Raw genomic sequence first — 56,120 nt, forward strand, 5'->3', positions numbered from 1 at the left:
AGCACTACCCGCATAATCGTCTGTAACTTGGTGGCGCCAAGCCCCAGAGACGCTTCCCGGTACGTGTCGGGCACGCTTCTGAGGGCTTCTTCGGTGGTGCTGATAATGACCGGAAGCGACATGGCGACCAGGGTTAAGGAGCCTGCTAGGATGCTGACCCCGAGTTTCAGGTAGGTGACAAAAAACGCCAGGCCGAACAGACCGAACACCACGGACGGGACCCCGGCAAGATTGCTGATTCCCAAGCGGATGATTCTCAGGGTTTTACCGGGTTGGGCATATTCGCTCAGATAAATGGCCGATGCCACCCCGATGGGAAAGGCCACGATGATGGCGCCCAGGCTCAGGCAAATGGTTCCTACGATGCAGGGCAGGATGCCCCCCTTGGTCATGGAGTCAAACGGTGCCTGGGTGAGAAAGGTCCAGGTAATCGCACGCCATCCGTTTGCCACCATGAAATATAAAATAATCACCAGCGCGAGCCCATTGATGACGGCAGCCGTCCGGAAACCGTTGAACACGACCTTTTCCATAATCCGTCGCCGGGGCTGGAGGTAATACCGGGGTTTGACATGATCCGCAGACGGTTTTAAGATCCCGGTATCCGACGCCTGCGGGGGCGATGTCGTGTTTGTTTTTCTGGTTGTGGTATGGTTCATGTGACTTGTAAGTCCTGTTAAGGGAATCTGGCTGTTGAATTTCAGAAATTTTGAGCTATTGGCCGTAATATGCTGATATTATGAAAAAATGTCTCACGCAAAGGCGCAAAGGCGCAAAATTTTTTGTGGCTTAAAAACCACAACATCACGCTACGGCAATGCACACGTGTCGCCGCCCTGGCGGGGGCTTTAGAAATATTGTTAATTTTGTTATCCACGGGCTTACGCCCGTGGCTACGGCGTACCGCCCTCTGCAAGGGCTCCCCGAAAAAAATACCTGTAACCCCACATCGTTGAGAATGCATACAGCAAATCTGAGGGTGTTTTTTTTGCGCCTTTGCGCCTTTGCGCCTTTGCGCCTTTGCGCCTTTGCGTGAAAATTGTTTTTCTCCCGGCTATTAAATTAGGCATTGTGCTGTTTTAACAAAGTTATAGGGACGCCTCACCGGTTTGTTTGTACTTATGGGCAATATGATCCGCGATCAGGTTGAACATGAACGTAAACAGAAACAGCACGATTCCCGTGGCAAACAGGGCGTAATAATGGTCACCCCGGAACGGGGCTTCGGCCATTTCCGCCGCGATGCTGGCCGGCAGGGGGCGGACGGGATCGAACAGGGATTCCGGGACCATGGCAGCGCCACCGGCGACCATCAGAACGACCATGGTCTCTCCGATAGCCCGGGACATGCCGAGAATGATCGCTGTGCTGACGCCGGAGGCCGATGCCGGAAGAACGACCCGGATGATGGTTTCCAGCCGGGTTGCGCCCAGTGCCAGGGAGGCTTCCTTGAGGCTCGAAGGAACGCTGTAAATGGCATCCTCGGAAATGCTGCAGATGGTAGGGATGGCCATGAATGCAAGCATCAATGCAGCATTGAAAAGGTTGAGCCCCGTTGCGATCCCGAATACATCCTGGAGGAATGGGGCCACCACCACCATTCCGAAAAAACCGATGACGACCGACGGCAGCGCCGCCAGCAGTTCCACAAGCGGTTTGACGATTTCCCGAATACGGAAAGAGGCAATTTCAGCCAGATACACCGCAGTCATTACCCCCAGAGGAACTGACATGGCTGCCGACACGACCGTGACCAGCACCGATGCGCTGATGAGTGCAAATATGCCGAAATCCGGCGGATCAGAGGTCGGGTACCAGTATCTGCCGAAAATAAAGTCACTGATGGATACTTTCGAAAATATCGGAAGTCCCTCTCTGAACAAAAATGCGACAATCAGCAGAAGAATGGTGATCGAAGCGGTGGCAACTATGAAAAAAACATACCGCATCAATCGTTCTTTCAATAATCTGTTCACCAGCATGATTCCTCTTCAGATTGACCGTGATTTTTTTTGCGCCTTTGCGTGAGAATTATTTTTCTACCGGCCTGATGTTAATAAAGCGGTACAAAACCGACTTCTTTGACCAGTTTCTGGCCTTTTTCAGGGTTGGTGACGTAATTGATGAATTTGGAGGTTTCTCCGGTCGGCCAGCCTTTGGTAAACATGAACAGGGCGCGGCTGATCGGGAAAGAACCGTCCAGCGTACTTTCCACGGAAGCGCTTACGTTATTTACTGTCAGGGCTTTGATCGTATTGTTCAGATAACCGATTCCGACGTACCCGATTGCGTTTTTGTTTTTGGAAACCGTCTGGCTGACGGCGCCGTTGGAGGCCTGAAGGAGTGCGCCTGGAAATACGCGCTCTTTTTCCATAATTTTTTCCTCCCAGACCTCATAGGTTCCGGAAGAGGTGTCCCGGGATACCACGACAATTTTCCGGTCAGGGCCGCCGACCTTTTCCCAGTTTCGGATTTTTCCCATATAAATATCTTTCAGCTGAGACATGCTCAGATCCGGGATCGGATTGCCCGGGTGTACCACCGGAACAATACAGTCGTAGGCAACCGCAAACGGTACCGGATAAACGCCTTTTTCAACGGCCATCTTGATTTCCTTGTCCTTGATAAACCGTGAGCTGTCCGCGATATCAGTGGCCCCGTCTATAATCGCCTTGATGCCGTTTCCGGATCCGCCGCCGGAAATGGAAATGCTGACATCCGGGTTGTCTTTCATGTATGCTTCTGCGATTTTCTGGGCCACAGGCAGCACGGTGGTCGATCCTTTGATCACAATGTTTTCCGCCAACGCCGGGGATATGGCCAGTGCGCATGTGATTATAAAAATGGCTGCCAGATATGTAAGTCGTTTCATGAGAATTCTCCTTTTTGTTAAGGTGGCTATTAAAAGCCTGTTAAATCGGGTTGTAACCGTTCATAACTATCAAAGCTATTTTTCGGATTGACGTTGAACGTAACCTACAGGTCAATTATTAGTCGGGTGTTAACCGTGTATTAGAAATGAGTAAAAAAAGACGGGTCTATGAAATTTCAGAAATATTCGAAAAGTCCGTTATCTGCGCCGATAGGGTCTTAGAAACAGTAGGACGAGCATTTAAAGGATTTCAGACGTTCGGAGGAACATCAGTTTTTTCCGAGGCGAAATCCATATGTTTTATTATAGGTGTAGAAATTATCAAAGTCAAAATATGCTGGCTTTGTAAAGAGCTGGATTTTAGCGTTTTAACGTCGTCCTTTCAGGACTCAATTTTGTGTGTTTAATAAACCGGTGGTTAAAACCACCGGCTATACGACTCAACCCCTGTCGGGGTTTGTATTGCATCAATTTTGACGGTCTCATAAAGAGCAAAATTTGTGATGGCAAAGTAAAAATTCCGGGGTGTCGCAAATCCAGAGGAATGAACCGGCATCCCCCCGGATTGTGCTGGAGAAGCCGGGAACGGGCTGGACGGATCTCACGACGCTATGGCCGCGGTTATGATCAAGCCCGAATATTTCGCTTTTTTTGCATTCCCCTGAAAAGGCGGATTCAGTTATTTCAATAGGATAGGCGTTTCTATCTTTTCTTTAATCTGTGAAAATCTGTGGATAATGTTTTTTTCCATCTTTTGATTGATTTTATCCGTAGGTTATAGATTGTGTGACGCTGTGCTTGAGGGGCGGCAGTCTTGCTTCTTATCTTTTGCCTCAAACGAAGTGGTCCTCAAGCGATAGCGGTCCTAAGCCCGCCCGAAGGGCGCTATTTTGGGGGAGATGGATCGTGAATGTGCTGCCTTTGCCGGGCGTGCTGCTGACCGTCACATGCCCGCCATGCGCCTGAATGATATGCTTTACAATAGACAGCCCAAGGCCTGTGCCGCCTTCTTTCCGGCTCCGGGCCTTGTTCACCCGGTAGAATCGTTCAAACAGGCGGGGCAGATGCGCTTTGTCGATTCCGATGCCGTGGTCCTTGAAATGGATCAGCACTTCCTTTTCGGATACGTTGGTTTCAATTTGGATGCAGCTTTCCTGATCGCTGTATTTGATAGCGTTGTCCAGCAGATTGATTGCGGCCTGTTCAAACAGGGAGGGGTCAATCTTTACGGTCAGATCGTCGTCGCAGGTTAATTCAATCTGAATATGTTTTTCTTCGGCTTTGGACTCACAGGTTTGAACCGTATCCCATAAGATATCTTTGAGCCGGGCCGATTCCAGAGGGATTTCTTTGGTCTGTTCGATTCGGGACAGCGAAAGCAGGTCCTCCACCGTCATGTTCAGACGATCGACATGCCTGACGATAATGTTCAGAAAACGGCTGACCCGTTCGGGCGTGAAATCCGTTTCATGTTGAAGGGTTTCCACAAAGCCTTTGATGGCGGTAAGCGGGGTCTTGATTTCATGAGACACGTTGGCCACAAAATCACGGCGCATATGTTCAAGCTTTTTCAGTTGGGTGACATCGTTGAGGACAATCAGGCTGCCGATGGGTTCCTGATTGGCATCCCGCAAGGTGGTGCTGTAAGTGTGCAGAATCGTCTCTCGCTTTTGATAAAGAACGATATCGCTTTCCGGATTTTTTCTGCCGGTAAGGGCATTGCGGATGAATTTTTGAAACTCTGAATTCCGGATGACTTCCGGAATCGTCCGGTCCTGGTAGTCCGCATCGGAAATTCCGAAGATAGAAAGGGCGGCCGGATTCATTTTGATGATGCGCTCGTCCCGGTCAACAGCAATGACGCCTTCGACCATGCTTGATAAAACAGCGGCCAGTTCATTGCGCTGGCGGATGGCGTTTTTAATCCGCCCCTCGAGCTGTCGGGCCATGTCATTCATGGTTTCGGACAGGCTGTCGATTTCTTCGAGGACGGTTTCAGGAAGCTTGTGTCTCAAATTGCCCCGGGCAAACTCCTGGGCGCCTCGTTTGATCTGCTCGATCGGTCTGCTGATGCGGCGGGAAACCATCAGGCTGACTATCGCAGCGAGAAGTGCGACGATCAGTCCGCCAGCGGCAATTCGAATGCGTATGGCGCTCAGGACCTCGTTTACGGCAGTCAGCGGCAGAGACATTCTCAAAACCGCTGAAATCTGGCCGGTTTTTTCCAGAGGGATAGCCACATAGATCATGTCCTCGCGAAGGGTCCAGCTGTAACGAACGCTGGTTCCCATGTGGCCGGACAATGCCTCTATCAGCTCAGCTCGATCGGAATGACGCTCCATTTGATCCGGGTTTTTTTCGGAATCAGCGATTACTTTTCCGGAATTAAGAATGACGGTGATTCGGGTTGAACTTTGATCCCGGAGGGTTTTGCAGAGTCTGTCCACGGTTGCAAACTGCCCGGATGCCAGAAGGGGTCGGATTTGTTCTGTTAAAATGTGGGCCTGATCGAGCAGGTTGTCAGCGGTTTGTTTCATAATAAAATGCTGAAATGAACGCGATGCGTAAAAACTGACCGCTGCCAGAGAGATGAGCGTGATGAGCAGGTAGGATGGATACAGCTGCCATATGAGTCGTTTTTTGTGTTTTTTCATGGGGTTTCCCTGAATCGGTATCCGACGCCCCGTATGGTTTCAATGAGTTTGCCGCGGGTCCCGAGTTTTTTTCTCAAGCCGACGATCTGGACATCCACAGAGCGGTCCGTCACCGCGTAATCGTCACCCCGAACCGAGTCTATGATCTGTGACCGCGTAAACACCCAACCGGGGCGTTTGGCAAGGACATTCAGTATCTGAAATTCGGAGTAGGTCAGGTCAACCGGGATACCTTCCATGTGGACACTTCGTTTTCCGGCGTCTATGGTGATGCCCTGAACCTGAAGTACGGAAATTTCACCCGAGGCGGTTTTTGCCTGACGCCGGATGACGGCTCTGGCACGGGCGAGCAGGACCTTCGGGCTGAACGGTTTGGTGATGTAATCATCGGCTCCGAGTTCAAGGCCTTTGACAATATCCGATTCCTCTCCCCTGGCAGTGAGCATGATGATGGGGATGTGCCGGGTGTCTGACTGCCGTTTCAATGCCTTTGTGATCTCCAGACCGTTCATGCCGGGAAGCATCAGGTCGAGGATGATCAGATCCGGCTGTTGGGAACCGACCAGGATGAGGGCTTCTTCTCCGTTTTCGGCACACAGGGTCTGATATCCTTCTCTGTCGAAATTATATTTGACCAGTTCCAGTATATCTTCTTCGTCATCAACGATCAGGATTTTTTCATTCGACATGGCTGAGATTCTTCAAATACAAGGTTATGGTAGACGAGGAAGGTCTGGCAGGCGATCAAAGCTCCCCCTCGGTCAGGGCTCGGGTGATTTTGTCCCGGATCTGATCGCGTATCAGCCTGAAAACCTGAAAAATTTCTTCCCGGGCTCCCATGGCCATGTCAGGATCTGAAAAACTCCAGTGAAACTGGCTCACTTTAGAGGGAAAAATGGGGCAGGTTTCCCTGGCCTGGTCGCAGACCGTGATAACGACGTCAAATTCGTACGAGGACATATTCTCCACGGACTTTGAGCTGTGACGTGATATGTCGATACCGATTTCCTTCATGACATCAACAGCTGTCGTATTCACGGATGACGGACGGGTGCCGGCGCTGAATACCTCATAGCGGTCTCCGGCCTCATGACGCAGCAGGCCTTCGGCCATCTGGGATCGGCAGGAATTTCCCGTGCATAAAAACAATACCTTTGGTTTCAAAATCCGGTCCTTTTATCAGGGTCCATTGAGTGAGTGCCCGTCTATCAATCCGGTTTTAAAAAGACAGACACAAAGCGTGTTTTCAAATCAGTCAACAGGAGCTGTCCCAAAGATTTGACGTGTATCATCTTTACGTAGATGATTCATGTTAAATTTATATTAGCCGAAAGTGGGGCTTTTGTTAACTTTGCCAGATACATATATCAAATATATAAAAAATTTTACACCATCATCTCAGACACCGGGGTTACAGTCAATGTTATAAAACAATGCATACAGGATCGGAACGACAATCAGGGTCAGCAGGGTTGCAAACAGCAGCCCGGACATGATAGTCACGGCCATGGCGCTAAACATGGGGTCAGCCAGTAGGGGCGCCATTCCGAAGATGGTGGTAACCGATGCCATGAGGACCGGTCGCATGCGGCTTACACAGGATTTGACAACGGCGTCATAGGCAGCGGTTCCGGAACGGATTTCCGATTCGATCTGGTCCAGCAGTACGACGGCATTTTTGATCAGCATGCCAATAAGACTCAGGGCCCCTAACATCGCCATGAAGCCGAACGGCTGCCGGGTGACTATCAGGCCGACGGTAATTCCGATCACGGACAGGGGCAGTATCAGGAAAATAATCAGCGTCTGGCGAATTCCGTTGAACAGGGCGACCACAATCAGGATCATCGGAATCAGCGCCACGGGAAGCTTTTCATACACGGATGTTTGCGACTGAATCGATTTCTCATGCTCACCACCCCATTCGAGCGTATAGCCGCGGGGAAGGACAATGGCCTCGATGCCGGGGCGGATTTCGCTCAGTACTTCGGTAGCGGTGATCTCTCCAATGGGATCACACTGTGCGGTAATGGTGGGTCTCCGGTTTCTTCGCTGGATGATCGGGTCCTCCCATTCAATGGCTACACGGCTTACCACCTGAGCCAGCGGAAGACTTTTTGGACCGAATCCCCATACCGGCGTGTTGGACAGATTGTCCAGATCTTTTTTTTCCTGTTCCGGTGTCCCGACCAGTATGGGCATCAGTTCATCGTCTTCACGGTAAAAACCGACGGGTGCTCCGGTGGTCATCTGGCGCAAAGACGCTGCCACGTGCTGACGGGAGACATACGCGCGCCGGGCCCTGGGTTGTGAAAATTCCGGAACCCACAATTTCACCCGCTGTCTCCAGTCGTCACGGACATCTTTGGTATGAAGGTTTTCTGCCATTACGGCTTTTGCCTTTTCCGACAGGTCCCGGAGCAGGACCGGGTCCGGACCGCTGAACCGGGCTTCGATTTTGAATTCTGTCGACGGTCCCAGCGGATACAGCCGGATTCGGGGTTCGGCCTGGGGGAACTGCGCCTTGACATACTGTTCAACGGCCGGGGCGATTTTGCCGATCGATTCCCGTGACGTGACATTGACGATCATCTGCCCGTAGGCCGGATTGATCAGCTCGGGCTCGTACGGCAGATAAAACCGGGGTGGCCCTGATCCGATACAGGTGCCGATGCTGACGACTTCGGGAAATTTCATCAGAAACGCTTCGGCGGTTTTAAGGTCGTCGGATACGCTTTGGATCCGGCTGCCCTCCGGAAGCCAGTAATCCACCATGAACTGAGCCCGGGTTGACTGTGGGAAAAAGATTTTTTTCACGTACCGTAATCCGTATCCGGATGCGGCCAGCATCACCGGTATCAGTACGAGTACAACCATTTTGCGGTGAAGCGAGGTTTCAAGAAGCCGTTTGTACAGCTGAAATGTCCGTCCGGCATAGGGGTCGGATGTCTGTCTGGAGGGCTTGATGCGTAAAAACCGTTCACAGAACACCGGGGTTGCGGTCATAGCCAGAATCCAGCTGATAAACAGCGATATGCCGACCACCTGAAACAGGCTTTCGCAGTATTCGCCTACGGCCCGGTTCGACAGTTTGATGGGAATAAAGGCTAAAATGGCCACCAGGGTCGCGGCCAGAAGCGGCCAGGCTGTATCCGTAGCCGGCGCTATGGCTGCTGTTCGGCGGTCTTCTCCCATCTGCAGCCGAACCAGCGATCCTTCGGTAACGACAATGGCATTGTCCACCAGCATGCCCATGGCAATGATCAATGCTCCCAAAGATGTCCGCTGAAGGTCGATACCCATGAACATCATGACAATGAAGCTGCCCAGTATGGACAGAATCAGACCGCCACCGATCAGAAGACCGCTTCTCAGTCCCATGGCCAGCAGCAGCACGCCGATTACAATGGCGACGGATTCAGCCAGATTGATGATGAACGTATTGACGGATTCCCGGACGGTTTCCGACTGATATGATATGGTTCCGATATCGATTCCGGTGGGAAAATCCAGCATGAGCTGGCTGAGTCGTTTTTTTACAGCATCTCCCATGGCGATGACGTTTCCGCCGGATATCGTTGAAATGGCAATGCCGATACCGGGTTTGCCGTTATAGCGCATCAGTGTGAGTGGCGGGGTCAGATACCCCCGGCGGATGTCCGCGATGTCTTTGAGCAGAACCAGGTCGGTTGATTCCGGGCCGGATATGACCAGATCGCCGATGGCAGCCGTGGTGTCAAACGTGCCGGAAGGGGCCAGGCGAATCCGCTGAGTGCCCAGATCCACAGACCCCGGATCGATGATCATGTTCTGGTCCCGGAGGGTGGCGACAATCTGTTCGGGTCGGATACGCAGCTCGGAGAGCCGGCTTCGGGAAATGTCCACATAAATGCATTCGCGCTGGACGCCCCACAGTTCCACCCGGGCAACATCTTCAACCATCAGCAGTTCCCGTTGGAGGATCGTGGCATAGTCTTTGAGTTCGGCAGTTGAAAATCCGTCCCCGGTCAGGGCCAGAAAAATTCCGTATACATCGCCGAAATCATCCCTCACCTCAGGGGGGCTCGCGCCAGGTGGCAGCTGCGGCTGGATGTCATGAATTTTGCGGCGAAGCTCATCCCAGATCTGGGGCAGTTTGTCGGCCCGGCAGGATTCCTTGATATCAACAAAGATAATCGATGCCCCGGCCCTTGAAATGGAACGGATGTAGTCCAGTTCCCCGAGTTGCTGGACGGCTTTTTCGATGGTGTCGGTCACCTGCTGCTCGACCTCTCCGGGGGAGGCGCCGGGGTACCGGGTGACGACCACGGCCGTTTTGACGCTGAATTTCGGATCTTCCAGTTTGCCCAGCTTAAAATAGGCATACAGGCCGCCGATCAGCATAAAGATGATACTGCAAACAATAAAGGTTTTGTGTTTGAGGGAAAATTCGGCAGGATTCACAGCTGGCTTCCTCCCTGCCGGTCGGTTCGGGCCTGGACGGCCCGGACGGTTTCATCCGGTTTCAGATAGCTGGCGCCGGCGATCACTACCCACTGATCCGGCTCAAGCCCTTCGATGATTTCAATGCCATCTGTCAGCATTTGTCCGAGTGTGACGGGCCGGGATGATACTGAGGCGGTTTCGGGGGTGTAGATCCAGACAAAACTGGTTTTTCCCCCTTCGTTTACGACGGCTTCCACCGGAAGGATGATCGGCCGGTGCTCTTTTTCTGACGGGACGCTGAATCTCAGTGTGGCCGCCATGCCCGGTTGCAGACGGGCAGTATCGGCTCCCGGCTGGATGGTTACGGTTACAGGGTATGTCTGGTTCGAGGGCCGGGGCTTTTTACCGATTTCTTTGAGCACGGCAGCAAATCGTTTGCCGGGATATGTGTCAAATTCGCAGGAAAAGTCCTGAAAAGCCGATTTCTGAACAACGAGTTCTTCAGGGATGCCTACCGTGACCTCGATTTGAGATACATCCAGAAAAAGTACGATAGGCTGGCCGGCGCGGACCGTTTCAAAATTTTCGATCAGTTTCTGTGAAATGTATCCGGAAAACGGCGCACTGAGGACCGTGTCCGAAAGCGCGTTCCGGGCCTGGTTCAGTTGAGATCTGATTCCCGACAGACGGGCGTTCATGGCATCGATCTCTTCCTGCCGCGATCCCTGTCGGGCTTTTTCAAGTTCCTGAGTAATGGCTTCGGTCTGGGCTGCAGCCGCTTCAAAAGAGGAGTTCGCATTGTCTAAAACGGCTTTGGCTACCGCTTTTTCTTTATACAGGGCGTCGTACCGGCGATACATCAACGTGGCCTCGGCCTGCTTTGCCTTTGCCGCCGAAAGTTTGGCGTTCAGCGCCAGGATATCCTGTTTTCTGGCACCATGGCGCATGGCCGACAGGTTGGCACCCGCCTCATCCATTGCTGCTTCGAGTCGGGAAATGGCCAGCTGGTAATCTCTCGGGTCGATTCGTGCAATCATCTCCCCCTGGTGGACATGCTGCCCGATCTTAACGGGCAGGGCCTGAACCGGGCCGCTGACACGAAATGACAGTTTGACCTCCCGGCTGGCATTGCTGATTCCGGGGAAAGACAGAACCTTGTTCTCGGAAACGCGTTTGATCTGCATGACTTTTACTGCCCGTGCCGGCCGGGAAGCGGTGTCATCAGCTGCATGGGCGGCGATATTAAAAAAAAACGGGCAGAGAGCCGTTAATAGTATGATTGTCTGTAAGAAGAACCGGGTAAGCGTGTATTGTGTGTTCATGGTAGTTTGCAAATCCCTTTTTGAATTAAGTCTGACCTCGATAGAGCAGAATCAACGATTTTTTTAAGCAGAGCAGGTTTTTCAGCTATGGGCAATCAACTATTTTTCCCCCCACGGCGTTTTCCAGATCCCCCAGATAAATCATATACCCGTACAGGGCGCTGTAATGATTGGTCTGGGCCCGGGTCATAAATGTCCTGGCATCGAGAACATCCGTGGACGTTGCCATCTGCTGCCGGTATTGCAGATCCGTTATCCGGCAGTTTTCTCTGGCCTGAGTCAGGGATGCCGTTGCTGTCTCGATGTTTCTGCCGGCAACCTGAAGATTCAGGTATGCCTGTTTTGTTTGAAGCCGTATCTGGTTTTCGGTGTCTTCAAGGGTTTTGACCAGGGATTGTTTCCGGTGCCGGTAAGCGGATACATCCGCCCGTGTTTTGCCCCATTCAAATATTGTCCATTCGGCCAGAAGTGTGACACTCGAATTGTATCGGTTGCTGTAGTCATTGATGGTGGCCGCTGCATCCTTACCGTTTTGCTCATAGCGCCCTACCAATGCGACAGTCGGGTAATAGGCACTTCGGGCGATCCGGATGCCCGCATCCGACTGATCCAGAGCCTGGTGAAGCAGCTTGAGCTCGGGACGGTTGGCGATGGCCATTTCGATCAGTTGTGGCAAGGTGTCGGTCACCTGAGGCAGTGTGCCGATATCTTCAACCGTTGTCTGGTGATTCAGGTCCCGGTTCAGCAGAGTGTTTAATGCCGATACAGAGATGCCGGCTCCGGCCCGTGCCTTTTCCATGTTTTGAACGGCATCTGCCAGGGCGACCTGCGACCGGAGCAGATCGTTGTATGGGATCAGGCCTTGATGATAGAATTTCTCAGCATCTGCCGCATGGGATGTCAGGCTGGCCACCGCTTCTTCGGCGACCTGCAGAAGCTTTTCGGTCTGCAGAACGTTAAAGTAGGCGGTATTTACCTGCTGGGTGATCGTTTGGGCGATCAGGACTTTTTCCATTTCTGCCGCCCCTCCGGCCAGTCTGGACAGCCGGTATCGGCTGGACAGGGCAAAGCCGGTAAAAAGTGGCTGGGTGAGGGTAAAATTCCAGTGGAACAGATCTTTATGGGAGACATTGAGCTTTTGCCCCAGTCCTTGCAAATACGGGGTTTCATTCAGCCCCGTGTATGAATAGGCCAGCGATGCTTTCGGGAAAAAATCGGATCTGGCGCTTTTGGTTTCTTCTTCCGCTCGTTTCTGGTTTTCATCATATTCGCTGATCACCGGGTTGTCCGATATGGCTATTTTTATGGCCCGGGATAAAGACAGCTGAGCTATGGCAGGCGGTTGCGCAGCAGCAGAGCCCGGCAGGCTCGCCATGATCCATATCAGCATTGAACTGAATGCAGCGGCTGTTTTAGTCATGTGGATGGGCTCCTTTGAGTTCAATCCGGCTGAAAAAAATAGAAAAAATGATGTCCGCCCCCGGAAATGGTTTTCCAGGATGGTCGAGATATTCTACAATCAGTGCGTTTGACATGCCGTCAAGGGAAACAGCAAGCTGATAGGGATTAAATTCACCGGACATTTTTTTTTCGATGCCGTTTTTAAAGAGAGTTTCGAGTTTCCGGATAATGTTCCGTTGCAGCGACTGGATGTCTTTTCTCAGCCCTGCTTTCAGGCTGAAGCTGATGCCAATGGTTTCGGCAAAATACAGGCGCACAAATTCGATATTGTCTTCGACGAGCCTGATTTTTTCTTCCAGCCACGCCTTTATTCTGTCGGATTCGATGCCGGGGCTGTCGAGAGCCGCGTTCAGGCGTTCGTAAAATTGCATGGATATATCTTCGATCAGCGCATGGTACAGCGCGTTCTTGTTCGGAAAAAAATTGTACAGCGTTCCGACGGCAAATTCCGAGGCTGTTGCGATTTCCTGCATGGATACATTGTGAAACCCTTTTTTTGAAAAAAGACTCAGGGCGGCATTCAGGATTTCCTGGCGATGAAACAGAAACAGTCGTTTTTTCCTGGAAATGGAGGGGGATGTCATGATCGGCTCCTGAAATGAATTTATATTCAAAATATGAATACTTATAGTACCTATATAGTTGAAGGCAATTTGCATTGTCAAGCATGTATTCCGGGATTGGTTTTGCAGCATGACTGTCAGCAGCGTTGTAAAAGTCGAGAATGCTGTAGCTCCCGGGTGGCCAAGGATGAAGCTGAAGTCTGTTTTACCGCAGGCCCCTGTCACGCAGGCAGGCGGTACTGTATTCCCGGCCGTTACATCTGTTTACAATTATGAGTTTATTCTATTCTCCACCCGTTTGGGTATGCAATGTTGGGGATTATGCTTGTTCGTGTCTATCCGGGGGTGTTAAATATAAAGGGCGCCTGCGGGTATTTTTCTTTGATATAAAGGTAAAATCTGAATAAAATTAAGGACAATATTTATGAAACGATCAAAAATTGTGATGCTTCAACGGTCAGAAAGGCCGTCCGGTAACGTACTCATCAAGGGATGGGTGAAAACCAAAAGGGATTCAAAGGGCTTTTCGTTTCTTGAAGTCAATGACGGCTCATGTCTTGCCAACATGCAGGTCATTGTCAGTGATCAATTGGCCAATTATGAAGATATCCGGAAGCTGACCACGGGATCTGCGGTTTCGGTCGCCGGGGCCCTGGTCGCCTCTCAGGGGGCGGGGCAGTCCTGGGAGATCCAGTCTGCGCAGGTCGATATTATCAGCGGTGCGCCGGAAACCTACCCGCTTCAGAAAAAACGGCACTCGGATGAGTTTTTGAGGACCATTGCCCATCTGCGCCCCCGGACCAATAAATACGGGGCCGCGTTCCGAATCCGGTCCGAACTGGCATATGCGATTCACACGTTTTTCAGGGATCGGGGGTTTTATTATGTTCATACGCCCATCCTTACGGGCTCTGACTGCGAGGGGGCCGGAGAGATGTTCCAAGTCTCCAGTCTGAATATGGAAAATCCCCCGAAAAAAGATCAGAAAATCGATTATGCCCAGGATTTTTTCGGCGCTCCGGTCAATTTGACGGTATCCGGGCAGCTGTCAGCGGAAATGTTTGCGCTGGCGCTTGGCGACGTGTACACCTTCGGCCCCACGTTCCGGGCCGAGCAGTCCAACACCCGGCGACATGCGGCCGAGTTCTGGATGGTCGAGCCGGAGATGGCCTTCTGTGATTTGACCGGCAACATGGAGCTGGCTGAAGAGATGATTAAATACCTCGTTTCGTTTATCATGAAACATTGTTCTGAGGATCTGAAACTTTTTGCCAGATTTGTGGACAAGTCGCTGATGCAGACGCTTGAGAACATAATCTCCTCGGACTTTATCCGCCTGCCGTATGCCGACGCGGTCGATATCCTGGCCGCATCCGGGAAAACATTTGATTATGCCATTGGATTCGGCACGGATCTTCAGACCGAGCATGAACGCTTTCTGACCGAAGAGCATTTTAAAAAACCGGTGATTGTCTATGATTATCCCAAAAGCATCAAACCTTTTTACATGCGCGTGAATGCGGACGGTCGAACCGTCCGGGCAATGGACGTTCTGGTGCCCGGGATCGGTGAGATTGTCGGCGGCAGCCAGCGTGAGGAGCGGCTGGATGTGCTGGAGGCGCGGATGGAGGAGCAGGGGCTGAACCAGTCCGACTACTGGTGGTATCTGGACTCCCGGCGATACGGCAGCGTGCCTCACAGCGGATTCGGGATGGGCTTTGAGCGAATGCTGATGCTGATAACCGGCATCAGCAATATCCGGGACGTGATCCCGTTTCCGAGAACACCGGACAGCATCGAGTTTTGAGGCGGCTGGCAGTCGAGAATCGAGAGTCAAGCGTCAAGCGTCACAGGCTTTCAGCGTGATGCTCCAGCCGGGGGTGTCAGAAGTTGATGGTAATATAGTACTGTTGGTCGCCTCGCTGCAGCAAAATCACCACGGAGGGTTTTTGCCGGTATCTGACAATGGCTTTTTCAAAATCTTCCACGGTGCGGATGGTGATATCGTCCAGTTGCCGGATGACGTCGCCGGGTTGAACTCCGATGCCGGCAAGGTAGGATTGCCTGTGGATTTCTGTTATCAGTGCCCCGTCTTTAACCTGTATCCGGAAACGGGAACGGTTGGGAATCGTCAGGTCCTCTACGGTGATACCCATCAGCCGGGAGGCAAGGCCTTTGGCCAGTTCCAGGGGGAAAATTGATGCGGTGGCGGTGATGGTTTTTTTCTTACCGTTTCTCCACAGGTTGATGGATACGGGATCTCCGGCGGCGTAATGCCGCATGGCCGTGCGGTAATCTTCGGATGAAAACAGGGGCTGGTTTCCGATTGAAAGAATGATATCTCCGTTTTGAAGCCCTGCTTTTCCGCCCGGGCCGTTTTTTTCCACCTCTCTGATGAGTACACCGCCTGGTGCCGGAAGATTCATGTACTGGGCCAGCCGCGGGTCCACGTCCTGAACCGTGACGCCGATCCATGCGGCAACGACTTCTCCGTAGCGGATCAGGTCGGATACGATTTTGCGGGCCTTATTGATCGGAATTGCAAAGCCGATTCCCTGTGCTTTTGCATAAATAGCGGTATTGATCCCGATCAGTTCCCCGTTGATATTTAAAAGCGGCCCGCCGCTGTTTCCCGGGTTGATGGAGGCATCGGTCTGGATGAATTCATGATAGACCCTGTCTTCAGTCCGGATGCTGCGTTTCAGGGCGCTGATGACACCGGTGGTCACCGTGTTGGAAAAGCCGAAGGGGTTGCCGATGGCAATGACGGTTTCGCCGATCATCAGGTCATCGGAATTTCCCATCTGAATATCCGGCAGGGCTGTGGATGAGACGATGCGCAGCACGGCCAGATCCGAATCGGGATCGGCCCCGACCACCTGGACTTCAAATTCCCGTTCGTCGTTTAATACGGCCCTGATTTTTCCGGTTTTGGATATCACATGGGCATTGGTGAGGATGTATCCTTTTGCCCCGTCAATGATGACCCCGGATCCAAGGCTGGTCCGGTTGTACTTTTGTTCGTATCCCGGATCGAAAAAGTCTTTGAAAAATTCTTCAAATAACGGATCCATGCCGAAACCGGAAAAGGGGGAGGCCCGTCGGCGGACTTCGATTTCGGTGCTGATGTTGACCACGGCCGGGCTGACGCTTCTCACCGCTTTTACCACGGGAGTTTCACGGGAATAATCAGTGCTGTGGGCCGCAGGCGGGCGCATCATAATGACAGACAGCAGGAGCAGACAAATAACGGATGGCTTCATCCATGGGAACCGGATCGGGCGTTTCATGGTCAATTTTTTCCTCCATAATGGCATGCAGTGCTTCAGCCGGTGAAAATTTTAAAAGGGGGCTGCCCGTCACCGTTGGCAGTTTGATATTGATTTATTTCTGTAATTTTGACAAATTAGGCTTTTTACGGTCATCAGAAAGTTATGGTGTCATGAGTTGACGATTTGATCCATTCATTTCAGTCCTTAAACGACTTGCCGATGTATTTGCTGCTGTGGTGATCGACACTGGGGCCGAGGCCCTTGCCCCCTTCATTAAAACTGAAAGGAAATATTAAATATATATCATGAGTAGTAATAGTCTTCAAGACATCTTGCCCCTCGTGGAACAGCCAAGCCGTTATCTGGGCACGGAAATTAATTCGGTAAAAAAGGATTTTGATCATGTCAGGCTCAGAATCGCCCTGGCTTTTCCGGATCTGTACGAGATCGGGATGTCTCATTTTGGTATTCAGATTCTGTACAGTGTTCTGAATAATGAAACGGATATTGCAGCCGAACGGGTGTTTGCGCCGGCGGTGGATATGGAGGCGTATCTGCGTGCGGGCCGGATTCCCCTTGCCTCCCTTGAAAGCCGTAAGCCTCTTAAACAATTTGATATTATAGGTTTTAGCCTGCTGTACGAACTTAATTATACCAATGTGCTGACCATGCTTGATCTTGCCGGAATCCCCTTTTTTTCAGATGAGCGGGATGCGTCCTGTCCCCTGATTATTGCCGGGGGACCCTGTGTCTGCAATCCGGAGCCGGTGGCGGATTTTTTTGATGCCATGGTGATGGGGGACGGCGAAGAAGTAATCCTTGAGATGACCAGTCAATGGGTCCGGTGGAAGGAAGAAGGTGACGGCTCTAAAAAGAGCCTTCTGAAGATGTGGGCGGGCATCAGGGGGGTCTATGTGCCGTCTTTTTTTGAACCCGAATTTGATTCCGATGGCTTCCAGATCCTCAAACCGCTGTATCCGGCGCATCATCGGGTCTTAAAGGCGATCGTGCCTGATCTGAACAAGGCTCTGTTTCCGGATTCTCCGGTTATCCCTTTTGGGCGGCCCATTCATGACCGTCTGAGAGTGGAAATCGCCCGGGGATGCACCCGGGGATGCCGTTTCTGCCAGGCGGGTATGATTTATCGTCCGGTTCGGGAGCGGTCGCCGGAACAGCTGCTGGCGCTTACCGACCGGGCGATTGCATCGACCGGGTATGAGGATATTTCACTGCTGTCGTTGAGCACGGGCGATTACGGGCGTATCATATCCCTGATGCAGCAGCTGATGGGCCGATGTCAGCCGGATCATATTTCCGTTTCAATGCCATCGCTTCGAGCCGGTACGCTGACTCCCGAGCTGATGGAGCTTATTAAAAAAGTTAGAAAAACCGGTTTTACCATCGCGCCGGAAGCCGGAAGCCAGCGTCTCAGGGATGTGATTAACAAAAACATTACCCGGGATGATATCGTTAAAACGGTTGAAGATTCCTTTCGACTGGGATGGCAGTTGATCAAACTGTATTTCATGATCGGTCTGCCCACGGAGACAGACGAAGATCTCAGCGCGATCGTGTCGCTTGTCAACGAGCTTCGCCCCATCCGGGGGGGGAAAGGACGCAAAGGCCATATCAATGTCAGCGTGGCCACAATGATTCCAAAACCCCATACGCCGTTTCAATGGGCCTCCCAGATTTCTCTGGAAGCGTCGAAAGAAAAGATCCGTTGGTTGCAGGACAGCCTGAGGATGCCCGGCATTCAGTTTAAATGGCAGAATCCCGAGATCAGCTTTCTGGAAGGCATTTGGGCCAGAGGGGACAGGCGTTTGAGCCGCCTGTTGGTAACTGCCTTCAAAAAGGGGTGCCGGTTCGATGGCTGGAGCGATCAGTTCCGATTTGACCTGTGGCAGGAGGCTATTGCCGAGGAAGGGCTGGATGCTGCCTTTTATACATCGCGTCAGCGGTCTGTGGAAGAACCGCTGCCGTGGGATCATATGGACATGGGTATCGGTAAGTCCTTTATGAAAAAGGAGTGGGAAGCGGCTTTTGCCGGTGAGAGGACTCCGGACTGCCGGAATGGGGACTGCCAGGGCTGTGGGGTCTGCGATTTTAAAACCATCAAGCCCGTTGTTTTCAAGGAAGATGGCGCGGCTCCGCTTCCGGCGTTGCAACCGGGGACGCCGTCCGATAACGGTTATAAAAAAATTACGCTTTCATATGAAAAACGGGGTCTTGCCAGATGTTTCGGGCATCTTGAACTGGTGAACCTGTTTACCCGTGCCATTCGCCGGGCCGGGATTCCGATCAAGTTTTCAGAGGGATTTCATCCGATGCCGAAAATATCCTTTGGCGATCCTCTGCCGATCGGTATGGAAAGTGAAAAAGAGGATGTGTACCTTACGGTTTCCTCTGAAACGAATCCGGCTGATGTTCCGTTTTTATTAAATCCGCTGTTGCCGGAGGGGATTGTCCTGCATGAGTGGCTATCTGAAAATGAAATGAACCCTAGCGGGCAGAGCCGGCCCCACCTTTACCGGGTGACGTTGAAAGAGGGCGCTTTTGATGAGGCGAGGCTGTCGGATTTTGTTAAAATGACTGAAATGGTCATTAACCGGGTCAATCGGAAAGGCAATGCGAAACAGATCAACCTCAAAGAAATGGTTGTCGAAATAAAATTGATAAGTCCCCGGATTCTGAAGCTGGCTCTGGCCGCTGAGCCCGGAAAAACGATGAGGCCATCGGAGGTGATCGCCTGCGTGTTCGGGATTTCAAAAGAGCAGCTCATTCTGGCCGATATCCTGAAGCTGGATGCGTTGCAGGCGGATTAATGAAATTTCGGATTTTTACAGCTCTTATTGTTTCCGGCGTTTTTGACATGTTGCGTATGTGCCATCAAGGTAATCTTCTGGCGGAACAACCGGTCAATTACGGCGTGTAACCGGCTGTAATCCCTGTTACCGCCTTGTGACCGACCGATACGAACTGTCTTACAGGATTTAAAATCTATGGATAAAACGCTTGTTATCAATGTGACAGAACCGGAAACCCGGGTTGCGCTTCTTGAAGATGAGGCCATTGTCGAGTTGTTTGTCGAACGAAGCGATCAATCGGATATCTCCGGAAATATTTACAGCGGCAGGGTGCAGAAAGTGATGCCTGGCATGCAGGCGGCTTTTATCGATATAGGCCTGCCTCAGGCCGCATTTATGTATGTTGACGATATCGTCATTGACCGGGACGGGTATATTCAGCATCCGTATCAGTATGTGAAAGCCGGGTTGGACCGCAAAGTCGACTATAATCGGGATGTCTCCTCACCCCCGGTTTCCGGACCTGCGTATGCCATTGACGAGCTGATTTCAGAAGGTCAGCAAATCATGGTTCAGGTCGTTAAGTCCCCCCTCGGGACCAAGGGTGCACGGGTAACGTCGTATGTATCCTTGCCCGGACGGTTTATGGTGATTTTGCCGATTTCGGATCACATCGGAATATCAAAAAAAATAGAAAATCCGGCTGAACGCGATCGGCTGAAAAATGCGGTTCTATCCCTGCGTATCGGAAATGAGGGCTATATTGTCAGAACTGCCGCCGAAGGCGTCAGTGAAGAAAAACTGGCCGAGGAAATGACATTTCTTCAAAAGCTCTGGTCAACGATACAGAATAAATATCAGTCGATTTCCGCTCCTGCTCTGCTGCACCGGGAACTGGCAATCGCTCTGCGTGCTGTCAGGGATCTGATGATCCATGAGGTGGGCAATATTATCATAGACGATCGGCGTGAGTATGAATTGGTTCTGAATTTTTTGAATATGGTGAACCCGTCCATGAGCGATTGTGTTGAACTGTACGAAGGCGCCGAACCCGTTTTTGAGGCCTTTAATATCGATGGTGATATCTCCCGGGCGTTGAACCGGAGAGTATGGCTCAAATCCGGCGGGTATATCGTCATTGAGCGGGCAGAAGCACTGGTCGCCATCGATGTGAATACCGGCCGCTATCTCGGAAAGCGGAATCTTGAGGAAACCATTTTGAAAACCAATCTGGAGGCGGTAAAGGAAATTGCCTATCAGATTCGGTTGAGAGATATCGGCGGAATCATTATTATCGATTTTATTGATATGGTCCGCAAAAACAATCAGAAAAAAGTGTTTGAAGCGCTCCAGGAAGCCATGCTAAAGGATCGGAGCAGAATCCATGTCCTGCCCTTCACTGAGCTCGGGCTTGTCCAGATGACTCGAAAGCGAACCCGTAAATCATTGACTGGCATGCTGTGCGAACCCTGTCAGAACTGTGATGGGGAAGGGCATATCATTTCCAGGCGGACGATTTGTTATCAAATTTATCGTGCATTGCTGTATTCCGGTCATGATATGGTGGGTGACAAGCTGCTGTTGACGGTAAGTCCGGAGATTGAAGCCTATCTGCATGACGAAGAGAGGCAGCTGCTTCTGTCACTCGAACAAAAAATCGGTAAGCAGATCGGTATCGTTTCAAAAAAAGAATACCATCTGGAGGAGTTCGATATCGTGGAGATCCTTGGCGGATAATGGTTTGTAAAAAAATGAGTTCGTAATTCTGAGTGCTGAGGCGTTTGCCCGGCAAGGCGTGGAAGCAGAAATATTCGGTATATTCCGAACTTTTGCAACGCAGCCAGACAGGGTTCATCGACGCTGACAATGTGGGTTTTGTGTGTGAGCCCTATGTGTTCACAGGCCCAGGATATGCCGATATTGAGGCTTATAAAAAAAAATATGTAATAATGAAACTGTAATGATACCTGAACGAAAATCCGGTATTTTTTTCATGTTCAAGTCGAAAGACTTGAACTTCCGGCGTTAAAGTCCCATGAATCGGATTCGGATCCCTGATTCTGTTGGATATTGAATATTGACATGCAAATAACCCTGTATTAATGTCAGTGGATTAAACTGTGTGAATCAATCATGTAGTTCAGGGGTTCTGATCTTCTTTCGCCCCGCTGTCAGGCTGGATCGTATGTACCTTTCCTGATTCTGACGGGTTTAACAAAAAGATTGTCCGGAAACTGAGATTGAATGGTATGAGGGCCCGGACGATAAGCATGAGACAGGTTTCAGCAGAAGCAGGCATTCAGTACGGACCCGGACAGTTTTTTAAATTATTACGTGAATGGCATCGTGCAGCAATTCGTGATAAGCTGTGCCCATGGATACAACTAATTGAAACTCAATATTAAATAGAGGATGATGAATTATGAAGAGAACATATCAGCCCAGTCAAATTAAACGTGCGCGTACACACGGATTTTTGAAGCGAATGTCAACAAAAGCAGGTAAAAATGTTATAAAGAGGCGACGGGCTAAAGGACGGAAGCGTCTGGCCTGCTGATTTCCGGCAGGTGTGTAATGTGAATTTACATCTCAGGCCGATATGCTGAAACAAGTGTAAAACGGCTGTGTCGTCAGGTCGGAAAGGGATGCCGAATCGGGATGCGCTGATGCGCGTCCCGCAGAGGGTAAATTGAAATCCATGGATTAATTTTTTTGTTATCCCTGCAGGTTGAAAAAGGATCGGGTTTTTTGTTCGGCCACTGACAACGCCACGTGAGGAGATCAAAGGACCTGTCTGGAACGATTTTACTCAGTTTTGTGTATGGGGGCAAGCTCGATATTCCTGATGATTGTGACGGTAGTTTGATTGAGATGTAAGCAGACATTTTTGTCGGCTGCAATATGTGTGTGGTGGGGGGCGTGGGCAACTGCTTTTGAAAACATTTTCATTCACCAGGGACGAACGAATCCGTAAGCGATCCGGATATCAACATATATCTCAATTTGGCAGCAAAGTTCAGAATCAGTTTTTCGTAGGGCTTTATATGACGAATACGGTTGAGATAAATCGCCTTGGCATTACAGTAACGAAGAAAGTCGGAAACGCCGTTATCCGAAATACAATTAAACGTTACTGCCGCGAATTTTTTCGGTTGAACAAACGCCACATTAAAGGGTTCTATGATATTAACATCATTGCCAAGAAAAACGCCTCAGAGCTGACATCGCCCCAAGCGTATTCAGCCCTTCAGCAAATTTTTGAAAAGATAATGAGGGGTATCGATCATCCGAAGAATATTGCTGTTCATCATTAAAATATATCAGTATTTGATATCGCCGCTTTTCGGACCGGTCTGTCGGTTTTACCCATCCTGTTCTGAATATGCATATCAGGCGATTAAGACGCATGGTGTGATGAAGGGGGGAGTGCTGTCATTAAAACGGTTGGTGAAATGCCACCCGTTTCATGAGGGAGGTTATGACCCGGTACCATGAATGTCAGGAAATGACGCATATATGGATTGGAAATGGGCTATAACAATGCAAAATTTGTCGTATTGCAGACAGCCAGACGATGGTCCGTATATTGATAGCTATCCGGGATCCGTCGTGATTCTAACGGGGTGACGGATTTAGCGGATCGTGAATTTTTTTTTTGGATGGTCGACTGATTCTGCAGTATGGTTCGGCAAAAATATTGATCATGGATCCGTAATGATACCCGCTTCAAGCATCCGGAACAACTTGATAAAAAGCCGTTTGAATCACAATCCCTGCCATTTTATACTGAGAGTTGAACCCATGCGGGTATGCTTTGATCATACAGGTCCCCGGTTATTCCTCATTTTTATTAAACAGAATCCATGCCTTATTTCATTTCAATAAAGCAAACGAAGGTATATTAATATCGATATCGCAATCAAATTTAACTTAGGAGTTTTTTCATGGAGCAACGCCGATTGCTAATTGCTGTAGCATTGTCTTTTCTTGTGTTTTTTTTATGGCAGACTCTTTTTGTGGATACAGATTCGTTGAAAAAAAACGAACCCTCCGTGCAAACTGAGAATCAGGTTAAAAAAGTTATGCCGCTCATCGATGATAAAGAATTGACCATGCCCGCAACCGTTCCTTCAGAGGCAGTCCCTCAGCCTTCAATCCCACTGATTGAACGGTCAAAGACGGTTACTGTCAAAACACCGCTTTATGAAGTGGAAATCTCTGAATCCGGGGCCTTGTTAAAAAGTTTTGTGTTGAAAAAATACAGAGAAGCGGTCGAATCAGACTCTGATTTAAAAGAACTCATTGCCGAAGACAATCCATTCGGCAGTGTTGGACTGACATTTTCCGGAAGTTCACTTCAGGCGCTGGATCGGGTCGTATATAAAACACAGAACGATCTTGAATCTCTTGAAATTACAAATGCATCACAGCCGGTTTCTTTTTATTGGAATTCTCCGCAGGGGATTACCGTTGAAAAGAGATTTATTTTTAATCCGGATACCTACCGGGTTGAACTGGCAATTACCATTCAAAATGGATCAAGTCAATCTCTTCAGGGAAACATCGCGTTGTCGTTGAACGGCCGGGTTGATGATAAAAGCAGTCGTTACGGATTTGTCGGTCCCAGCGGCATGATCAATAACAAGATAGACCGGGTTAAACTGAAAAAACTGAAGGATAAAAATGTTTTTCCCGGTGAAATCAGCTGGATTGCAATGCAGGACCGGTATTTCATGTCGAGCATTATCGCTGATCAGCCCGTTGAAGGTGAAATGAAGCTGTTGATCAGAGAAGATAACTGGCTGCAAAATGAACTCATTCATCCCGGGGTGGTGATTGGTCCCGGCTCGCAGGAGCAATTCAATTATCAGCTGTTTTTCGGGCCCAAGAGCATGGATGTGTTAAAGCCCATCGGACACGGGATCGATAAAGTGATTAATTTTGGAATGTTTGATATTCTTGCAAAACCATGTCTCTGGTTGATGAATAAATTATATGGTATCATTCCGAACTATGGCATTGCGATCATTATACTGACCGTTTTTACCAAAATTATTTTGTGGCCGTTGGGATCAAAAAGTTATAAGTCCATGAATGATATGAAAAAACTCCAACCTTTAATGACGGGAATACGTGAAAAATACAAAGATGATAAAAAAAGAATGAACGAGGAAATGATGGGGTTGTACAAAATTTATAAGATCAATCCCATGGGTGGATGCCTTCCAATGATCGTTCAGATTCCTGTTTTTTTTGCGCTTTATCGTATGCTGTATGAAGCTATCGAGCTTCGACATGCACCCTTTTTGGGCTGGATTAATGATTTGTCAGCGCCCGATCGCCTTTTTCACTTCGGTTTTTCAATTCCATTCATGGAACCGCCTTACGGGATACCGGTGTTGACCATTATTATGGGGGGGACAATGTTTTTGCAGCAGAAGATGACGCCGACGCCGGGAGATCCAACCCAGGCTAAGATGATGATGCTGATGCCGCTGTTTTTTACGTTTATCTTTATAAATTTTTCATCCGGTCTGGTCCTTTACTGGCTTGTGAACAATATCCTTTCTATTTCTCAGCAGCATTATATTTCAAGAAAATATGCATAGCGGTGGAGGTTACATATGACACCAAACTTTGAGTTTGAGGGCAAAAATGTAGATAAGGCAGTTATGATAGCGTGCGAACAGTTGAATATTCTCCGGGAAGATTTACGCTATGATGTTATTTCGTACGGATCGACCGGTATTTTTGGACTGGTTGGCGCTAAAAAAGCCAAAATACGTGTTTCGATGCCCGAATCTGATGAAAAAAAAGTGCTATCTTCAAATGTAAAAGAGCCGAAGACGAAATCTGCTTCAGATAAAAAAGATAAAGCTCCTTTAACCGACAGCGTGAAGCCGCAGGCAACAGAAGCGGTCAGCGTGTCCCAGCCGGTCAGCGTCTCCGAAGAGTCGCCTGCTCATGAAGCTGGAGATGATATCAATTCTGTGGAACTTGGCGTGCGTATATTGGAGAGAATCGTTGGTTTGATTACCGAGGGGGCAGTCGTTACGGTGGACCAGTCTCCGGAACGTATTCTGTTTAATGTTGAAGGCGGAAATTCGGCTATTTTAATCGGCAAACGTGGACAAACGCTTGAAGCGCTTCAATATATCGTTGAAAAAGTTGTTAATAAACATTCCATGGAAAAACGCAGGGTTCAAATTGATGTGGAAGGATATCTGGAGGCAAAGCGTGATCGACTTCAAAAGCTTGCTGAACGGTTGTCGATCAAGGTCAAGTTGTCCGGAAAGCCGGTTACTGCCGGGCAGATGAATTCTCATGATCGAAGAATTATTCATCTGGCACTAAAGGAAGATACTGACGTTCGAACCCAGAGCGTCGGTGATGGCTTATACAGAAAGCTGATGATATTCCCGGGCAAGTCGTTTCAACGAAAACGCAGGCAGGGATAGTCCTTGCGGGTCGTTTTAATTGCTTCGGCAAGAATAAATTGAGCCGGGATGGAGTTTGATTTTCGTTTGATTTTGATGCGTATCAAAAGGTGCATAATCATTGAATGTGCTGCTTGATACAACGCGGAAGACGGATAAACCGGCAAGCAGGACGGTGGAGTTTTTTCTGCGGCCCTTAATGAGTCTCTGCGTCAATGATAATGGATACGGTTTGATGTATTAACGCCGTCATGTTCATTGAGGCAGATAAATGAGAGCCCGGGCAGTAAGCCCGGGCTTTATGCATTATGAATGATACCATGATCAATGATTCAACTATTGCTGCCATTGCAACACCCATTGGCAATGGCGGTGTCGGAATTGTAAAAATTTCAGGTGCGGATGCCTTGCCCATAGCCCTGTCAATTTTTCGAAAGCCCGGTTTTTCTCCATATACCGAGCAGGATGAATTATATGCGTTGCAGAATGTCGAATCTCATCGCCTTTATTATGGATATGTAATCGATCCGGATCGAAGGTGGATTGTCGATGAGGTCCTTCTTGCGGTGATGAAGGCGCCGAGATCTTACACCCGTGAAGATGTGGTTGAAATCCATAGCCACGGCGGGGGAGCTGTCATGAACGCTGTGTTGAAGCTGGTTCTCAAACAGGGGGCACGGATCGCTCAACCCGGTGAATTTACAAGAAGAGCATTTGTTAATGGCCGTATTGATCTGGCACAAGCCGAGGCTGTAATTGACATTATCAACGCCACATCCCGAAGGGAATTGGAAGCGGCTGCTCATTTGCTGAAAGGGGATTTCAGCCGTCAGATTGAATCCATTCGCGGTGTCCTGGTTGATATGTTAACACAGATAGATGCCGCTATTGATTTTCCGGACGATATCGATGATGTGCTCGATAGAACCCGTGTTATTCTACAACTTCAACAGCTGGTTCTGGACCCGATTCAGGTGATGATCGACCGGTATGATAACGGTCATGTTTATCGTGACGGAATCAAGGTCGTTATCATTGGGAGACCCAATGTGGGCAAGTCGAGCCTGATGAATTGCCTTCTTGAGAAAAATCGTGTCATTGTGGCCCCTATACCCGGAACAACCCGTGATTTTATCGATGACCGGTTTAGTATCGCTGATATATCGGTAACTATTACCGACACCGCCGGATTGCATAAAACAGATGACCCTGTCGAGACGATTGGGATTGAAAAGGTTTATGACTGTATCGAACAAAGCGATCTGGTGTTGTTTGTAATTGATGGCGGATTGCCGGTCGTTGAAGAGGATTTGCATATTGTTAAAGGCATTAAGGAGAAGCCAATGATATGTGTGCTCAATAAGTCTGACCTTTTCGAAGAAGACAAGCCGGTACGGTTACCTGAAGCGTTTTCTGCTGTCCCGGTTACCCCTGTGTCCGCTCTTTTTAATAAAGGAATCAATGAGCTGAAGACTTTAATTCATTCGATGCTGGTAAAGAACGTTACGGATGGGCAGTCTGAAGTAATTCCAAATTTGAGGCACAAAATAGCCCTGGAACGCAGTGCGCTTTCGATTCGATCTTGCCAGGAAGCCTTGCGTGCGGATATGCCCGCCGAGATTGTTGCGATTGATCTGCGGGAGGGTATGGATGCGCTCGCGGAAGTATTGGGAATTAACGTCAATGAAGATATTTTGGATCATGTTTTCAGCCAGTTTTGTATTGGAAAGTAATCGTTTCACGTGAAACATGAGTAAGACTTGAAAATCGGGTAGTTGACAGATAGACGACCGCAATGTACGGAATTGGTTTTAATTACTCCACACCCCGGGTACGGCCAGTGTCGGCAGGCGCTGCTCCAAATAAAACTGGCAATTATTTTTGAGAGATTCTTATTTTAAAGTTATGGACAGCAAAAGCACCAGAACCCCATGACGGTATTGTCCTGATGCTTTTGTCGATCACCGGCCGCAGGCCTGATAATAAAAAATCCATGCCGTAAATTATTCTTCTTTCCCGATATCAAGCGTTTCATCATCGGCAATTTTTAACGGAGAACTGATACTTCCAAGCGCTGGCCCGTCATCAAAATCTTCATCCAGTTTATCATCCAGCAGTTCGTCAATCACAACGGCCTCTTCATCAATAATATCAATGGGTTGAGGGTCTTTTTTCAACAGATCGACGTCATTGAAAAAAATTTCCATCGGCTGCTGGTTTTCTGAACGATACAACGTCATGACAGACTCAGCCAGTAGATCAGCGAATTGTCCGCACGGAAACATATTCTCGGTTCTCAAACTCGAAATCAGCGAAACTTTGCCTTTTTCCATAGCCGTCTCAATCTGCTGGCGATCATAACATTCCTCGCAAAGAAAAGATAACCCGCCTTTATCCAACTCGGCAAATTCCGATATCACTAATTTGTTTTCATCATTTCGTTTTGTAAGTACGTATTTTTGTTTCAAGACACATCTCCTTTAACAGCCCTTGAATTAATTTGTTGGAAGTTGTAAATTTTTGTTGCGTTATACCGGAAATCATAAAATATCCTTCATGTCAATAAAGATATGTGTCCATATTAAAACTAATTGAAATAACAGTATTTTCCAATTTAAAAAGCAAATTTAACCGAAAGCATATCCCAATCTGTCGGTACAGCGGTACTCAATTTTTTAAGAATTTCAGGACCCGGCAAAATACCATTATCATCACCCAAAGGAAACCATATAATAATAAAATTTATTGACCTGACCGAACTTAAATGATATAAAATTTTTTTTAAAGGAGGGATGGCCGAGTGGTTGAAGGCGGCGGTCTTGAAAACCGTTGAGCTTAACGGCTCCGTGGGTTCGAATCCTACTCCCTCCGCCAGAAAGATGGAGAGATGGCCGAGTCGGCTGAAGGCGCTCGCCTGCTAAGCGAGTGTGGGGGGAAACTTCCACCGAGGGTTCGAATCCCTCTCTCTCCGCCAGCATTCAAAACCGCATGGGCCCGGGATAGAATCCCCGGGCTTTTTGCTTTTTTAATACCACACGTTCCCTGGCCCCGGCATCACCTTAAAATTAAATTACTTTTCAACGCAGGAAACCACCCCGCGTTTTTCTTTTCCGCCCTTATTTTTTTCTATGGACATAGGTTGAGATTCTTTGTTTGCGCAGAGTCAGCATCGACAGCCCGCTTACGGCCGGTCTCCGGCAGATAAGATTTTAATCCAATTTGTTGCCCCCATACCATTTCAATGATATAGTAAAAGAGTTTTTGCAGGCAGAAACGCAAGTTTGCTACAGCCTTCTGGCTGCGGAACCGGTGCTGTCAAAGTACCAAACCTTAAATTTAATAAAATTTTTCTTGCATTTATAAATGTTGTTATATATTTCTCATATGAAGAGTAATAATTTTAGGTTGTTCGTCTGAATTCGATTCGGAAAACAACTCAAATTACATTAACCATATCTGCCGCAGGAGGTGAGGGTATAACAGTTTCAAGACGACCCCAAAAACAAAGAACAAATATAAACGAAGAAATAAGAGCCAGAGAAGTCCGGTTGATAGGTCCCGACGGGAGTCAGGTCGGCGTCGTTTCAATTCGTGAAGCTCTCGCTCTCGCTGCTGATCACAGCCTTGATCTTGTCGAGCTATCTCCCACTGCAACCCCTCCGGTTTGCAAAATAATGGATTATGGGAGATATAAATACGAACTGACAAAAAAGCAGCAGGAAGCCAAGAAGAAACAGAGCACTTTTCAACTCAAGGAGATTAAAATACGGCCCAAAACCGGAGACCATGATCTTGAGGTAAAAATCGGTCACATCAGGCGATTTATTGAAAGAAAAGACAAAGTCAAGGTTACCGTAATTTTCAGGGGTCGGGAAATAACGCTTTCAAACTTGGGCAGAGAGTTGTTAAAAAAGATTGCGGATGAAACAGCTGAATTTGCGGAAGTGGAACAAAGCCCCAAATTTGAAGGCCGCACAATGATAATGGTGTTATCACCGAAATAATCAACAGACCTGCCACCCATCCTCTGAAAACGGATCTTCTTGCCGGCGTGAGTTGTATCGAAACATACTCACGCCTTCTGTTTTTTAATTCGGCCGGATTTTTACCTTGTGTCTGAACTTGTTTCTTCTCCCATTCATTTTTATAATATTTATACTTGATGATTTTTCAAAAAAAGTTTATGTTCGCAAATTTAGCGTCTGAGATAATGGCATTGTAAATTTCTACAAGCCGATCCGTCACATGCTCTTCTGTTCAAAAATGTGAGGAAGTCGGTCCTATTTATAAGCGCCGACAAGCACACTGCATATCATGGTGCGTTAAACAACACTGTAAAGGAAAAACAGAATTATGCCAAAAATAAAAACAAATCGGGCGGCTGCAAAGCGGTTTAAAAAAACAGGCTCAGGGAAATATATTTATACCAAATCCCATGCAAGCCACATTCTGACCAAAAAAACAACCAAGAGAAAGCGGTCTTTAAGAAAAGCATATGTCATTGACAAATCGGATATGAAAGAATTGAGAAGGCTTCTTCCGAACGGATAAATTATTACATACTGTTAAATAAAAAATAGGAGAAAAAGAACCGTGCGTATTAAAAGGGGTTTTAAGGCAAGAAGACGTCGCAATAAGGTATTAAAGCTGGCGAAAGGCTTTCGAGGCGGACACAGCAAATTATTTCGAACGGCCGCTGATTCCGTGGATAAAGCGCTTATGTATGCATATCGTGATCGGAAGGCAAGAAAGCGGGATTTCAGAAGGCTCTGGATTGCCCGCATCAATGCAGGTGTCCGAATGAATAATCTGCCATACAGTAAATTCATTCACGGATTAAAGCTTGCCAGTATTGAGCTTGACAGGAAGGTCCTGGCGGAGCTGGCAGTCTCTGATCCATCAGGTTTTTCTAAAATCGCAGCACTTGCATCGCAGCAGCTCTAATCTTTGGGGTGCAAGTATTTTTACCGCTGTAATAATAGATTATTCAACATTATTTAAGTAAAAATCAGAGCAAGGGAAGTGGAAAAATCTATAGAGCAGATTTATGCAGAGGCGTTGAAAGAACTTGAAACCGCTTCTGATCAAGACAGTATAGCAGCGCTTTCAACCCGATATCTGGGGCGGAAAGGTATCATAACTCTTTTTTTGAGAAATATAGCCAAGCTGCCGCCGGACCAGCGTCCCAGGGCTGGGGAAAAAGCAAACGAAGTTAAAAAAATACTGGAAAAAACGTTCAACGATACGTTGAAGTGCATTGAGACGGAAGCTTCCAAGGTCGTAGACTTCATCGACGTGTCTCTTCCGGGCAGAATTGAACAGGCGGGATCTTTGCATCCCATTTCTCAGGTCGCTCAGCAGATCTGCGGTATTTTCGCAAATCTGGGGTTTGAGATTGCCGAAGGCCCGGAGGTCGAAACGGACTATTATAATTTTGAAGCATTAAATATTCCTAAAGACCATCCGGCACGCGACATGCAGGACACATTCTATGTGTCAGACAATATCGTTCTGAGAACTCAGACATCACCCATGCAGATCCGTGTTATGGAGAAGCAGTCTCCACCGGTTCGAATCATCGCGCCGGGCAAGGTTTATCGATGTGACTCAGATTTGACCCATACCCCCATGTTCAATCAGGTGGAAGGCTTGCTGGTGGACAGGGGCGTCAGCTTTGGGGACCTGAAAGGCATCTTGACAACATTTATTCATCAAATGTTTGATGATCAGATCCGCCTCAGATTCCGCCCCAGTTTTTTCCCATTTACAGAGCCGAGTGCAGAGGTGGATATTCTGTGCGTCATGTGCAGGGGCGCCGGCTGTCGTGTGTGTTCTCAGACCGGATGGCTTGAAATACTGGGTGCTGGCATGGTGCATCCGGCTGTTTTTGAAAATGTGGGGTACGATACGTCCCGCTATACTGGATTTGCTTTTGGAATGGGTATTGAACGCATTGCCATGCTCAAATATGGAATTGATGATATTCGTAAATTCTATGAAAACGATCTCAGATTTTTAAGGCAATTTTGATATGAAAGTAAGTTTAAGCTGGCTCAAACAGTATGTCCCTGTAGAAATGGATGCAAAGGATCTGGCTGAATCACTCACTATGGCCGGATTAGAAGTTGAATCGATTTATGACCATTACGACTATCTGTCGTCTGTAGTCGTTGGCCGGATTGTAGACATAACTTGTCATCCAAATGCAGAAAAACTTCATCTCTGCAAAGTTGATGCCGGCAATAAAATGCTTTCGGTTGTATGCGGCGCTTCGAACATTAAAAAAGGGATGGTTGTGCCGTTGGCTCTTCCCGGCACAGTTCTTCCAAACGGAACGATTCTTAAAAAAACAGTTATACGCGGCGAAGCGTCTGAAGGCATGCTGTGCAGCGAAAACGAACTGGGGATCGGCACAGATTCAAACGGGATCATGGCGCTTGCCGACACACTGCCTTCAGGGCAATGCCTGTCAAAGGCTCTCAAACTTTCAGATCCGGTTCTGGACATTGATTTGACACCCAACCGGCCGGACTGCCTCAGCATCGTTGGCATTGCCAGAGAGGCTGCGGCTATCCGAAAAACCCGACTCAATTACCCGGATATCATCCTTCCAGATGCGGAAGGGGATATAGCTGATTTGACTTCCGTCACCATTGAAGCGCCGGAGTTCTGTCATAGATATACGGTAAGAGTACTTGAAAACGTCACCATCGCACCATCGCCTCCGTGGCTTCGGAACAGACTGCTTTCGATCGGTGTGCGTCCCATCAATAATATTGTCGATGTCACCAATTTCGTAATGATGGAAACCGGGCAACCGCTTCATGCATTTGATTTTGATCGTCTCGCTGAGCACCGGATCGTCGTTCGAACGGCGACTGATGGTGAAATGTTCAAAACACTGGATCAGAAAGAACGAAAACTGGCCGATGATATGCTTTTGATCTGTGATGGCAGAAAACCGATTGCCATCGCCGGTGTAATGGGTGGCTATGATTCTGAAATCAAATCCGATACCCGCCGGATTCTGCTGGAAAGCGCCTGCTTCGCCCCATCCAATATTCGTAAAGCGGCAAAAAAATTGGGGCTTGCCACCGAGGCTTCACATCGTTTTGAGCGAGGTGTTGATCCTGAGGGAACGATAAAGGCGATCAACCGGGCCGCCCAGCTGATTGGCGACCTCGCGGAAGCCATTCTGATTGGCGGTATAATCGATCAAAATCCGGTTAAAGCCGTTAAAAAGACAATCCCATTGAATGTCGGACAAACCAATTCTCGACTTGGCCTGCATCTTGATATTGCCAAAATGGCTCAACTTTTAAGTTCCGTCGGTTTCAGGACGAACAACGAAACAGATGAAACGCTTAACGTAACCGTCCCTTCATTCAGAGTGGATGTGACCCGGGAGGTAGATCTCAGCGAAGAGGTGGCCCGTCTATCCGGCTATGATACAATTCCAACTACATATCCGCTCATACCGGCGGAAAGACGGGGATCTTCGATCCTTTTCGATCTCAGAAATAAAATTAGACAATTGATGACCGGATTTGGATTCTCTGAAACGATTAACTACAGCTTTATCAGTAAGCATTCGTGTGATCGAATGCGTTTGCCCGCTGATGATCCAAAGCGGAATCAGATAATCATTTTAAATCCGATCTCAGAAGATCAGGCCGTCATGAGAAGCTCTCTGATACCAGGTCTGATGGAAACCGCACACCGAAATATATCCCAGCAGGTCAAACATCTGAAAATTTTTGAAACAGGTAAAATTTTTATCAGTACCGGAAAAGACCATTTGCCAAAGGAAACTGAAATCATTGCCGGATTATGGACGGGCTCAAAACACCCTTCCTGCTGGTACAGCAAGGAAATCGACTGTGATTTTTATGACCTCAAAGGCGTAGTGGAAGCCCTTTTGCGTGGTTTCGGTATAACCGATACCCGATTTACCCGTATGAAGGATGCTCTCTGCACATATACCAGACCCGGCTACACGGCACAAATCTTGTTCGGGCAAAGACCTGTCGGCCTTATTGGGGAAATTCATCCATCCGTATTGACCAATTATGACTTAAAACAAACCGTATATATCTTCGAACTCGATACCGCTGCCCTGAGCGACTCGATTCCTTCGGCAAAGATAGCCGTGCCGATACCCAAATTTCCATCGGTTTCCAGAGATATTACATTAATCGTATCCAATACGGTCGAAGCCCAGCATATTCCTGAGCATATTAAAGTCATGAATGAAGCGCTTATTTCAGAGATCCGTATAGTTGACATGTATGCCGGGGAGCCGATTCCTGTGGGTAAAAAAAGTCTTACACTGAGGATTACTTACAGGTCGCCGTCAGAAACCCTGGAAGACCAGACGGTCAATGAAGTTCATAAGGCTATATCTGATAAACTGTTACATGTGTTTGATGCGATGTTACCCACTTAATTCAAATTAAATCAAAATCATGCACTGTCATATGGGCAAAGAAGTGATATCCCAATCCACTTTACCGGACAAACTTTATTTTCGAATCGGTGAGGTCAGCAAGCTGTCAGGGATTCCGGCCTATGTATTGCGATTCTGGGAAATGGAATTTTCAACCATTTCACCTAAGCGTACCCCTACCGGTCAACGTCTGTACCGAAAAGGTGATGTAGAACGTATCCTTCAGATAAAGCATTTGCTTTACGATAAAAAATATACCATTCAAGGCGCCAAGCGATATTTGCGCTCTTCACGGCATTCATCCCCTGATATCGTCGATGATATTCTTATGGAATTGAAGGACATTCGGGATTTGCTTGATTAGCGCCCATATACGGTAAATGAGTTCTAATTCCCGGATAAGGGCGCGCATGAGTTTTTCGTCATGGTTCCAGTCGATGATGCGTTTCAGACTGTCGATCGGATTGAACAAAAATTTTTGTAAATTCAAACCGGAATGATGTTTCATAGGCTTGATCATTGCTGACTATATCTTTCTCATCTTAGATGGCTTGTTCAGATCTTTTTGCAACCATCTGGGAAAGTTTTATGTTGAGACCAGAATAAAAACATCCGGAGTGTCCATGTCAGCCCCCCTGATTTCTTATGTCAGAACAATTAATGGATTGATTTTAGATAGATATGATCTGTTGTAGAAAAATGGATATGACCTGTACCGTATCCATTTTTTACGTTTAATATTTTTTACGGGTTCATAACGGTTTAAAATATTGACAAAAGCAGTTTTTTGTCATATTTTTCTAAAATGATCAAGAGCGGGCATAGCTCAGTTGGTAGAGTACAAGCTTCCCAAGCTTGGTGTCGCGAGTTCGAATCTCGTTGCCCGCTCCATTCATTTGCCTTTTCTGAATAATTGATTCGGTAGCGCTTTTATCTATGTGTGTGGGGTCCGAATGTCTTCTATTTTAATGGTGTCATATGTAAGTTGAAGTAGCATTTCAATCCACAGAGCATCTATCCGCATAGATTAAAGAGAACGGGCAATAGCCCGTTTTTTTGTATTTTAGGGGTGATTAAGCACAGTGAACGCAAAAAAAAAACAAAGGGGCAGTAAACGGCCATCTGCCGTAAAACCGGTGAACAACCCGGAAAATAACGACCAGCTTGTCGATCAGGTCACCGGCCTGCTGGAGCCTTTGTGCATGGCTGAAGGCCTGGAACTGGTCCATGTTGAATACCAGTATGAATCAAGGGGGAACATTCTGCGGATTTACCTTGACAAAGCCGGGGGAATTACACTGGATAATTGTGTGAATATTTCGCATCAGATGAACGATCTTTTGGATGTCCATCTGGAAACCAGGGAAGCATTCCTTCTCGAAGTATCATCACCTGGATCGAATCGACCGGTAGGCAGGCTCAGTGATTTTCAAAAATTTAAGGGGCAGTCTGCAAGAATCAGAACTTCCCGCCCTATTGACGGGCAGAAAAATTTCAAGGGTATTTTGATGGGGCTTTCAGGTGAAACGGTAATGCTGTTGGCAAATGATAAAACAATCAATATTCCTTATGGTGATATAGCCAGAGCACGACTGGAGAATTATAACGGAGAAAGCTGATGTTTATAACAGATATCAAACGCGTTATTGATCAGGTCAGCCGGGATAAGGGGATCGATCGGGAAATTTTAGTTAAGGCACTCGAAGAGGCTTTAAAGTCAGCTGCCAAAAAACGATTTGGCAATAAAATTGATATCGAGGTAAAATACAATGAAGAAACCGGCGAAATAGAAGTTTTTCAATTTAAGGAGGTTGTGGAAGAAGTTGCCGAACCCGATATTCAAATCAGTCTCGAGGAAGCCTATACTCTGGATCCGGAATGTGAAATCGGGGACAGCCTGGGCACAAAAATGGACACATCCACATTTGGAAGGATAGCTGCCCAATCGGCTAAGCAGGTTATAATTCAAAAAATGCGGGATGCCGAACGAAGCGCTGTTTACTCAAGTTTTATCGAACGTAAAGGTGAAATCATCAATGGTATTGTACAACGATTTGACCATAACGATACGATCGTGAACCTGGGACAAACGGAGGCCATACTTCCTTCCCGGGAACAGGTCCCCAAGGAAACCTACCGGCGTGGTGATCGAATCAGAGCATACATACTCAACGTTTTGTCTGATACACGTGGCCCTCAAATCATTCTTTCTCGAACTCATCCGAATTTTTTAAGCAATTTGTTTAAAACGGAGGTCCCGGAGATCAGCGAAGGGGTCGTCAAAATCATGGGAGCCGCACGGGAGCCCGGCAGCAGATCAAAAATAGCTGTGGCATCGAGCGATTCGGATATCGATCCGGTAGGCGCATGCGTCGGAATGAAAGGCAGCCGGGTGCAAAACGTAGTACAGGAACTCAGAGGTGAAAAAATCGACATCGTGACGTGGCATCCGGATATGGCAAAGTTTGTCTGCAATGCCCTTGCTCCGGCTGACATATCAAGAGTCGTTATCGACGAGGACAACCATTCAATGGAAGTGATCGTTCCTGATGAGTCACTTTCCGTAGCCATTGGGAAAAAAGGGCAGAATGTTCGGCTGGCCAGCAAACTGACCGGATGGCGACTTGATGTCAAGAGCGAATCGAAATACAGTAAAACATTAAAAGCAGGCTATGAATCGTTGGTGTCCCTTCCAGGCATTACCATCAGTCTGGCAGATGCACTGTATGAAAAAGGATTTTATTCTGCCGAAGAACTGGCTCAATGCAATCTGGAGGATTTAACTCAAATCCCGGGAATTACCGAAGTAGATGCGAACCGTATCATTGAATCAGCCAGACAACATCGTGAGCTGGAACAGCAGACGGATACTGAACCACGAAAAACCGATTCAGGGGATACATCGGAAAGCGGAATCATATTACCGGACACAAAAATTCATGAAGACAGCTGAAACCAATTTTGATTAATCCGATGAAAGCACCATCAGGTGCTTATCAAGAGATTAACAAACTTTTGAATAAAACTTAAGTGAAGGGGGATTGATGGCAAAGATCAGAGTTTATGAGCTTGCCAGGGATCTTAATATGCAGAATAAGGATCTCCTTGATAAGTTAAGCGAGATGGGAATCCGCGTAAGGAGCCACATGAGCTCTCTGGATAAAGAAACAATCGGCAAGATTAAAGCCGGCCTTCACGGGTCCGGCAAGGATTCCGTAGAAGACAAGCGGGTCAAGTCCACAGTAATTCGAAGGCGGCGCATAGAAATCAAGCCCGAACCGGTTCTGAGTGAAGCCCGGCAGCCGTCTGAAAACAGGGACGAAGAAAAAACGGTTATCCCCGAAGCCGTTTCAGAAGAGGTACAGGTGCCTGAAGCAACTGAATCAACTGAAGCAATTGAAGCGCCTGAGTCGACAGCCATCGTCGCGGATCCCGAAGCAATCGCCGCTACAGCTTTTCCTGAAGTGACTGAAATAAAGTCTTCCGAAGCGGCAGAAGAATTTAAAGCGGCAGAAGAAACGCCGGAAGAACGCAAAGCGGAGAAACCTGAACCTGTATCCGAACCCGCACTTGAACCGGTTACCCCCCCACGGAAAGCAGCTGTTGTCCCGAAGCCCAGAAAATCAAGAAAACATGAGCCGGCAAAAATTATCAGGCTGGGTGTAGTTCAGCCAAAGGAAGCCTTGAAAACCAAAGCGGAGGAACCAAAGGAGCGGATTAAACCGACTGGAAAAGTCATCCCCAAACGCGAACTTGAACCTGAAATTTCTAAACCCAAGCCTTCACTCAAAAAATCTGTTCCACAAATAGAGGCGGAAGAAGAAAAACCTAAAAAGAAGTGGAAGAGAAAACCGGAAGAACCCGTCGACGACCGTAAATTTTTCAAAAAGAAAATTAGCTTTCGACGAAAAGAAATCGTTGAAGGGGCAGCGCTTTATTCCGCCAAACAATTGCCCAGGAAGGGGCGCAAAGGTGCTGTAGCAAAAGCGGCAGCGCAGACTGAAAAGCCTCACATCACCATTCCCAAAGCGATTAAGCGTCGGGTAAAAATTGACGATACCATTATTCTTTCAGAACTGGCCAAACGAATGGGGATCAAAGCCGCTGAAATGATTAAAAAGCTTATGGGGTTAGGCGTCATGGCGACCGTTAACCAGACCATTGATTTTGAAACGGCCACTCTGGTAGCAACAGAATTTAATTACGAAGTCGAAAAAGCCTCATTTGAAGAAGAGACCGTCATGCGGGCAGAACGCGATGATCCATCCACGCTGATCGAAAGGCCTCCTGTTGTAACCATTATGGGGCATGTTGATCATGGCAAGACCTCACTTCTTGACGTCATCCGTAAAACGAAAATAACCGAATATGAGGCCGGGGGAATCACTCAGCATATCGGTGCCTATTACGTATCAACGGGAAAAGGCCAAATCGTCTTCCTCGATACACCCGGCCATGAGGCATTTACGGCCATGAGGGCCAGGGGCGCCATGGTCACTGACCTTGTCGTGCTGGTTGTCGCTGCCGATGACGGGGTAATGCCTCAAACCATCGAGGCAATCAATCATTCGAAAGCATGCGGGGTACCGATCATTGTCGCCATCAATAAAATTGATAAGGCCAATGCCGATCTGGATCGTGTCCAGCGGGAACTTTCCGAAATAGGTCTGATCCCGGAAAGCTGGGGGGGGGATACTATTTTTGTAAAAGTATCCGCCAAAAAGAATCAGGGGATTGATGAGCTGCTTGAAATGATACTGCTTCAGGCCGAATTGCTGGAACTGAAAGCCAATCCGGACAAGCTGGCTAAGGGTCATGTTATTGAAGCCAAGCTGGATTCCGGTCGGGGTCCCGTGGCAACCGTCCTGGTTCAGGAGGGAACCCTTCATGTCGGAGATTCGGTAGTCTGCGGGGTCTGTTATGGTAAAGTCCGGGCAATGCACAACGACAGGGGCGTCCAGACAACATCTGCAGGGCCGTCCATTCCCGTTGAAATTATCGGCCTTTCCGGTGTGCCGCAGGCCGGGGATGAATTCACCGTTCTTGCCGACGAAAAAGATGCCAAGCAGGTCAGTGCTTACCGGACCCAGAAACAGCGGGCGCAGGAGTTAGCGAAAACCAGCCGTCTGAGCCTGGAAAAATTGTACGAACAGATGCAAAAAGGCGAGATTAAGGACCTGAACCTGATTATTAAAGGGGACGTTAGCGGTTCAATCGAGGCGCTGAGAGATTCTCTGATAAAACTGTCGAATGAAGAAGTCAATATTCATATTGTCCATTCCGCTACGGGGACCATTACAGAATCGGATGTGTCGCTTGCGGCCGTATCCGATTCCATCATCGTCGGGTTTAATGTGCGTCCTACCCCCAAGGTTCAGTCGCTTGCGGATGAAGAAAATGTGGATATCCGTTATTACGACATCATCTACAATGCCATACAGGAAATCAAGGATGCCATTGTAGGCCTGATGGCGTCGACCTTCAAGGAGCAGGTTCTTGGAAGAGCCGAAGTCCGGGAAGTATTTCATGTGCCCAAAGTCGGTGCGATTGCCGGATGCTATGTCACGGATGGTAAAATTGAACGGGGTCAGCTGGCCCGGCTTATCCGGGATGGCATCGTACGCTATAATGGAAAAATTTCATCCCTTCGCCGTTTTAAAGATGATGTCAAAGAAGCTCACAGCGGTTATGAATGTGGGATCAGTCTCGAAAATTATAACGACATTAAACTGGACGATGTCATCGAATGCTATTATATGGAGGAAATCAAACCCGAACTGGTTTAAAACAACCGGGGGGGCGGATTTGTAAAAATCGTCCGGGTGGCCATATCCTTATAGAGGTTCAAATGAGATAGCATGCATATGGGGTTATTTCTGAAAGCATGAGATATACATCAATATGATTGCGGGATGTGGAATAATTATATTCAGAATTCATGAATCCCATTCGCTTAAAGACAAGCGCAGGGTTGTCAAATCGATTATTGACCGTATTCGAAACCGCTTCAATGTTTCAATGGCCGAAGTGGGCGCCAACGATATGTATCAGCGGGTGGAGATTGGCTTTGCTCTGGTAGGTAACGACCCGGCAGTAATCAATTCAAAAATTGACAAACTGTTTAACTCGGCAGAAGCTCTGGGGCTTGCCGAAATCATACATACCGAAATGGAAATTATTCATCTATGACCACTTTTTCGCGATCTGACAGAGTCGGCGTTTTAATACAACAGGTGTTGTCGGATATCCTGAGAAAAGGCATTCAGGACCCGCGCCTTGATCTGACAACAATCAGCGCTGTAAAAATGTCCCGTGATCTTCGGACAGCAAAAATTTACTTTGTCACGTCCGGAGGCGACGAAAAAAGAGAAGCTGCTGAACAAGCCTTTCAACACGCGCTGGGATTTATTAAACGCAGCCTTGCCAGTCAATTGAATTTAAGATATATGCCAGAGCTTAAATTTTTTTATGATCAATCGTTTGATTACGGATCACATATAGATCGCTTATTAAAATCAGTTCAACGTGATGATGAATCAAATCCAACAAATTCTGAAAAATAGCCGTCAGGTTTTATTGGCGACCCATACGCATCCTGACGGAGACGCGATTGGATCCTTAATCGCCATCGGCCTTTGCTTGGACGCGTTGGATAAAAAATGCACCTGGTATAATGAAGACCCTATTCCAGCCGTATACCGGTTCCTCCCATCCGTGGAACGAATTACCAATGAGTTAACCGATATCCGTCTGTATGATACCGCCGTGGTGGTAGATTGCGGGGATTTGGATCGAATAGGAAAGGCCGCGCGGATCATCGGCCGTGTACCGGTTGTCATTGATATTGATCATCATCTTACAAACCGCGGTTTCGGGGATGTTCAACTGATTGATCCGGGTGCAAGCTCTACAGCAGAAATTATCTATCGTCTGATACAGACAATGGATATCCCAATGAATCGAAGCATTGCAACCGCCATCTATACGGGTATTCTGACCGACACCGGTTCATTCAGGTTTCAGAATACCAACCGATCGGCTTTCGAGATAAGCTGCAAGATGCTTGATTTCGGGGTTGATCCATACACGGTTGCCAAACATGTCTTTGGCATGTATTCTCTGGAACGTATCCGCCTGCTGAATCTGGCGTTGGATACGATTGAAATCTCAAAAGACGGGAACATTTCGTTAATGACCGTAACGAGTGCTATGCTTGAGAAAACTTCTACGCATATCGAAGATCTGGATGGCCTGATTAATTATGCCCTGCGTATACAGGATGTAAAAATGGCTTCACTGATTCAGGAAAACGTGACTGATGCGACAGACGGCAAACAGAAGCATTTTTATATCAGTTTACGGTCAACCGGATCCGTGGACGTTGCTTCGATCGCCGCTTCTTTCGGTGGAGGTGGCCATTTCAATGCCGCCGGATTTGAAATCGATTCAGATTTGCCGACATTGAAACAACTGATTTTTAAATTGTCTGACACGTTTTGAAACCATTGACACCAGATAAATTAAACGGTTTAATTGTTATCGACAAGCCAGCGGATATGTCTTCGGCAAGGGTAGTGTCCAGGGTCAAAAAACTGCTGAACGCGAAAAAAGTCGGACACACCGGCACGCTCGATCCTTTTGCCACCGGCCTGTTGATTTGCTGCATTAATGATGCCACCCGACTGGCCGGTTTTTTTCTTAACGGCTGCAAAACGTATCAGGCGATTCTTCAACTTGGAGTGGAAACCGATACTCAGGATTGCACCGGAACGGTTACGTCAACACAGGATGTGGGTGAATACTCCGATTCGGAGATTGAATCGGTGTTTAACGCATTTACAGGCAGCCTTTTTCAACAACCACCGATTTTCTCGGCCTTGAAGCATATGGGAATCCCCCTCTACAAGCTGGCCAGAAGTGGAAAGCCGTTTCAAAAAGCGCCGCGTCGAGTGACGATCAGCTCGATGAACATAGTGGATATTCAGCTGCCCACAATCAGTTTTGAAGTTACCTGCTCTGCAGGGACCTATATCAGAACTTTGAGTGCGGACATTGGCAACGCACTGGGCTGTGGGGGGCACCTGAAACAGCTTCGCAGAATATCAAGTTCCGGATTGACGATCCGGGAAGCGGTCTCTCTTGCCGAATTGCAGCAACTTTTTGATTCTGACTCTCTTGAACAAAAACTGATCCGCATGACCGATGCACTACCGGATATGCCGGAATACATCGCTTATAACGGTTTGGCGGATCAGATACAGCACGGCGTTATCTTAAAACAAAATGATATAGAATTTTCTATGGACGCACATGCCGCCAATCATCTGAAGGTTGTCGATAGAGAAAAAAATTTATTAGCCGTTTTAAGATATGATAGAAATAGTTGTATTTATCATTATTGTTGTGTATTCAGGACGCAACATGATGTATTATAAATATTACCAGCAGAGTACGAATTCAGGTGTTGAACAGAAAAAATAAGGCACCCGACAGATAATAAAGATATCCCGCGGTCCGTTTCTGTGACAGACCGGAATAAACGACCGTTTGAAAGGGCTTGGATCAATTGATCTTATTGATCTGTACGGCGCTGACACGGTGGCATGAAAAAGATAGGTTTATGGTTCCATCAGGTCTTTTAACCTATTGATAAACTTAAGATTGAAAAATAGGAGGCTCAAAAAAGTGGTTCTAACAGTAGAAAATAAACAGCAGTTAATCGGACAGTATAAACTTCATGATGGCGACACAGGCTCTCCGGAGGTTCAAATTGCTCTGTTAACCCATCGGATAACATATCTGACTGAGCATTTAAAGATTCACAAAAAAGACCATCATTCCAGGAGAGGCTTACTGATGATGGTTGGAAGAAGACGGCGACTGTTGAATTATGTAAAGAACAAAGATGTTAAACGATATCGAAACATAATCGATGATCTAGGATTAAGAAGATAATTTATTCATACTGTCATACAACGCCGTATCATAAAACACACAGATCAGGCACTTATAGCTACGGCTGATAATATCCGTTTTCAGCCGTATGATTTTAATTCATACTGCTTAGTATATCAGCAACCGGTTATTGTGTGTTTAACGGATGAAACAGGCCTTTAGTAGTGACTGCTCAATACCCGGATCGCTGAACAGGAAACTCTGTTACGTAAAAACTAAGTCATGTATTTTGACTAGGAGAGAATTATGGGAATTACGTTAGCCGCTGAAGTCGGTGGCAAATCACTGACGATTCAAACGGGCGATGTCGCAAAACAGGCCTCAGGCTCGGTAGTTGTACAATACGGCGAAACCATTGTGCTGGTTACCGTCGTTTCGTCCTACGAAGAACGCCCCGGGGTTGATTTTCTGCCTCTATCCGTAGAGTATCAGGAAAAAATATATGCCGCTGGCCGCATTCCGGGGAATTATTTCAGGCGTGAAATTGGCAGGCCCAGCGAAAAGGAAATTCTGACCTGCCGGCTGATTGACCGGCCGATACGTCCTTTGTTCCCCAAGGGCTATCGAAGTGAAATTCAGGTCATCGCGACCGTGCTTTCCATGGATCAGGAAAATGATCCGGATATTCTGGCAATGATCGGGGCATCTGCCGCGCTTGAAATCTCGGACATCCCGTTTGAGGGTCCCATTGCAAGCGTTCGTGTTGCGCGGATTGACGGTGAGCTGGTCATTAATCCGGAACTCAATGATCTGGAAAAAGCCGACATCAATATCGTTGTCGCCGGTTCAAGAAGCGGTGTGGTCATGGTTGAAGGCGGCGGCAATATCATCTCGGAAGCCGATATCCTCGAAGCTATCTTTTTCGGCCATAAAGCCATACAACCGCTGATCGATCTGCAATTAAAATTAAAAGAGCTTATCGGAAAACCCAAACGCGCTTTTACGCAACTTGAACAAGATCAGGCCCTGATCGACAAAATACATACCCTGGTCGGCTCCCGAATGAGAGAATGTCTTATCATCCCGGAAAAGGTTCCAAGAAATGATGCCATGCGAAACTTCAGGGCACAGGTGCTTGATGAGCTGGGAGAGGATTATGAAGATCGAAAGCCGGAGGTCCATGCCATATTAAATGACCTTCAGAAAACCATCTGCAGAAAGTTGATCACTGAAGAAGGCCGACGAATCGACAACCGCAGCTTTGATCAGATACGTCCGATTACCTGCAAAACGGGCATTTTACCCAGGCCCCATGGCAGCGCCCTGTTTACACGCGGTGAAACGCAGGTGCTCGGGGTTCTGACCCTCGGCTCCGGTCTGGATGAACAGCGGGTGGAAACATTACTGGGAGAAGAATCCCGTCCTTTCATGCTCCATTATAATTTTCCGCCGTTTTCAGTGGGTGAAACCCGACGGATGTTTGGCCCCAGCCGAAGAGATATCGGGCATGGCGGACTGTCTACCAGAGCCATAGAGAAAGTGTTGCCGCCCAAAGGTGATTTTGATTACACGATTCGCCTCGTTTCCGAGGTTCTCGAGTCCAACGGATCTTCATCGATGGGGACCATTTGCAGCTGTATCATGGCCCTGATGGATGGAGGCGTTCCGATTAAAGCACCGGTTGCCGGCATTGCCATGGGCCTGGTACAGGAAGATGATAAGGTTGTCATTTTATCCGACATCCTTGGCGATGAGGATCATACCGGGGATATGGATTTTAAGGTCGCCGGAACCAGTGAGGGCATTACGGCACTGCAGATGGATATCAAGATTCATGAACTGTCCAGGGATATCCTTGAAAAAGCGCTTGAGCAGGCCAGGGTCGGCCGGCTTCATATTCTGGGTAAAATGATGGAAGCCATCAGTCAGCCCAGAGTTGATATTTCTCCATACGCTCCAAAAATCGTCACAATAGAAATCAATCCCAACAAAATTCGTGACATCATCGGCCCGGGTGGAAAAATTATACGTGCCATGCAGGCTGAGACCAATACCCGCATTGAAATCGATGACAGCGGGCTGGTCAAAATAGCCGCTTTTTCCACAGAGGACGCAGAAGCGGCTCTGAAGCTGATCCGCGGAATTGTCGTTGAACCGGAGGTCGGCGTGATTTATGAAGGAACTGTCGTGAAGATTATGGACTTCGGGGCATTTGTTCAAATTTTGCCCGGTACGGACGGACTGGTCCATATTTCACAACTTGACACCCGTCGGGTACAGAACGTAACCGATGTCGTCAAGGAAGGGGACAGCATTAAAGTAAAAGTGCTTGAGATATCCCGGGACGGCAAAATTCGATTAAGTCGCAAAGCCGTTCTGGAAGACGAACATGGCAATGCTGATAAATAAAACCTGCCTTGATAACGGAATCCGTGTGCTGTCATGCCATATGCCTTCAATTCGTTCGGTCACAATGGGGGTCTGGGTCAATGTCGGCGCACGCGATGAAACCCTTTCAGAAAACGGGTTGTCCCATTTAATAGAGCATATGATCTTTAAAGGGACAACTCATCGAAGTGCATTTCAAATTGCAAAAGAATTCGATGCCATTGGCGGGCAGACCAACGCATTTACGACTATGGAGCACACGTGTTATCATGCCAGAGTCATGGATACACACCTGCGCACCATGGTCGATATTCTTTCCGATATTTTTTTAAACTCCGTATTTGACAATTCGGAACTGGAAAAGGAAATCCCGGTCATTCTTCAGGAAATCAGTATGCTGGAAGAACTCCCGGATGATTACATTCATTTTCTTCTGGAAAAAGACTTCTGGGGAAACAGTCCTCTGGGTCAATCCATTTTAGGTACCACTGAAAAAATCACCGGCTTAACGACAACGGATATCCGGAATTTTTTTAATCACCATTATCAGGCTGAGCGAATTGTCATATCCGCCGCCGGCAATATCGATCATGGCCGTTTTATTGATTTGATCGAACCGTATTTCAATTCTATTCCGGCCGGAACCTTTAAATTTGATCGTACGCCTCCACCCATGAATTACAGGGTCAATGTGTACGAAAGACCGCTCGAACAGGTTCATGCCTGCATAGGCACAAACGGATTGTCGTTGACAGATCCGCGCCGTTTTGCGTTTTCCCTGCTCAATACATTGCTGGGTGGCAACATGAGTTCGAAATTATTTCAGGAAATTCGTGAGAAAAGGGGCCTTGCCTACTACGTTTATTCATTTATTTCTTCTTACGAGGATACGGGAATGTTCGGCGCTTATGTGGCGGTTCATCCAAAGCATCTGTTAGAGACTATCGAACTTATTGTCAAAGGGATGCGCAGTTTTAAATTAAACCGGATCACGGCATCGGAGCTGAAGGATGCCGGTGAATACATTAAAACCGGCCTGTATATGGCATCAGAAAGCCCGGAAAGCCAGATGTTCCGCCTGGCACAGAATGAAGTCAATTTCGGCGATTATATTCCGTTGGAGACCGTTATTGAACAAATTGAATCCGTGACGCAAGATGATATCTTGGAGTTGGCAGACTCGTTGTTCAGCCCCGGCTGCCAAGCCTTGACCATGCTGGGCCCGGTACACGGTAACGATTCATTTAACGACTTATTGGCTCAGGTGTAATTGTCAGAATGGACACATCTCCAGTTTTGAAATTTGTCCGGTTACGGCCCGAAGTGACTTCGGATATTCCATTGCCCCGTTATATGACGCCTCAATCGGCGGGTATGGATATCTATGCGGCTGTCGAAACGGATTTGGTGCTCAACCCGGGAGATATCCGTCTGGTTCCGAGCGGATTGGCCGTGGCCCTGCCGGTCGGATTTGAAGCTCAGATTCGGCCTAGAAGCGGATTGGCTGTCAGATACGGGATTGGTATCATCAATTCACCCGGCACCATCGATGCGGATTACCGCGGGGAGATCATGATCCCGTTGATTAATTTCGGTAAAACTGAATTTGTCATTCACCACGGCAACAGAATCGCCCAGATGGTGATACAAAAAGTTTATCAGGTTAAACTCCATCCGGTGGAGGTCCTCGATGAAACAGAACGCAATACCGGCGGATTCGGTCATACCGGCATATAAGATGATGGATCGGAGATGACACCCGAAGGTTGTACCGATACATTTTCATCATCATCTGATGACCCGGATCTGACAGTATGTGTGCTGGCCAGCGGAAGTAAGGGAAACAGCATTTATGTATCCGATGGGCATACGTCACTGCTGTTTGACGCCGGGCTTTCGGGCATAGAAATTGAACGGCGCCTCAATTCACGAAACCTGTCCCCCGATCAACTCAACGCAATCATCGTCTCCCATGAACATGAAGACCATATTCGAAGTGTTGGCGTTCTTGCAAGGCGTTATAACCTGCCGGTATATATGAGTTCAAAAGCTCAGCTGTCAGCATCTTCTCGGATAGGGGCGCTCGGTCAGGTAATCCCCCTTCAATGCGGCTGCGCTCAATGCATCAATTCATTCACCATACATCCGTTTTATGTATCCCATGATGCCGAAGATCCTATGGGATTTACAATTCAAAAAAATAATTTTAAGATTGGAATTGCGACGGATCTTGGAATAGTGACAACGATGGTGAAAGAGCATCTGAAAGGATGCCAGGTATTAATTCTTGAAGCAAACCATGATTCAGACATGCTGGCCAATGGGCCTTATCCCTGGCACCTGAAACAGCGAATAAGGAGCAGAAGCGGGCATCTTTCCAATGAGGATGCCGGTCGCCTGCTAAAGGAAATCAAGCACCCGGATCTTCAATATGTGATACTGGCTCATTTGAGCGAACAAAATAACACCCCTGAAAAGGCGTTGCGTGAAGCCGGTCAATCGCTGGCCAGTTCATCGGCAAACTTAATGGTTTCGACCCAGGCTGTCTGTGGCCGTTTGATCCACCTGCACTCCTGACAGCCGTGTCTTTTTCGATGGCTGGCCGGGACAACCCCCTCAGACTGTGTGCTCAGCCTCCTCCAGATCAGGATTGTTTTATTGGCCAATCATATTTAATGCTGTCTGAGTAATATCCTGAAGCGGCACCACTTTTTCCACGGCACCACGTTTGATCGCCTCTTTTGGCATGCCAAACACGACACAACTTTTTTCATCCTGAGCTATGGTGAATGCGCCGTTTTCTCTCATTTTCAGTAATCCGTCAGCTCCATCCGCGCCCATCCCTGTCAAAATAATCCCCAGAGCGTTTGCGCCCGCATATTCAGCTACCGATTGAAACAACACATCAACCGATGGTCTCTGGTGATGCACCAGAGGTCCCTGCTTGACCTGAACATAGTATCGAGAGCCGTTTCGACGCAGCAGCATATGATAATTTCCGGGTGCAATCAGGACGTTTCCATTGGATATGGAGTCTCCATCCGCTGCCTCTTTGACCCTTACCTCGCAAAGAGAATTTAATCGTTCCGCAAACGAGGCGGTGAAGTTCTGGGGCATATGCTGTACCACCAGAATGCCGGGGGAGTTTGACGGCATTTTCATTAATACGGTTTTCAGTGCCTCGGTACCCCCGGTTGACGCACCAATTGCAAAAAGTTTGTTCGTGGTCTCGACCAGCGCCCTGGACAACTTGACCGGCTTATCGGTATCCACATCTGTTCTCTTGATCTGCACTTTCACTCTGGCGACTGCCCGGATTTTATCGGCCAGCTGAATACTCATATCTCCGACCGAATAGGATGTATTGGGTTTGGATATCACGTCAACGGCCCCTATTGACAGTGCCTCCAGTGCCAGTTTGCTGCCCTGCTGGGTCAGTGAGCTGACGATGATCACAGGAAGCGGATAATATTTCATGAGTTTTTTGAGGAATGTGAGGCCATCCATCCTTGGCATTTCAATGTCCAATGTGATGACATCGGGTTTTAATCGAACAATTTTATCTCTTGCCACGTAAGGATCCGGGGCGGTTCCAACAATTTCGATCCCCTTTTCCCTGGACAATTCTTCGGAAAAAACTTTCCGTACAACCGCTGAATCATCAACTATCAACACTCTTATATTTTGTGCCATTTCAGATATTTGCCAATTCATTTGATTTTATGCGGGATCGATATCACGCTTCAATGAACCTTGTCCGGCCGGTTCCTCTGAAGGGGGACCGATTGTCATATGCACAACCATATTCCCCTCACATGAGCGTACATAACAGCCTTGGTAAGGGATATCTTCAGAAGCCATGTCCCATATCCCGGCATCACAGGTGACGATCCGGGGCAGATGTAAATTGTATACGGCATGTCTATCCCATCGACTCAACGTATTGCCGGCAATCATGTTGGTAATTTCACTGATTGTACCTGTCCGCTGGTCCTTCGAGATAGCGTCTGAATCCGTACCGAGGAAGTTTTTCACCAGCGTCCGAAGGAGGGTTTCGGGTATGACCGACAGGAATGCACCTGACACATTACCGGTGAAATTGACACGGCAGCCGCAAACGTCTTCCTGAATATCCTGCGGCACCTCTTCCGGCCGGAAATCCTCACACATGTCAACCGGAAGAAAAAACATCGTTTCAAGTACCTCAGAAATCGAGGCTTTCAGTGCCGCTTTCAACGATTGAATCATAGGGCCTCTTTCCGAATATGTGATTCAGCTTTTTTTTGGCAGTTTCCGGCGTAAATGGTTTTTTCAGATAATCGGCCGCCCCGGACTGCATAAAGCTGCTGATACGCGCATGGCTGCCTTCCGATGTAACAAACAGGACCGGAATCGATTTGAGCATCGAATCGATTTTTATCTCTTTTAATAATTCAAGTCCGTTCATGCCGGGCATGTTATAATCTGTAATCACGATATCAATATCCCGGTTTTCCCGCAGGATGTTCAGAGCCGTGAGACCATCAGGGGCTTCGAAAAACTTGGAGTCACCAAAACCCGACAATTTAATTGTCTTTATAATCACCGATCTCATCGGGGACGAATCATCTACAATCAACATGTTCATCATTTATGATTCCCTGACATGGCCTTCTGGTCAGATATGTATTGTATATAATTTTAGCGATCGTATATTCACATCGAACACCTTTTCAGCTTCAGACGGTTGGATGAAATTCTGTCCGTTGCTGAACGATATATGCCATTTTCAAATCAGCGGGCGGTATCAGCGGTATGATATTGTTTTGATACTGTCTCTTCCGGACAGGATACTCACATCCCCTGAATTGATATCCATTTTCATGGTACGATTGATGCAGCCCCCGATATCCTCATAATCAATGATAACGTTATTCCGCCAGAATATCTTTCTTAAGGCGATATAATTTTTTTTTCCGATATTAAAAAAACCCTTTGTATCGAGAATCCGCGCACCTCCGGCTACAATAATTTTCATTCGCTGTTTGACGGCACCATATTTATATGCTTCTAAAAATAATCCCGGAATCCCGGTATCGGCAAACATAAAGGGCCGGCTCCGGGCTTTTCCCTCGTCAAGCGAAGATTCAGGGAGCATGAAGTGAAGTATTCCTCCCACCCTGACAACCGGATCGTAAACCACCACCCCCACACATGATCCCAGAGAATATGTGATCAGCGTCTCTTCGGGTTTATTGCTCACCTTCATATCCGCTACGCCGATGACGACATTCAAGCACCCGATCCTTTCTTTTTCTCCCTGAAACTGCTCTGCAGTGCACACTATCATAAACGAACCCCTGCGTCATATGCTAACAAAAAGAGGTATCCCCATCAGCCGTGTTTTTCAACAGACAGTTTCACTTCATGTTTTCCGAAATTTCAAACAAGCCTGCCATATCAAGGATTAAGCCAACCCGACCATCACCGAGGATGGCGCCTCCCGCCAGTCCTTTAACCTTTTTCAACGATTCTCCCAGACTTTTTATCACGATTTCCTCCTGCCCCAGCAACTCGTCCAGAAGCAGACATCGTTGATCGTTTTTATTTTCAATCACCACTACGAGGCCATCCCACGGGTTATCTGAATCCGCCTGAACACCGCAAATCCGGTTTAACCGTATCAACGGAAGCAGTTTTCCTCTGGCCATAATCATTTCCCCCTGCCCTTTTACGGTATAATAATCCTCTTTTTTGGGTTTGATGGACTCGATAATGGTCATTGTTGGAATGACGTAACGTTCTTTACCTACACGAACGAGCATCCCTTCGATAATTGCCAGTGTCAGTGGAAGTCTGATGACGAAATTGGTCCCCCTGCCGTATTCCGATTGAATATCCAAACGGCCGTGAAGTTTCTCGATACTTCTTTTGACGACATCCATGCCAACCCCCCGGCCTGAAATTTCGGTGACTTGTTGCGCAGTTGAAAATCCCGGCTGCAGGATTAAATCGAAAATTTCAGATTCGGTCAATTGAGCATCCCGGTCGATCAGATTTTTTGAAATCGCTTTTTCAAGTATCCCGTTTTTATTCAACCCTTTTCCGTCATCTTCGATTTCAATAATGATGTTTCCACCCTTATGGTATGCCCGTAGAACGACTTTGCCCTTTCTGTTTTTTCCGATCCGGACACGCTCTTCGGGGCTTTCGATTCCATGATCCACCGAGTTCCGGATCATATGAACCATTGGCTCATAGAGTTCATCCACCACATTTCTATCTATTTCGGTATCCTCTCCGTACATTTCGAGATCGACTTCCTTACCGGAATTTCTGGCCAGATCTCTTACTACCCGGAACATTTTTTGAAACATACTTTTGATGGGTACCATTCTCATGGACATGGCAATTTTTTGGAGGCTTGAGACTATCTGGGCCAGATGGTTGAAATTTTGATCACACCGCTGGCCCAGTCTGGCTGAGAAATCCTGAGCATTTTGTTTCAGCATTGCCTGCGCAATCACCAGTTCCCCGGTCAGGTCCACGAGATTATCCAGCTTTTTTGTATCAACCTTTACCTGCAGATCAAGGAGGCGGTGACCCTTCTTCTGATCCCGCAACGCGGAAATCACCGCTTTTGATTCGGTGATTTTCTCACTGATCAGGATTTCTCCCAATCTCTTACCCGGTATGTCTTTCTGTTTCTGAAGACTTCTTTCAAGATCTTCAGATTTCAATGTTCCTTTTCTTAAGAGAATTTCGCCCAGGGGCAAATTCTCCTGCCTTGCATTTTGACCAATCTGTTTAATCTTTTCGATTAACAGACCGATGTCCATGCCCGATTCTATGACCGTTGCGCCTTCGCTCAGACTTGATTCAACGCCACGGATCATTTTTTTCAGGGTATCAACAGATTCAAGTATGATATCAATCACCTCATCCTTAATTTGGAATTCACCCTGTCTGGCTCCATCAAGTAAATTCTCTGTTGCATGAGACAATCTGTTAATATCCTTTAGGTTTAAGAATCCGGATACCCCTTTTACCGTATGAAAAGGTCTGAAAATTGCGTTAATTGTTTCCTTGTTACCGGGATTTTGTTCCAAATCAATCAGGTTTATCTCAATCGTCTCAAGATTTTCCAGTGATTCGACCACAAAATCGCTTAAAATCTGAACGTCTTCCTGATTCACGACAAGTCCCGGAGCATTTCCAGTCGGGTTCGCTTCATCGTCTGCCCCTGAAGTCTCAATATCCGTATCACTTATACCCAGGGCTTTCAGCAGCTGGCTGATATCGGAGACATAGGGCTTTTCACAACTCAAAAACCGGTACATGTCCTGCAGCACCGTAATGCCTTGTTCAAACGGTGCCAGATCCTGTGCCTCATATAGAATAATCTTTTCAAGATAAGACTTGAGACCTGTGGTTAGCTGTAAGAAAACAGGATTATCCGTTTCTTTGGCTGCCATTTCCAGATCAGATAGATAGTTCAGTAACTGGCCCATTGCAGGGATATCACTTTCTTCAAGAGTAACAACTCTTAAAGCGATTTTTTCCAAACACTCATTGATCTGATCCAATATATTTTCCATACGATGAAACCTGCCCCCCCTTTTTTATCCGTAAAGACTCAGCGGCTATCCGCATAGCTTGCAAGCATATCGCGCCGTTTGACTTTTGCCCCCTGGTTGCTTCTTCTCGTCAATACCAATACGGATTTTTTCTGATAACCATTAAAACCGAAAAAGTTCAGAGAGCTGCTTAGACAGTCTGATAAGACAATTTATATCTTCTTTTCTGGCGTAACGTGCGAAATAAATAAATGATCCGGGCCATGTGTTTAACTTCTTTACAATACTACATATTGTGGTTCAGATTAATTGTCGACTGAAACGCTATATGATTGAAATCGCATGTCAGCACGCCGGTCGAATCTGTATCCGGACCAGTCATCAGCACAGCCATTGTCCCCTAAACAGCTAATTTTTTATCGATTTTCAGAAACGGGGCTTGATCATAACTGCGGCCACAAGGTCACGGGGTCCGTCCCGCCCGTTGCCGGCTTCTCCAGTACGATCCGGGGGATGCCGGGCCCATGAAGCTAAAGCGCAAAAACTCGGCAAGCCTCAAACCGTTTGCGCTTCTTAACGCTTCATGGCCCCGACATCTTTTCCCCGGATCGCGCCATCTCGTACGCCGGCAACGGGCGGGACTCCGAGGCTACGCACAGCAAAATATGGCCGCAGTTATGATCAAGCCCCAGAAACGACATCCGAAGCATGCTGCCGCCTTGGATTACGCTGTTTTCCGGTCCGGGGTGCCCGGTATGCGTGACCGTTCGAAAAGATATCGACCGCTGTATAAAGCTGGCGCGAACGCCGGGGGTGATCGTGGCCACGTTCGGAGACATGATGAGGGCTCCGGGGCAGGGCTTTCGGAATTATACGGTATTGTCGATTCACAAACGGATGATGCCAGTCCTCGAATCGCTGATGCTCGATGAGACGGTTTGCGTTGACGGGTTTGTCCTTTAATGATATCGCCATGTGTGGAGCCGGATTACGCGGATGCCGGCATTCATAACGCAGGGGCCTGCGATAAGATTATTCTCATCGGAACCATGGCGGATCATGGAATGGCCATTTTGACACAGAGACAATCCCTGGCCCTGGAGGCCGGTATCGTAAGTGATACGGCCGCCTTGAACCATATGGCTGGCAGGCTTTTGTCGGTATGTAAACCAGGCGTTCATGTGCTCAGGGATCCGACCCGGGCGGAAATTATCGGTGAGGTGGTTTCGGAAGAACCGGACACAGTGGTTATTGAAACCCGTATCGGTGGAAGGCGAATCGTCGATATGCGGATCGGCAGTCAGCTTCCGGGGATATGCTGAATCATGGCGAAGGTTAGCTCCGAATTCCAGCAGGGTGGACAGGGAATGAGACGATACAGATTGTTGATTTTTATTTGTTTTGCCGCGGGGTGTATCGCCGGTTGCGGTTTCCAGAAAGAGATCCTTCTGACGGGCCGGACCATGGGGACTACCTACCATATCAAAGTCGTTGCCGGCTATCTGACCCATACGTCCCGTCTGCAGAATAAAATCGATCAGCGGCTGAAGCAGATCAATAACAGCATGTCCGTTTTTATTCAAGACAGCGAAATCAGTCGGTTCAATGCATTGAATCAGGCCGGGAAACCGGTCCGTGTATCGGATGACTTTTACGGTGTGATGATCATGGCCCGAGAGCTTTTCCGCCTGACAGACGGCGCATGGGATGGCACCGTGGGCCCTTTGATCAATCTCTGGGGGTTCGGGGATGCAGGCCGACAGGGCGGGATTCCGGAAAAAGAAAAGATTTTTGCACTGAAGGCCGATGTCGGTTTTGATCTTATTGAAATGGACGGGGAAAATCTGCTGAGTAAAAAAAATCCAGCCGTAAGGCTTAATCTGTCTTCAATCGCTAAAGGCTTTGCCGTGGATGAGGTTGAAGCGGTCATCAAAAGTCAGGGGATAGAAAACTGTCTGGTTGAAATCGGGGGGGAAGTCAAGGCATCGGGCCGGAAACTGGATGGCACCCGCTGGAAAGTCGGCGTCAATACGCCGGGGAAAAATTCGCCGCTGAATCAGGTGTATGAAGCGCTGGGGCTTGAAAACAAAGCCCTGGCAACCAGTGGGGATTACCGCAACTATTTTGAAAAAAACGGGATAACATATTCTCACATTATCGATCCCCGGACCGGATCCCCGGTAGCCGATACCGTCGTGAGCGTGTCGGTCCTTTCGGATTCATGTGCGTTTGCAGACGGTCTTGCAACGGCGGTCATGGTAATGGGTGTCGAAAAAGGACTGGATCTGGTCAATGCCTTGACCGGTGTGGAATGCCTGATTGTCGTTCGCGAAGCAGAAGGCCTCCTGACGGATCACGTCTCAAATGGGTTCAGGCATTATCTGCTCTCCTTGTAACGCGGCTTTCGTCCAGCATCAGTCAACGTCTTTTCTGACCCTTCCCTGCAGAAATACGCAACTCGTTTTACGATGCGCCGGCTCCGGCCGGGCACTAAATATATTGACAACACCGGCCGATTCCTGTAGTTTTTCTGATTATTCCAAATAAAACTTAATTTTTTTAAATAGTTATAATAAAAAAGGTCGATTTGATGACTACATAGAAGTAAGAATTTTTTGGCAATCAAAAACGGTATCAAGGAAAGGAGGGGGTGGCAGTGAATATTGCAGTATTACTCAAACAGGTGCCGTCTACGGAATCTTACATAGGAATTTCCGATGATGGTGTATCGGTTCAGACGGACAATGTCAAATGGGTCATCAATCCGTATGATGAATTCGCTGTGGAAGAGGCCTTGCGAATCAGGGACGCACACGGGGGAGCGGTGACCATCGTCTCCGTGGGTACCGGAAAAGCATCCGAGGCGATTCGCACTGCACTTGCGATGGGGGCGGATAAAGGAATTTTGATCAGTGATCCGGCCGCTGAAAACTGTGATGGATCAGGGGTTGCCAGAATACTTTCAACGGTGCTGTCATCGATTGAGTTCGATCTGGTGATTGCGGGGCAGCGCGCTGTGGAT

The 56,120-nt window shown here is 47.8% G+C and carries 48 protein-coding genes and 3 tRNA genes; 34 read left to right on the plus strand and 17 right to left on the minus strand.

Annotated elements, in window-relative coordinates; all coding sequences use genetic code 11:
- The 10 genes from pstA to PHQ97_10620 all read right to left on the minus strand — a co-directional run.
- Nucleotides 1-659, minus strand: a 659-nt coding sequence (gene pstA / locus PHQ97_10575; protein ID MDD4393178.1) for a phosphate ABC transporter permease PstA, incomplete at its 3' end; no start/stop codon positions are given.
- Between the two features lie 429 nt (nucleotides 660-1,088).
- Nucleotides 1,089-1,982, minus strand: a complete 894-nt coding sequence (gene pstC, locus PHQ97_10580) for a phosphate ABC transporter permease subunit PstC (GenBank protein MDD4393179.1) — start codon at nucleotides 1,980-1,982, stop codon at nucleotides 1,089-1,091.
- 71 nt (nucleotides 1,983-2,053) lie between these two features.
- Nucleotides 2,054-2,872, minus strand: coding sequence for a phosphate ABC transporter substrate-binding protein (locus tag PHQ97_10585; protein ID MDD4393180.1), 819 nt, complete (start codon nucleotides 2,870-2,872; stop codon nucleotides 2,054-2,056).
- 833 nt (nucleotides 2,873-3,705) lie between these two features.
- Nucleotides 3,706-5,526, minus strand: coding sequence for an ATP-binding protein (locus PHQ97_10590; protein MDD4393181.1), 1,821 nt, complete (start codon nucleotides 5,524-5,526; stop codon nucleotides 3,706-3,708).
- Entirely contained in the window at nucleotides 5,523-6,215 is a 693-nt protein-coding gene (locus PHQ97_10595; GenBank protein MDD4393182.1) for a response regulator transcription factor, read from the minus strand. The genes PHQ97_10590 and PHQ97_10595 overlap by 4 nt, the downstream gene beginning before the upstream one ends.
- A 55-nt stretch (nucleotides 6,216-6,270) precedes the next feature.
- A complete protein-coding gene (locus PHQ97_10600) occupies nucleotides 6,271-6,690 on the minus strand; it encodes an arsenate reductase ArsC (protein MDD4393183.1) in 420 nt (139 codons plus the stop codon).
- A gap of 234 nt (nucleotides 6,691-6,924) precedes the next feature.
- Nucleotides 6,925-9,969 carry an efflux RND transporter permease subunit gene (locus PHQ97_10605; protein MDD4393184.1) on the minus strand — a complete coding sequence of 1,015 codons (3,045 nt, stop codon included), beginning with the start codon at nucleotides 9,967-9,969 and terminating at the stop codon, nucleotides 6,925-6,927.
- A complete protein-coding gene (locus PHQ97_10610; protein ID MDD4393185.1) occupies nucleotides 9,966-11,273 on the minus strand; it encodes an efflux RND transporter periplasmic adaptor subunit in 1,308 nt (435 codons plus the stop codon). Before PHQ97_10610 ends, PHQ97_10605 begins: the two co-directional genes overlap by 4 nt.
- An 85-nt stretch (nucleotides 11,274-11,358) precedes the next feature.
- Entirely contained in the window at nucleotides 11,359-12,693 is a 1,335-nt protein-coding gene (locus PHQ97_10615) for a TolC family protein (protein ID MDD4393186.1), read from the minus strand.
- Nucleotides 12,686-13,318 carry a TetR/AcrR family transcriptional regulator gene (locus PHQ97_10620; GenBank protein MDD4393187.1) on the minus strand — a complete coding sequence of 211 codons (633 nt, stop codon included), beginning with the start codon at nucleotides 13,316-13,318 and terminating at the stop codon, nucleotides 12,686-12,688. The genes PHQ97_10615 and PHQ97_10620 overlap by 8 nt, the downstream gene beginning before the upstream one ends.
- A 403-nt stretch (nucleotides 13,319-13,721) precedes the next feature.
- On the opposite strand from PHQ97_10620, the gene asnS reads away from it, so the two are divergent.
- Nucleotides 13,722-15,104 (plus strand): asparagine--tRNA ligase, encoded by a 1,383-nt coding sequence (gene asnS / locus PHQ97_10625; GenBank protein ID MDD4393188.1) that lies wholly within the window; start codon nucleotides 13,722-13,724, stop codon nucleotides 15,102-15,104.
- Between the two features lie 76 nt (nucleotides 15,105-15,180).
- Here the strand turns inward: asnS and PHQ97_10630 are convergent, their stop codons facing one another.
- The gene (locus PHQ97_10630; protein MDD4393189.1) at nucleotides 15,181-16,587 is read right to left on the minus strand and encodes a Do family serine endopeptidase; all 1,407 of its coding nucleotides are present in this window, start codon (nucleotides 16,585-16,587) and stop codon (nucleotides 15,181-15,183) included.
- A 287-nt stretch (nucleotides 16,588-16,874) separates the two neighbouring features.
- Between PHQ97_10630 and PHQ97_10635 the strand changes: the two genes are divergently transcribed.
- The 8 genes from PHQ97_10635 (at nucleotide 16,875) to mnmE (ending at nucleotide 27,546) form a co-directional block, all read left to right on the plus strand.
- Nucleotides 16,875-19,394 carry a TIGR03960 family B12-binding radical SAM protein gene (locus tag PHQ97_10635; protein ID MDD4393190.1) on the plus strand — a complete coding sequence of 840 codons (2,520 nt, stop codon included), beginning with the start codon at nucleotides 16,875-16,877 and terminating at the stop codon, nucleotides 19,392-19,394.
- A gap of 177 nt (nucleotides 19,395-19,571) precedes the next feature.
- Nucleotides 19,572-21,113 carry an Rne/Rng family ribonuclease gene (locus PHQ97_10640; protein ID MDD4393191.1) on the plus strand — a complete coding sequence of 514 codons (1,542 nt, stop codon included), beginning with the start codon at nucleotides 19,572-19,574 and terminating at the stop codon, nucleotides 21,111-21,113.
- Nucleotides 21,114-21,798: 685 nt separating this feature from the next.
- The gene (rpmH, locus tag PHQ97_10645; GenBank protein MDD4393192.1) at nucleotides 21,799-21,933 is read left to right on the plus strand and encodes a 50S ribosomal protein L34; all 135 of its coding nucleotides are present in this window, start codon (nucleotides 21,799-21,801) and stop codon (nucleotides 21,931-21,933) included.
- 346 nt (nucleotides 21,934-22,279) lie between these two features.
- Nucleotides 22,280-22,690, plus strand: a complete 411-nt coding sequence (gene rnpA / locus PHQ97_10650) for a ribonuclease P protein component (protein ID MDD4393193.1) — start codon at nucleotides 22,280-22,282, stop codon at nucleotides 22,688-22,690.
- Nucleotides 22,659-22,871, plus strand: coding sequence for a membrane protein insertion efficiency factor YidD (yidD, locus tag PHQ97_10655; protein MDD4393194.1), 213 nt, complete (start codon nucleotides 22,659-22,661; stop codon nucleotides 22,869-22,871). The genes rnpA and yidD overlap by 32 nt, the downstream gene beginning before the upstream one ends.
- Nucleotides 22,872-23,320: 449 nt before the next feature.
- Nucleotides 23,321-24,985, plus strand: coding sequence for a membrane protein insertase YidC (yidC, locus tag PHQ97_10660; GenBank protein MDD4393195.1), 1,665 nt, complete (start codon nucleotides 23,321-23,323; stop codon nucleotides 24,983-24,985).
- 15 nt (nucleotides 24,986-25,000) lie between these two features.
- Nucleotides 25,001-25,834, plus strand: a complete 834-nt coding sequence (locus PHQ97_10665) for a Jag N-terminal domain-containing protein (protein ID MDD4393196.1) — start codon at nucleotides 25,001-25,003, stop codon at nucleotides 25,832-25,834.
- Between the two features lie 299 nt (nucleotides 25,835-26,133).
- Nucleotides 26,134-27,546 carry a tRNA uridine-5-carboxymethylaminomethyl(34) synthesis GTPase MnmE gene (mnmE, locus tag PHQ97_10670; protein MDD4393197.1) on the plus strand — a complete coding sequence of 471 codons (1,413 nt, stop codon included), beginning with the start codon at nucleotides 26,134-26,136 and terminating at the stop codon, nucleotides 27,544-27,546.
- Between the two features lie 270 nt (nucleotides 27,547-27,816).
- Here the strand turns inward: mnmE and PHQ97_10675 are convergent, their stop codons facing one another.
- The gene (locus PHQ97_10675; protein ID MDD4393198.1) at nucleotides 27,817-28,281 is read right to left on the minus strand and encodes a hypothetical protein; all 465 of its coding nucleotides are present in this window, start codon (nucleotides 28,279-28,281) and stop codon (nucleotides 27,817-27,819) included.
- 318 nt (nucleotides 28,282-28,599) lie between these two features.
- Between PHQ97_10675 and PHQ97_10680 the strand changes: the two genes are divergently transcribed.
- From PHQ97_10680 to PHQ97_10780, 21 genes are all read left to right on the plus strand, one after another.
- Nucleotides 28,600-28,687: transfer RNA gene (locus PHQ97_10680), tRNA-Ser, on the plus strand.
- A 7-nt stretch (nucleotides 28,688-28,694) separates the two neighbouring features.
- Nucleotides 28,695-28,787 (plus strand) — tRNA-Ser (locus tag PHQ97_10685).
- Nucleotides 28,788-29,289: 502 nt separating this feature from the next.
- The gene (infC, locus tag PHQ97_10690) at nucleotides 29,290-29,817 is read left to right on the plus strand and encodes a translation initiation factor IF-3 (protein MDD4393199.1); all 528 of its coding nucleotides are present in this window, start codon (nucleotides 29,290-29,292) and stop codon (nucleotides 29,815-29,817) included.
- 349 nt (nucleotides 29,818-30,166) lie between these two features.
- Complete coding sequence (gene rpmI, locus PHQ97_10695; protein ID MDD4393200.1) at nucleotides 30,167-30,364, plus strand: 50S ribosomal protein L35; 198 nt, start codon at nucleotides 30,167-30,169, stop codon at nucleotides 30,362-30,364.
- Between the two features lie 42 nt (nucleotides 30,365-30,406).
- Nucleotides 30,407-30,757 carry a 50S ribosomal protein L20 gene (rplT, locus tag PHQ97_10700; protein ID MDD4393201.1) on the plus strand — a complete coding sequence of 117 codons (351 nt, stop codon included), beginning with the start codon at nucleotides 30,407-30,409 and terminating at the stop codon, nucleotides 30,755-30,757.
- A 78-nt stretch (nucleotides 30,758-30,835) separates the two neighbouring features.
- Nucleotides 30,836-31,843 (plus strand): phenylalanine--tRNA ligase subunit alpha, encoded by a 1,008-nt coding sequence (gene pheS / locus PHQ97_10705; protein ID MDD4393202.1) that lies wholly within the window; start codon nucleotides 30,836-30,838, stop codon nucleotides 31,841-31,843.
- Between the two features lies 1 nt (nucleotide 31,844).
- Nucleotides 31,845-34,259, plus strand: a complete 2,415-nt coding sequence (gene pheT, locus PHQ97_10710) for a phenylalanine--tRNA ligase subunit beta (GenBank protein ID MDD4393203.1) — start codon at nucleotides 31,845-31,847, stop codon at nucleotides 34,257-34,259.
- Between the two features lie 31 nt (nucleotides 34,260-34,290).
- Nucleotides 34,291-34,623: a MerR family transcriptional regulator gene (locus tag PHQ97_10715; protein MDD4393204.1), complete on the plus strand. Its 333-nt coding sequence runs from the start codon at nucleotides 34,291-34,293 to the stop codon at nucleotides 34,621-34,623.
- A 451-nt stretch (nucleotides 34,624-35,074) separates the two neighbouring features.
- Nucleotides 35,075-35,150: transfer RNA gene (locus PHQ97_10720), tRNA-Gly, on the plus strand.
- Between the two features lie 191 nt (nucleotides 35,151-35,341).
- The gene (locus PHQ97_10725; protein ID MDD4393205.1) at nucleotides 35,342-35,878 is read left to right on the plus strand and encodes a ribosome maturation factor RimP; all 537 of its coding nucleotides are present in this window, start codon (nucleotides 35,342-35,344) and stop codon (nucleotides 35,876-35,878) included.
- The gene (nusA, locus tag PHQ97_10730) at nucleotides 35,878-37,212 is read left to right on the plus strand and encodes a transcription termination factor NusA (GenBank protein ID MDD4393206.1); all 1,335 of its coding nucleotides are present in this window, start codon (nucleotides 35,878-35,880) and stop codon (nucleotides 37,210-37,212) included. The genes PHQ97_10725 and nusA overlap by 1 nt, the downstream gene beginning before the upstream one ends.
- Nucleotides 37,213-37,303: 91 nt before the next feature.
- Nucleotides 37,304-40,045 carry a translation initiation factor IF-2 gene (infB, locus tag PHQ97_10735; protein ID MDD4393207.1) on the plus strand — a complete coding sequence of 914 codons (2,742 nt, stop codon included), beginning with the start codon at nucleotides 37,304-37,306 and terminating at the stop codon, nucleotides 40,043-40,045.
- A 115-nt stretch (nucleotides 40,046-40,160) separates the two neighbouring features.
- The gene (locus PHQ97_10740) at nucleotides 40,161-40,448 is read left to right on the plus strand and encodes a DUF503 domain-containing protein (protein ID MDD4393208.1); all 288 of its coding nucleotides are present in this window, start codon (nucleotides 40,161-40,163) and stop codon (nucleotides 40,446-40,448) included.
- Nucleotides 40,445-40,822, plus strand: a complete 378-nt coding sequence (gene rbfA, locus PHQ97_10745) for a 30S ribosome-binding factor RbfA (protein MDD4393209.1) — start codon at nucleotides 40,445-40,447, stop codon at nucleotides 40,820-40,822. The genes PHQ97_10740 and rbfA overlap by 4 nt, the downstream gene beginning before the upstream one ends.
- Complete coding sequence (locus tag PHQ97_10750; protein MDD4393210.1) at nucleotides 40,788-41,759, plus strand: bifunctional oligoribonuclease/PAP phosphatase NrnA; 972 nt, start codon at nucleotides 40,788-40,790, stop codon at nucleotides 41,757-41,759. The genes rbfA and PHQ97_10750 overlap by 35 nt, the downstream gene beginning before the upstream one ends.
- Nucleotides 41,756-42,694 carry a tRNA pseudouridine(55) synthase TruB gene (truB, locus tag PHQ97_10755; GenBank protein MDD4393211.1) on the plus strand — a complete coding sequence of 313 codons (939 nt, stop codon included), beginning with the start codon at nucleotides 41,756-41,758 and terminating at the stop codon, nucleotides 42,692-42,694. The genes PHQ97_10750 and truB overlap by 4 nt, the downstream gene beginning before the upstream one ends.
- Nucleotides 42,695-42,944: 250 nt before the next feature.
- Entirely contained in the window at nucleotides 42,945-43,214 is a 270-nt protein-coding gene (gene rpsO, locus PHQ97_10760; GenBank protein ID MDD4393212.1) for a 30S ribosomal protein S15, read from the plus strand.
- A gap of 246 nt (nucleotides 43,215-43,460) precedes the next feature.
- Entirely contained in the window at nucleotides 43,461-45,563 is a 2,103-nt protein-coding gene (gene pnp, locus PHQ97_10765) for a polyribonucleotide nucleotidyltransferase (GenBank protein ID MDD4393213.1), read from the plus strand.
- Nucleotides 45,544-46,812 (plus strand): pitrilysin family protein, encoded by a 1,269-nt coding sequence (locus PHQ97_10770; protein MDD4393214.1) that lies wholly within the window; start codon nucleotides 45,544-45,546, stop codon nucleotides 46,810-46,812. Before pnp ends, PHQ97_10770 begins: the two co-directional genes overlap by 20 nt.
- A gap of 8 nt (nucleotides 46,813-46,820) precedes the next feature.
- On the plus strand, nucleotides 46,821-47,279 hold the full coding sequence (dut, locus tag PHQ97_10775) for a dUTP diphosphatase (protein MDD4393215.1): 459 nt from the start codon (nucleotides 46,821-46,823) through the stop codon (nucleotides 47,277-47,279).
- A gap of 15 nt (nucleotides 47,280-47,294) precedes the next feature.
- Nucleotides 47,295-48,119 (plus strand): MBL fold metallo-hydrolase, encoded by an 825-nt coding sequence (locus PHQ97_10780; GenBank protein ID MDD4393216.1) that lies wholly within the window; start codon nucleotides 47,295-47,297, stop codon nucleotides 48,117-48,119.
- A 78-nt stretch (nucleotides 48,120-48,197) separates the two neighbouring features.
- Here the strand turns inward: PHQ97_10780 and PHQ97_10785 are convergent, their stop codons facing one another.
- The 5 genes from PHQ97_10785 to PHQ97_10805 all read right to left on the minus strand — a co-directional run bounded on the left by PHQ97_10785 (nucleotide 48,198) and on the right by PHQ97_10805 (nucleotide 53,119).
- The gene (locus tag PHQ97_10785) at nucleotides 48,198-49,235 is read right to left on the minus strand and encodes a chemotaxis response regulator protein-glutamate methylesterase (GenBank protein MDD4393217.1); all 1,038 of its coding nucleotides are present in this window, start codon (nucleotides 49,233-49,235) and stop codon (nucleotides 48,198-48,200) included.
- Nucleotides 49,236-49,262: 27 nt separating this feature from the next.
- Nucleotides 49,263-49,790 carry a chemotaxis protein CheX gene (locus PHQ97_10790; protein ID MDD4393218.1) on the minus strand — a complete coding sequence of 176 codons (528 nt, stop codon included), beginning with the start codon at nucleotides 49,788-49,790 and terminating at the stop codon, nucleotides 49,263-49,265.
- The gene (locus PHQ97_10795; protein ID MDD4393219.1) at nucleotides 49,747-50,172 is read right to left on the minus strand and encodes a response regulator; all 426 of its coding nucleotides are present in this window, start codon (nucleotides 50,170-50,172) and stop codon (nucleotides 49,747-49,749) included. The genes PHQ97_10790 and PHQ97_10795 overlap by 44 nt, the downstream gene beginning before the upstream one ends.
- Nucleotides 50,173-50,328: 156 nt before the next feature.
- Nucleotides 50,329-50,817, minus strand: a complete 489-nt coding sequence (locus tag PHQ97_10800) for a chemotaxis protein CheD (GenBank protein ID MDD4393220.1) — start codon at nucleotides 50,815-50,817, stop codon at nucleotides 50,329-50,331.
- A 124-nt stretch (nucleotides 50,818-50,941) separates the two neighbouring features.
- Nucleotides 50,942-53,119: a chemotaxis protein CheA gene (locus tag PHQ97_10805; protein ID MDD4393221.1), complete on the minus strand. Its 2,178-nt coding sequence runs from the start codon at nucleotides 53,117-53,119 to the stop codon at nucleotides 50,942-50,944.
- Between the two features lie 678 nt (nucleotides 53,120-53,797).
- On the opposite strand from PHQ97_10805, the gene PHQ97_10810 reads away from it, so the two are divergent.
- The 4 genes from PHQ97_10810 to PHQ97_10825 form a co-directional block, all read left to right on the plus strand.
- Complete coding sequence (locus PHQ97_10810; GenBank protein ID MDD4393222.1) at nucleotides 53,798-54,061, plus strand: hypothetical protein; 264 nt, start codon at nucleotides 53,798-53,800, stop codon at nucleotides 54,059-54,061.
- Nucleotides 54,061-54,420: a hypothetical protein gene (locus PHQ97_10815; protein ID MDD4393223.1), complete on the plus strand. Its 360-nt coding sequence runs from the start codon at nucleotides 54,061-54,063 to the stop codon at nucleotides 54,418-54,420. Before PHQ97_10810 ends, PHQ97_10815 begins: the two co-directional genes overlap by 1 nt.
- Before the next feature lie 45 nt (nucleotides 54,421-54,465).
- Entirely contained in the window at nucleotides 54,466-55,494 is a 1,029-nt protein-coding gene (locus tag PHQ97_10820; GenBank protein MDD4393224.1) for an FAD:protein FMN transferase, read from the plus strand.
- Nucleotides 55,495-55,754: 260 nt separating this feature from the next.
- Nucleotides 55,755-56,120 (plus strand): electron transfer flavoprotein subunit beta (locus PHQ97_10825; GenBank protein MDD4393225.1); only part of this gene is annotated, 366 nt, incomplete at its 3' end.

This window comes from Desulfobacterales bacterium, from assembly GCA_028704555.1.
Classification (GTDB): Bacteria; Desulfobacterota; Desulfobacteria; order Desulfobacterales; family JAQWFD01; genus JAQWFD01.

What these genes read in the sequence shown, in the direction of transcription:
- pstC (MDD4393179.1), bottom strand. Translation starts at nt 1,982, where the DNA reads ATGCTGGTGAACAGATTATTGAAAGAACGATTGATGCGGTATGTTTTT.
- PHQ97_10585 (MDD4393180.1), bottom strand. Translation starts at nt 2,872, where the DNA reads ATGAAACGACTTACATATCTGGCAGCCATTTTTATAATCACATGCGCA.
- PHQ97_10590 (MDD4393181.1), bottom strand. Translation starts at nt 5,526, where the DNA reads ATGAAAAAACACAAAAAACGACTCATATGGCAGCTGTATCCATCCTAC.
- PHQ97_10595 (MDD4393182.1), bottom strand. Translation starts at nt 6,215, where the DNA reads ATGTCGAATGAAAAAATCCTGATCGTTGATGACGAAGAAGATATACTG.
- PHQ97_10610 (MDD4393185.1), bottom strand. Translation starts at nt 11,273, where the DNA reads ATGAACACACAATACACGCTTACCCGGTTCTTCTTACAGACAATCATA.
- PHQ97_10615 (MDD4393186.1), bottom strand. Translation starts at nt 12,693, where the DNA reads ATGACTAAAACAGCCGCTGCATTCAGTTCAATGCTGATATGGATCATG.
- PHQ97_10620 (MDD4393187.1), bottom strand. Translation starts at nt 13,318, where the DNA reads ATGACATCCCCCTCCATTTCCAGGAAAAAACGACTGTTTCTGTTTCAT.
- asnS (MDD4393188.1), top strand. Translation starts at nt 13,722, where the DNA reads ATGAAACGATCAAAAATTGTGATGCTTCAACGGTCAGAAAGGCCGTCC.
- PHQ97_10630 (MDD4393189.1), bottom strand. Translation starts at nt 16,587, where the DNA reads ATGAAACGCCCGATCCGGTTCCCATGGATGAAGCCATCCGTTATTTGT.
- PHQ97_10635 (MDD4393190.1), top strand. Translation starts at nt 16,875, where the DNA reads ATGAGTAGTAATAGTCTTCAAGACATCTTGCCCCTCGTGGAACAGCCA.
- PHQ97_10640 (MDD4393191.1), top strand. Translation starts at nt 19,572, where the DNA reads ATGGATAAAACGCTTGTTATCAATGTGACAGAACCGGAAACCCGGGTT.
- rpmH (MDD4393192.1), top strand. Translation starts at nt 21,799, where the DNA reads ATGAAGAGAACATATCAGCCCAGTCAAATTAAACGTGCGCGTACACAC.
- yidC (MDD4393195.1), top strand. Translation starts at nt 23,321, where the DNA reads ATGGAGCAACGCCGATTGCTAATTGCTGTAGCATTGTCTTTTCTTGTG.
- PHQ97_10665 (MDD4393196.1), top strand. Translation starts at nt 25,001, where the DNA reads ATGACACCAAACTTTGAGTTTGAGGGCAAAAATGTAGATAAGGCAGTT.
- mnmE (MDD4393197.1), top strand. Translation starts at nt 26,134, where the DNA reads ATGATCAATGATTCAACTATTGCTGCCATTGCAACACCCATTGGCAAT.
- rpmI (MDD4393200.1), top strand. Translation starts at nt 30,167, where the DNA reads ATGCCAAAAATAAAAACAAATCGGGCGGCTGCAAAGCGGTTTAAAAAA.
- pheT (MDD4393203.1), top strand. Translation starts at nt 31,845, where the DNA reads ATGAAAGTAAGTTTAAGCTGGCTCAAACAGTATGTCCCTGTAGAAATG.
- PHQ97_10715 (MDD4393204.1), top strand. Translation starts at nt 34,291, where the DNA reads ATGGGCAAAGAAGTGATATCCCAATCCACTTTACCGGACAAACTTTAT.
- nusA (MDD4393206.1), top strand. Translation starts at nt 35,878, where the DNA reads ATGTTTATAACAGATATCAAACGCGTTATTGATCAGGTCAGCCGGGAT.
- infB (MDD4393207.1), top strand. Translation starts at nt 37,304, where the DNA reads ATGGCAAAGATCAGAGTTTATGAGCTTGCCAGGGATCTTAATATGCAG.
- PHQ97_10740 (MDD4393208.1), top strand. Translation starts at nt 40,161, where the DNA reads ATGATTGCGGGATGTGGAATAATTATATTCAGAATTCATGAATCCCAT.
- rbfA (MDD4393209.1), top strand. Translation starts at nt 40,445, where the DNA reads ATGACCACTTTTTCGCGATCTGACAGAGTCGGCGTTTTAATACAACAG.
- PHQ97_10750 (MDD4393210.1), top strand. Translation starts at nt 40,788, where the DNA reads ATGATGAATCAAATCCAACAAATTCTGAAAAATAGCCGTCAGGTTTTA.
- pnp (MDD4393213.1), top strand. Translation starts at nt 43,461, where the DNA reads ATGGGAATTACGTTAGCCGCTGAAGTCGGTGGCAAATCACTGACGATT.
- PHQ97_10770 (MDD4393214.1), top strand. Translation starts at nt 45,544, where the DNA reads ATGGCAATGCTGATAAATAAAACCTGCCTTGATAACGGAATCCGTGTG.
- dut (MDD4393215.1), top strand. Translation starts at nt 46,821, where the DNA reads ATGGACACATCTCCAGTTTTGAAATTTGTCCGGTTACGGCCCGAAGTG.
- PHQ97_10780 (MDD4393216.1), top strand. Translation starts at nt 47,295, where the DNA reads ATGACACCCGAAGGTTGTACCGATACATTTTCATCATCATCTGATGAC.
- PHQ97_10785 (MDD4393217.1), bottom strand. Translation starts at nt 49,235, where the DNA reads ATGGCACAAAATATAAGAGTGTTGATAGTTGATGATTCAGCGGTTGTA.
- PHQ97_10790 (MDD4393218.1), bottom strand. Translation starts at nt 49,790, where the DNA reads ATGATTCAATCGTTGAAAGCGGCACTGAAAGCCTCGATTTCTGAGGTA.
- PHQ97_10795 (MDD4393219.1), bottom strand. Translation starts at nt 50,172, where the DNA reads ATGATGAACATGTTGATTGTAGATGATTCGTCCCCGATGAGATCGGTG.
- PHQ97_10805 (MDD4393221.1), bottom strand. Translation starts at nt 53,119, where the DNA reads ATGGAAAATATATTGGATCAGATCAATGAGTGTTTGGAAAAAATCGCT.
- PHQ97_10815 (MDD4393223.1), top strand. Translation starts at nt 54,061, where the DNA reads ATGATATCGCCATGTGTGGAGCCGGATTACGCGGATGCCGGCATTCAT.
- PHQ97_10820 (MDD4393224.1), top strand. Translation starts at nt 54,466, where the DNA reads ATGAGACGATACAGATTGTTGATTTTTATTTGTTTTGCCGCGGGGTGT.